This is a genomic window from Leptolyngbya sp. CCNP1308 (assembly GCF_034932455.1).
GTDB lineage: Bacteria > Cyanobacteriota > Cyanobacteriia > Phormidesmidales > Phormidesmidaceae > Nodosilinea.
In genome coordinates this window covers 57,672-114,230 of record NZ_JAYGIH010000107.1, presented here as the reverse complement: position 1 = coordinate 114,230, position 56,559 = coordinate 57,672, and the positions used below count along the sequence as shown (strand labels likewise).

54 protein-coding genes, 1 tRNA gene, 1 pseudogene and 1 riboswitch (1 of these 57 cut by a window edge) are annotated in these 56,559 nt (G+C 58.2%); of the genes and pseudogenes, 22 read left to right on the top strand and 34 right to left on the bottom strand.

The features are described from left to right. Window positions 1–464: 464 nt before the first annotated feature. Together VB780_RS27685 and miaB are read left to right on the top strand one after the other, a co-directional pair. Window positions 465–914 carry a hypothetical protein gene (locus VB780_RS27685; protein WP_323354417.1) on the top strand — a complete coding sequence of 150 codons (450 nt, stop codon included), beginning with the start codon at window positions 465–467 and terminating at the stop codon, window positions 912–914. Window positions 915–1,158: 244 nt separating this feature from the next. Beyond that, the gene (gene miaB / locus VB780_RS27680; RefSeq protein WP_323354416.1) at window positions 1,159–2,520 is read left to right on the top strand and encodes a tRNA (N6-isopentenyl adenosine(37)-C2)-methylthiotransferase MiaB; all 1,362 of its coding nucleotides are present in this window, start codon (window positions 1,159–1,161) and stop codon (window positions 2,518–2,520) included. A gap of 9 nt (window positions 2,521–2,529) precedes the next feature. Here miaB and VB780_RS27675 read toward each other — a convergent pair whose 3' ends face one another. From VB780_RS27675 to aroB, 3 genes are all read right to left on the bottom strand, one after another. Continuing rightward, on the bottom strand, window positions 2,530–3,270 hold the full coding sequence (locus tag VB780_RS27675; protein ID WP_323354415.1) for a class I SAM-dependent methyltransferase: 741 nt from the start codon (window positions 3,268–3,270) through the stop codon (window positions 2,530–2,532). Between the two features lie 42 nt (window positions 3,271–3,312). Continuing rightward, complete coding sequence (gene hisB / locus VB780_RS27670) at window positions 3,313–3,945, bottom strand: imidazoleglycerol-phosphate dehydratase HisB (RefSeq protein ID WP_323354414.1); 633 nt, start codon at window positions 3,943–3,945, stop codon at window positions 3,313–3,315. A 99-nt stretch (window positions 3,946–4,044) separates the two neighbouring features. Further along, window positions 4,045–5,148 carry a 3-dehydroquinate synthase gene (gene aroB / locus VB780_RS27665; protein ID WP_323354413.1) on the bottom strand — a complete coding sequence of 368 codons (1,104 nt, stop codon included), beginning with the start codon at window positions 5,146–5,148 and terminating at the stop codon, window positions 4,045–4,047. 201 nt (window positions 5,149–5,349) lie between these two features. Between aroB and VB780_RS31515 the strand changes: the two are divergent. Next, window positions 5,350–5,400, top strand: a pseudogene (locus VB780_RS31515) (hypothetical protein); the annotation flags it as partial. Here the strand turns inward: VB780_RS31515 and VB780_RS27660 are convergent. The 11 genes from VB780_RS27660 to VB780_RS27610 form a co-directional block, all read right to left on the bottom strand. Next, entirely contained in the window at window positions 5,387–6,694 is a 1,308-nt protein-coding gene (locus tag VB780_RS27660; protein ID WP_323354412.1) for an O-antigen ligase family protein, read from the bottom strand. The pseudogene VB780_RS31515 and the gene VB780_RS27660 overlap by 14 nt on opposite strands. Next, entirely contained in the window at window positions 6,681–8,057 is a 1,377-nt protein-coding gene (gene wbaP, locus VB780_RS27655) for an undecaprenyl-phosphate galactose phosphotransferase WbaP (RefSeq protein ID WP_323354411.1), read from the bottom strand. Before wbaP ends, VB780_RS27660 begins: the two co-directional genes overlap by 14 nt. Before the next feature lie 100 nt (window positions 8,058–8,157). Continuing rightward, complete coding sequence (locus VB780_RS27650) at window positions 8,158–9,306, bottom strand: glycosyltransferase family 4 protein (protein ID WP_323354410.1); 1,149 nt, start codon at window positions 9,304–9,306, stop codon at window positions 8,158–8,160. A 145-nt stretch (window positions 9,307–9,451) separates the two neighbouring features. Next, window positions 9,452–9,682 (bottom strand): hypothetical protein, encoded by a 231-nt coding sequence (locus VB780_RS27645; RefSeq protein ID WP_323354409.1) that lies wholly within the window; start codon window positions 9,680–9,682, stop codon window positions 9,452–9,454. 66 nt (window positions 9,683–9,748) lie between these two features. Beyond that, entirely contained in the window at window positions 9,749–10,552 is an 804-nt protein-coding gene (locus VB780_RS27640) for an SH3 domain-containing protein (protein ID WP_323354408.1), read from the bottom strand. A 269-nt stretch (window positions 10,553–10,821) separates the two neighbouring features. Beyond that, the gene (gene pdeM, locus VB780_RS27635; protein WP_323354407.1) at window positions 10,822–11,493 is read right to left on the bottom strand and encodes a ligase-associated DNA damage response endonuclease PdeM; all 672 of its coding nucleotides are present in this window, start codon (window positions 11,491–11,493) and stop codon (window positions 10,822–10,824) included. 69 nt (window positions 11,494–11,562) lie between these two features. Further along, window positions 11,563–12,900 carry a glucose-6-phosphate dehydrogenase assembly protein OpcA gene (gene opcA / locus VB780_RS27630; protein ID WP_323354406.1) on the bottom strand — a complete coding sequence of 446 codons (1,338 nt, stop codon included), beginning with the start codon at window positions 12,898–12,900 and terminating at the stop codon, window positions 11,563–11,565. 209 nt (window positions 12,901–13,109) lie between these two features. Continuing rightward, window positions 13,110–14,639, bottom strand: a complete 1,530-nt coding sequence (zwf, locus tag VB780_RS27625; protein ID WP_323354405.1) for a glucose-6-phosphate dehydrogenase — start codon at window positions 14,637–14,639, stop codon at window positions 13,110–13,112. A 304-nt stretch (window positions 14,640–14,943) separates the two neighbouring features. Continuing rightward, window positions 14,944–15,999 (bottom strand): class 1 fructose-bisphosphatase, encoded by a 1,056-nt coding sequence (gene fbp, locus VB780_RS27620; protein WP_323354404.1) that lies wholly within the window; start codon window positions 15,997–15,999, stop codon window positions 14,944–14,946. Between the two features lie 219 nt (window positions 16,000–16,218). Continuing rightward, the gene (locus VB780_RS27615; protein ID WP_323354403.1) at window positions 16,219–17,118 is read right to left on the bottom strand and encodes an alpha/beta fold hydrolase; all 900 of its coding nucleotides are present in this window, start codon (window positions 17,116–17,118) and stop codon (window positions 16,219–16,221) included. 71 nt (window positions 17,119–17,189) lie between these two features. Then, complete coding sequence (locus VB780_RS27610) at window positions 17,190–17,459, bottom strand: hypothetical protein (RefSeq protein WP_323354402.1); 270 nt, start codon at window positions 17,457–17,459, stop codon at window positions 17,190–17,192. 311 nt (window positions 17,460–17,770) lie between these two features. Here VB780_RS27610 and VB780_RS27605 point away from each other — a divergent pair, with 311 nt between their 5' ends. Together VB780_RS27605 and VB780_RS27600 are read left to right on the top strand one after the other, a co-directional pair. Then, window positions 17,771–18,544 carry a sterol desaturase family protein gene (locus VB780_RS27605; protein WP_323354401.1) on the top strand — a complete coding sequence of 258 codons (774 nt, stop codon included), beginning with the start codon at window positions 17,771–17,773 and terminating at the stop codon, window positions 18,542–18,544. A gap of 69 nt (window positions 18,545–18,613) precedes the next feature. Further along, window positions 18,614–19,420, top strand: coding sequence for a fatty acid desaturase (locus VB780_RS27600; protein ID WP_323354400.1), 807 nt, complete (start codon window positions 18,614–18,616; stop codon window positions 19,418–19,420). 133 nt (window positions 19,421–19,553) lie between these two features. On the opposite strand, the gene VB780_RS27595 is transcribed toward VB780_RS27600, so the two are convergent. Beyond that, on the bottom strand, window positions 19,554–20,150 hold the full coding sequence (locus VB780_RS27595; protein ID WP_323354399.1) for a YdeI/OmpD-associated family protein: 597 nt from the start codon (window positions 20,148–20,150) through the stop codon (window positions 19,554–19,556). Window positions 20,151–20,251: 101 nt separating this feature from the next. Further along, window positions 20,252–21,673 (bottom strand): chromosomal replication initiator protein DnaA, encoded by a 1,422-nt coding sequence (gene dnaA / locus VB780_RS27590; protein ID WP_323354398.1) that lies wholly within the window; start codon window positions 21,671–21,673, stop codon window positions 20,252–20,254. Window positions 21,674–22,082: 409 nt separating this feature from the next. Here dnaA and def point away from each other — a divergent pair, with 409 nt between their 5' ends. The 3 genes from def to chlP all read left to right on the top strand — a co-directional run bounded on the left by def (window position 22,083) and on the right by chlP (window position 24,723). Next, the gene (gene def, locus VB780_RS27585) at window positions 22,083–22,649 is read left to right on the top strand and encodes a peptide deformylase (protein WP_323354397.1); all 567 of its coding nucleotides are present in this window, start codon (window positions 22,083–22,085) and stop codon (window positions 22,647–22,649) included. A 229-nt stretch (window positions 22,650–22,878) separates the two neighbouring features. Further along, entirely contained in the window at window positions 22,879–23,238 is a 360-nt protein-coding gene (locus VB780_RS27580; protein WP_323354396.1) for a hypothetical protein, read from the top strand. 249 nt (window positions 23,239–23,487) lie between these two features. Further along, on the top strand, window positions 23,488–24,723 hold the full coding sequence (gene chlP, locus VB780_RS27575; RefSeq protein WP_323354395.1) for a geranylgeranyl reductase: 1,236 nt from the start codon (window positions 23,488–23,490) through the stop codon (window positions 24,721–24,723). A gap of 141 nt (window positions 24,724–24,864) precedes the next feature. Here chlP and VB780_RS27570 read toward each other — a convergent pair whose 3' ends face one another. The 3 genes from VB780_RS27570 to VB780_RS27560 all read right to left on the bottom strand — a co-directional run bounded on the left by VB780_RS27570 (window position 24,865) and on the right by VB780_RS27560 (window position 26,859). Continuing rightward, window positions 24,865–25,248 (bottom strand): HEPN domain-containing protein, encoded by a 384-nt coding sequence (locus tag VB780_RS27570; RefSeq protein ID WP_323354394.1) that lies wholly within the window; start codon window positions 25,246–25,248, stop codon window positions 24,865–24,867. Then, window positions 25,220–25,549, bottom strand: a complete 330-nt coding sequence (locus VB780_RS27565) for a nucleotidyltransferase domain-containing protein (RefSeq protein WP_323354393.1) — start codon at window positions 25,547–25,549, stop codon at window positions 25,220–25,222. Before VB780_RS27565 ends, VB780_RS27570 begins: the two co-directional genes overlap by 29 nt. A 146-nt stretch (window positions 25,550–25,695) precedes the next feature. Beyond that, a complete protein-coding gene (locus VB780_RS27560; RefSeq protein ID WP_323354392.1) occupies window positions 25,696–26,859 on the bottom strand; it encodes a GuaB3 family IMP dehydrogenase-related protein in 1,164 nt (387 codons plus the stop codon). A gap of 172 nt (window positions 26,860–27,031) precedes the next feature. Between VB780_RS27560 and VB780_RS27555 the strand changes: the two genes are divergently transcribed. From VB780_RS27555 to VB780_RS27540, 4 genes are all read left to right on the top strand, one after another. Beyond that, entirely contained in the window at window positions 27,032–27,736 is a 705-nt protein-coding gene (locus tag VB780_RS27555; RefSeq protein ID WP_323354391.1) for a TrkA family potassium uptake protein, read from the top strand. Between the two features lie 2 nt (window positions 27,737–27,738). Beyond that, complete coding sequence (locus VB780_RS27550) at window positions 27,739–28,911, top strand: anhydro-N-acetylmuramic acid kinase (RefSeq protein WP_323354390.1); 1,173 nt, start codon at window positions 27,739–27,741, stop codon at window positions 28,909–28,911. A 146-nt stretch (window positions 28,912–29,057) separates the two neighbouring features. After that, window positions 29,058–29,519, top strand: coding sequence for a hypothetical protein (locus VB780_RS27545; RefSeq protein WP_323354389.1), 462 nt, complete (start codon window positions 29,058–29,060; stop codon window positions 29,517–29,519). Between the two features lie 365 nt (window positions 29,520–29,884). Continuing rightward, the gene (locus VB780_RS27540; protein ID WP_323354388.1) at window positions 29,885–31,426 is read left to right on the top strand and encodes a serine/threonine-protein kinase; all 1,542 of its coding nucleotides are present in this window, start codon (window positions 29,885–29,887) and stop codon (window positions 31,424–31,426) included. A gap of 18 nt (window positions 31,427–31,444) precedes the next feature. On the opposite strand, the gene VB780_RS27535 is transcribed toward VB780_RS27540, so the two are convergent. The 7 genes from VB780_RS27535 to VB780_RS27505 all read right to left on the bottom strand — a co-directional run bounded on the left by VB780_RS27535 (window position 31,445) and on the right by VB780_RS27505 (window position 41,293). Then, entirely contained in the window at window positions 31,445–32,317 is an 873-nt protein-coding gene (locus tag VB780_RS27535; protein ID WP_323354387.1) for a universal stress protein, read from the bottom strand. Between the two features lie 612 nt (window positions 32,318–32,929). Next, entirely contained in the window at window positions 32,930–33,124 is a 195-nt protein-coding gene (locus VB780_RS27530) for an NblA/ycf18 family protein (RefSeq protein WP_323354386.1), read from the bottom strand. Between the two features lie 526 nt (window positions 33,125–33,650). Then, window positions 33,651–34,406, bottom strand: a complete 756-nt coding sequence (locus VB780_RS27525; protein ID WP_323354385.1) for a PP2C family serine/threonine-protein phosphatase — start codon at window positions 34,404–34,406, stop codon at window positions 33,651–33,653. Between the two features lie 20 nt (window positions 34,407–34,426). After that, window positions 34,427–36,310: an AarF/ABC1/UbiB kinase family protein gene (locus tag VB780_RS27520; protein ID WP_323354384.1), complete on the bottom strand. Its 1,884-nt coding sequence runs from the start codon at window positions 36,308–36,310 to the stop codon at window positions 34,427–34,429. Between the two features lie 91 nt (window positions 36,311–36,401). Further along, window positions 36,402–36,731, bottom strand: coding sequence for a DUF6825 family protein (locus VB780_RS27515; protein WP_323354383.1), 330 nt, complete (start codon window positions 36,729–36,731; stop codon window positions 36,402–36,404). 137 nt (window positions 36,732–36,868) lie between these two features. Then, window positions 36,869–38,413 carry a hypothetical protein gene (locus tag VB780_RS27510; protein ID WP_323354382.1) on the bottom strand — a complete coding sequence of 515 codons (1,545 nt, stop codon included), beginning with the start codon at window positions 38,411–38,413 and terminating at the stop codon, window positions 36,869–36,871. Between the two features lie 108 nt (window positions 38,414–38,521). Then, window positions 38,522–41,293 (bottom strand): CBS domain-containing protein, encoded by a 2,772-nt coding sequence (locus VB780_RS27505; protein ID WP_323354381.1) that lies wholly within the window; start codon window positions 41,291–41,293, stop codon window positions 38,522–38,524. 166 nt (window positions 41,294–41,459) lie between these two features. On the opposite strand from VB780_RS27505, the gene psbZ reads away from it, so the two are divergent. The 3 genes from psbZ to VB780_RS27490 all read left to right on the top strand — a co-directional run bounded on the left by psbZ (window position 41,460) and on the right by VB780_RS27490 (window position 42,422). Next, window positions 41,460–41,648, top strand: a complete 189-nt coding sequence (gene psbZ, locus VB780_RS27500) for a photosystem II reaction center protein PsbZ (protein ID WP_017301429.1) — start codon at window positions 41,460–41,462, stop codon at window positions 41,646–41,648. A 13-nt stretch (window positions 41,649–41,661) separates the two neighbouring features. Then, window positions 41,662–42,237: a 6,7-dimethyl-8-ribityllumazine synthase gene (gene ribH, locus VB780_RS27495; RefSeq protein ID WP_323354380.1), complete on the top strand. Its 576-nt coding sequence runs from the start codon at window positions 41,662–41,664 to the stop codon at window positions 42,235–42,237. Between the two features lie 113 nt (window positions 42,238–42,350). Beyond that, a tRNA-Gly gene (locus VB780_RS27490) sits at window positions 42,351–42,422 on the top strand. Between the two features lie 163 nt (window positions 42,423–42,585). On the opposite strand, the gene VB780_RS27485 is transcribed toward VB780_RS27490, so the two are convergent. From VB780_RS27485 to VB780_RS27475, 3 genes are all read right to left on the bottom strand, one after another. Further along, window positions 42,586–44,352 (bottom strand): adenylate/guanylate cyclase domain-containing protein, encoded by a 1,767-nt coding sequence (locus VB780_RS27485; protein ID WP_323354379.1) that lies wholly within the window; start codon window positions 44,350–44,352, stop codon window positions 42,586–42,588. Between the two features lie 167 nt (window positions 44,353–44,519). Beyond that, window positions 44,520–45,722, bottom strand: coding sequence for a glycosyltransferase family 2 protein (locus VB780_RS27480; RefSeq protein WP_323354378.1), 1,203 nt, complete (start codon window positions 45,720–45,722; stop codon window positions 44,520–44,522). Window positions 45,723–45,908: 186 nt separating this feature from the next. Next, window positions 45,909–46,736, bottom strand: coding sequence for an HAD-IIB family hydrolase (locus VB780_RS27475; protein WP_323354377.1), 828 nt, complete (start codon window positions 46,734–46,736; stop codon window positions 45,909–45,911). Between the two features lie 369 nt (window positions 46,737–47,105). Here VB780_RS27475 and VB780_RS27470 point away from each other — a divergent pair, with 369 nt between their 5' ends. Both VB780_RS27470 and VB780_RS27465 read left to right on the top strand, forming a co-directional pair. Then, a complete protein-coding gene (locus VB780_RS27470) occupies window positions 47,106–47,552 on the top strand; it encodes a T3SS (YopN, CesT) and YbjN peptide-binding chaperone 1 (RefSeq protein WP_323354376.1) in 447 nt (148 codons plus the stop codon). A 157-nt stretch (window positions 47,553–47,709) separates the two neighbouring features. Next, window positions 47,710–48,519, top strand: a complete 810-nt coding sequence (locus VB780_RS27465) for a peptidoglycan recognition family protein (RefSeq protein WP_323354375.1) — start codon at window positions 47,710–47,712, stop codon at window positions 48,517–48,519. On the opposite strand, the gene VB780_RS27460 is transcribed toward VB780_RS27465, so the two are convergent. The 4 genes from VB780_RS27460 to VB780_RS27445 all read right to left on the bottom strand — a co-directional run bounded on the left by VB780_RS27460 (window position 48,516) and on the right by VB780_RS27445 (window position 52,422). Beyond that, window positions 48,516–49,223: a hypothetical protein gene (locus VB780_RS27460; RefSeq protein WP_323354374.1), complete on the bottom strand. Its 708-nt coding sequence runs from the start codon at window positions 49,221–49,223 to the stop codon at window positions 48,516–48,518. The two genes, VB780_RS27465 and VB780_RS27460, sit on opposite strands and share 4 nt — an antisense overlap. 88 nt (window positions 49,224–49,311) lie before the next feature. Beyond that, window positions 49,312–49,998, bottom strand: coding sequence for a response regulator transcription factor (locus tag VB780_RS27455; RefSeq protein ID WP_323354373.1), 687 nt, complete (start codon window positions 49,996–49,998; stop codon window positions 49,312–49,314). 206 nt (window positions 49,999–50,204) lie between these two features. Continuing rightward, window positions 50,205–50,966 carry a response regulator transcription factor gene (locus VB780_RS27450; RefSeq protein ID WP_323354372.1) on the bottom strand — a complete coding sequence of 254 codons (762 nt, stop codon included), beginning with the start codon at window positions 50,964–50,966 and terminating at the stop codon, window positions 50,205–50,207. A gap of 124 nt (window positions 50,967–51,090) precedes the next feature. Then, the gene (locus tag VB780_RS27445) at window positions 51,091–52,422 is read right to left on the bottom strand and encodes an aminopeptidase P family protein (protein ID WP_323354371.1); all 1,332 of its coding nucleotides are present in this window, start codon (window positions 52,420–52,422) and stop codon (window positions 51,091–51,093) included. 239 nt (window positions 52,423–52,661) lie between these two features. On the opposite strand from VB780_RS27445, the gene VB780_RS27440 reads away from it, so the two are divergent. The 3 genes from VB780_RS27440 (at window position 52,662) to VB780_RS27430 (ending at window position 54,267) form a co-directional block, all read left to right on the top strand. Continuing rightward, the gene (locus VB780_RS27440) at window positions 52,662–52,979 is read left to right on the top strand and encodes a hypothetical protein (protein WP_323354370.1); all 318 of its coding nucleotides are present in this window, start codon (window positions 52,662–52,664) and stop codon (window positions 52,977–52,979) included. A gap of 64 nt (window positions 52,980–53,043) precedes the next feature. Next, window positions 53,044–53,248: riboswitch (cobalamin riboswitch) on the top strand. 105 nt (window positions 53,249–53,353) lie between these two features. Beyond that, window positions 53,354–53,791: a hypothetical protein gene (locus tag VB780_RS27435; RefSeq protein ID WP_323354369.1), complete on the top strand. Its 438-nt coding sequence runs from the start codon at window positions 53,354–53,356 to the stop codon at window positions 53,789–53,791. Window positions 53,792–53,862: 71 nt separating this feature from the next. Further along, window positions 53,863–54,267: a DUF1636 domain-containing protein gene (locus VB780_RS27430; RefSeq protein WP_323354368.1), complete on the top strand. Its 405-nt coding sequence runs from the start codon at window positions 53,863–53,865 to the stop codon at window positions 54,265–54,267. Window positions 54,268–54,347: 80 nt separating this feature from the next. Here VB780_RS27430 and VB780_RS27425 read toward each other — a convergent pair whose 3' ends face one another. Further along, window positions 54,348–54,842 carry an ureidoglycolate lyase gene (locus VB780_RS27425; RefSeq protein WP_323354367.1) on the bottom strand — a complete coding sequence of 165 codons (495 nt, stop codon included), beginning with the start codon at window positions 54,840–54,842 and terminating at the stop codon, window positions 54,348–54,350. 562 nt (window positions 54,843–55,404) lie between these two features. Here VB780_RS27425 and VB780_RS27420 point away from each other — a divergent pair. Both VB780_RS27420 and VB780_RS27415 read left to right on the top strand, forming a co-directional pair. Continuing rightward, window positions 55,405–55,608, top strand: coding sequence for a hypothetical protein (locus VB780_RS27420; protein WP_323354366.1), 204 nt, complete (start codon window positions 55,405–55,407; stop codon window positions 55,606–55,608). Between the two features lie 247 nt (window positions 55,609–55,855). Further along, window positions 55,856–56,559, top strand: partial view of a COR domain-containing protein gene (locus tag VB780_RS27415; protein ID WP_323354365.1) — the 5' end (the start) only. Its footprint extends 2,575 nt past the window's final position; only the first 704 of its 3,279 coding nucleotides appear in the window; the start codon lies at window positions 55,856–55,858; its stop codon lies off the right edge, out of view.

Here is a 56,559-nt window from a genome sequence, read left to right as displayed (position 1 = left end):
CAACGATGACTTCCACAGCGAAGGTTCTATCGTAAAAGCGCGACGGCTGTGGTTTAAAGGAGGGTGGCATCCCCCCAACAACGACCCAATTCAAGCACTATAAAAAATGCCCCCAAAGGGAATTGATACGATCATCGTACCGCTGCTGAGTTTAGGCTAAACCCTTGTCCAGCCCAGTATTCCAAGCGCTGACGGAGTAAGTTTTATGAGCAAGACCTTCAATCTCACCATTCCCTTCGATTTTCTCCTGCAAGCGATCGCCAACCTCAGCCCCGCCGACAAGCAACGTCTCTGGGAGTTTCTCGATATCGATACTCCCTGCTGAACTCTGGGAAGGCATTGATGCCAAGTGCCAAATCCTAATCAACGCCTTGCGATAGAGAACACCCACACCCTAGGGCTGATTCGGCTAGAGAACTCAATCGAGTACAAATGGAGTACTAATTTCGTTGAGACTGTATTCTATGATGCTAAATTCTTTGACCAAGTCGCTGGCAATCGCAGGTCGCTGGATGACCAAAGCACTGCTGGGCGTGATGGCAGTAACACTGCTGTGGCAGGGCGCATTCGTCGCTAACCTCTCGGCCATGGCCGCCCCTGCAAACAATACGCTGATTGCAGCAGCAGATTTGGGTAGCGAAGCCCAGGGCAAAGCCAGCAAAGATGCCGGACGCACCAAGGGCTTCATTCGCGATGCCAGAGACACCGTCGAAAAAGCAGCCTCTGACAATGCCCGCAAAGTCGATCGCGCCACTGATAACGACAGTGCGATCGCAGACAAGGCCAAGCGCGATGCCGATCGCATCCAAGAACGGGCTGAAAAAGACGCCAGCCGCACCCAAGACGCCGTTGACAACACCAAAAACGCCCTTGAAAACGCCATTGACAATGTCAAAGATGCCTTTGGCAACTAGGCTTTAAACGATCGTTGCTAGCCCGTTTAAAGGGTCAAGCTCTATGGTCAATGAGTCATTAGGGCTAAATCTTTAGGCTAGTCGGCATCAAAAACCGAAAAAGGCACAGGTGAATAACCCGTGCCTTTTTTTGGCGATCGCATTGACGGTTGACAGGTTAGCTGAACGAATTTAGCGGTTAAATCCGGTCATGCAGAGCCATAGCGCTAAAATAGGAAGCTGCGTTGTTGCTATACCCAGACCTATGGCCGGTTCTGCCCGTCAATATCACATCACCACCTTCGGCTGCCAGATGAATAAGGCCGACTCCGAGCGCATGGCGGGCATTCTCGACACCATGGGTCTCACCTGGACCGACGACCCCTACGACGCCGATGTGGTGCTTTACAACACCTGCACCATTCGCGACAACGCCGAGCAAAAGGTCTACTCCTACCTGGGTCGCCAGGCCAAGCGCAAGCACGAAAACCCTGACCTAACGCTGATTGTGGCCGGGTGCGTCGCCCAGCAAGAGGGAGAATCTCTACTGCGCCGCGTGCCCGAACTCGACCTGGTGATGGGGCCGCAGCACGCCAACCGCCTCCAGGATCTTTTGGAGCAGGTGTTCGACGGCAACCAGGTGGTCGCCACCGAAGAGGTGGACATTATGGAAGACATCACCAAACCCCGGCGCGACAGCACCATCACCGCTTGGGTGAATGTGATCTACGGCTGCAACGAACGCTGCACCTACTGCGTGGTGCCCGGAGTGCGCGGCGTCGAGCAGTCGCGCACGCCCGAAGCCATCCGCGCCGAGATGGTTGAGCTAGGCCGCCAGGGGTTCAAAGAAGTCACCCTGCTGGGCCAAAACATCGACGCCTACGGTCGCGACCTGCCCGGTTCTACCCTGGAGGGGCGGCATCAGCACACCTTTACCGACCTGCTGTACTTCGTCCACGATGTACCCGGTGTCGAGCGCATTCGCTTTGCCACCAGCCACCCTCGCTACTTCACCGAGCGGCTGATTCGCGCCTGCGCCGAGCTGCCCAAGGTGTGTGAGCACTTCCACATTCCTTTTCAGTCGGGCGACAACGACCTGCTGAAGGCCATGGCGCGAGGCTACACCCACGAGAAATATCGCCGCATTATCGACACCGTGCGTCGCTATCTGCCTGATGCGGCCATTAGCGCCGATGCGATCGTGGGCTTCCCTGGCGAAACCGAGGAGCAGTTTCAGCGCACCATGGAGCTAGTCAACGACATCGCCTTCGACCAGCTCAACACGGCGGCCTATTCGCCCCGCCCCGGCACCCCCGCCGCCCTGTGGGAAAACCAGCTCTCTGAGGAAGTGAAGGCCGATCGCCTCCAGCGGCTGAATCATTTGGTGAACACGAAGGCGGCGGAGCGATCGCAACGCTACCAGGGCCGCATCGAAGAGGTATTAGTTGAAGCCGCTAATCCTAAAAATCCCGCCCAGGTGATGGGCCGCACCCGAGGCAATCGCCTCACCTTCTTCCCCGGCGATATCACGGTGCTGAAGGGCGAAGTCGTGCCGGTCAAGATTACCGACGTGCGCCCCTTTAGCCTGACCGGAGAACCCATTCAAGCGCTGGTGACTGCGAGCTAGGTGAGATCGTCAATGGCCTTTGAAAAAGTTGGTTTCTAAGTACACCTTTGATAGGTGGTTTAGAAACTCCCTGTCGTAGGGTCTTGTTTTTTTAATTAAAAAGAAAATCGAGAAGGCGCAGCTGGGCAGTGCAGCGGCTAGGGGACGAGCTAGAGGCTTCGGAAACGGGTAAAACTGCGACCCGTAGAAACCCGCCAGATGGGTCAAATCTCCGGCTACTTCTCGGTAAAAGAGGAGCGTGTCGTGTTTAGAAAAGGGCCGCACATGGGCCGAAAGCATCTTATTACAGGTGGGGTGTACGCCAAACAAGCCCAAAAGTCTATTGTGGAGAGCCAACACGTTAGGCACCCCCAGATAGAAGTAGCCTCCTACCTTTAACACCCTAAAAATTTCGTGATTGATCCAGTAGATTTCTTTGGTGTGCTCTAGCACCTGATTGGCAATCACCAAATCGACTGACTCTGAGGCGATGGGCAGCGGCTCAGCTTCAATGTTGACTGAAATAGGTTTAATGCCAGCGGCCGCTAGCGCGGCGGCATGCCAATCGCCATAGTCAACCCCAACGCACTGGGCCTGGGGATGCTGAGCCAAGACCACCTGCAAATCTTGACCTGCTCCGCAGCCAATGTCGAGGCAGGTGTCGATCGCAAGGGTTGGCACCACCTGCGCCAAGATATGTCGGCCATAGGTTTCGCTATGGTCAACGGTGGTGAGGCGGCTGGTGGTGCCCGGTGTGACTTCTCTAAACATGGCTACGCTCGTTTACACAGCTGACGGGTAGATGTTCAGAGGCTAAATCACACCCTTAGAGCTGGGAATCAGGTGCGCCCGGCGGGGGTCAACTTCGGTAGCCATACGCATGGCGCGGGCAAAGGCCTTAAACGTCGCCTCAATAATATGGTGCGAGTTAAGGCCGTCGAGCTGGCGAATGTGCAGCGTCATCTGGCTGTGGTTGACCACCGCCACAAAAAACTCGCGCACTAGCTGGGTGTCGTAGGTACCCACCCGCTGGGTCGGAATCTCTAGCCCGTAGCTGAGGTGGGGCCGACCTGAGAAATCGAGCGCCACCTGCACCAGCGATTCATCCAACGGCGCGACGAAATGGCCAAAGCGGGTAATACCCTTGCGATCGCCCAAGGCCTGGTGCAGCGCCATCCCTAGGGTGATACCCACATCCTCATTGGTGTGGTGATCGTCGATCTCAATATCGCCCGTGGCTCGCACCTCCAGGTCAATTAACCCGTGGGACGAAATCTGGTGCAGCATGTGGTCGAGAAACGGGATGCCCGTCTTGGCCTCACACTGGCCGGTGCCGTCCAAATTTAGGCTCACTTGCACATCGGTTTCCCCGGTGGTGCGGCTCACGCTGGCGCTGCGGCTGGGGTAGGCCGCAGGAACAGAAATCGGACGGTCTTGGGTTTGCATGGCGGGTTGCTGACGGGTAATGTCTCATTTTACCGAAGTCTGTATCCCCACACAGGCTATGGCCGTCAAAGGCAAGAACCTCGATGTTTCCCAGCCCGACTAAATGTCTAGGGCCGCCAAGATTTGCTCATGGGTAATGTCGCCCGTCACCTTAGCTGCGCCCAGCCCGTCGGGCATCACAAAGCGAACCTGGCCATCCTCCACTTTTTTGTCGCCTTGCAGCAGCGAGAGAATATCCTCAGCGGCCAGCTGGGCCGGAATCTGGGTGGGTAGCCCCGCTTTCTCAATCAGTTTTAGCTGTCGCGTTTCCTCGTCGGCTGTCCAGTATTTAAGGACCGTGGCAATTTTGCCCACCGCTACCATGCCAATCGCCACCGCCTCTCCATGGTTGACCCCGCGATAGTTCATCAGGCTTTCGACCGCGTGGCCGATGGTGTGTCCGTAGTTGAGAATGGCCCGCAGCCCCGCCTCTTTTTCGTCTTGGGAGACCACATCGGCCTTGGCCTGGCACGATCGCGTGAGAATGGTGTGCAGCAGCTCATCCCCCAGGTAGCGATACTGGTCGAGTCGCGGCGCGGCCTCCAGGGTTTCAAACAGGTCTCTATCCCAAATCACACCGTACTTAATCACCTCTGCCATACCTGCCCGAAATTCGCGCGCGGGCAGGGTTTTGAGCACCGTAGGGTCAATCATCACCAGGCGCGGCTGATGGAAGGCCCCAATCAGGTTTTTGCCCCGGGGATGGTTGACGCCGGTTTTGCCCCCGATCGAGGCATCTACCATAGCCAGCAGCGAGGTGGGCACCTGCACCACGCTCACCCCCCGCAGCCAGGTGGCGGCGGCAAAGCCCGTCATATCGCCAATGACGCCCCCTCCCAGGGCCACCATCGCCGACTTGCGCTCCAGATAAAAGTCGAGGGCCGCGTCGTAGATTTTTTGCAGCGAGCTAGGGGTTTTGTAGCGTTCCCCAGCGGGCAGCAGACAAGTTTCGACGGCGTAGCCCGCCTGGGTGAGAGAGGCTAGGGCGCGATCGCCGTACCGCTTAAAAATCGCCGGATTCGACACCAGCAGCAGCTTTTGCCCCGGCTTCACCAGGGTTGACTCCCCACCACCCAGCCAGGTGCCCAGATGGTCGATGCCCCCAGTGGCCACCACCACATCGTAGGGGTTGCTCGGCAGCGGCACAGGGATAACGGATTTCATAGGGATAGCTAGGGGATGGAGGTGTTTTAGAACTTTAGCGTGTAGGGGAGGGAAGTTTTGAGTGCTCAGTTTTGAATTTTGAGTTATCAATTCAAAACTCAAAATTCAAAACTTAAAATTCCGTCCCCCCAATCCTCACTCCCCCACGCTCCCCCCGCCGTGGTTCAATATAGAGTCGTAACCGTTGTGGAGAGAGAAAATATGGGTGGTGTAGTCGCCTACGTGCTGTTTTTGTCGGTCATGGTGGGGACGGCCATTGGGCTGTACTTTGGTCTCCGGCTCGTGAAGCTGATTTAGCACTCAACGTTAGGTACGCCATGGCCTGAATGCAGCCCAGCAGCAGCCAGCCCAAGATGTTGATGCGGCCATCGTAAAAGGCCAGGTCAAAGATGGCAAAGGCTGTGGTGCCGCCAAAGCCAGTCAGGTAGCCCGCCAAAAGCGCCATGGCGTCGGGGGGGAGCGGCACCGCACCCAGGGTAAAGGTGCCCCGCCCCATAACCCATCCCACTATGCCCGTAAACCCCAGGGCGACAGGAATACCGGCCTCGGCGGCGAGCATCAGCCACAGGTTGTGTGCGTGAGGCAAAAAGTCACCAGCCACCGGAAAGTCAGCGGGGTCATAGAGCTGCTTAAAGGTGCCCAGACCTGTGCCAAACCAGGGATGCTGGGGAATCATCTCAAGGGCCAAGCGCCAGACGCTAAGCCGTAGCGAAGCGGTGGCAAAGGCCTCGGGCAGGGTGCGCCCCCCCACGCCCCAGACCAGAGCGCTGATGATGAGCAGCGCGATCGCCCCCAGGCCCGCCCAAAAAATATAGCGGTAGGGCCGCAGCAGACCGCCAAACAGCAGCAGCTGAATGCCGACAATCAGTAGCCCATTGCGAGAGCCGGAGCAGTAGATGCCCACTAGCACTAGGGCCGTGGCAGCGCAAATCCAAACGCTTTTCGCCCGCAGTTCAGGACGGTTGAGGTAGTAGGCACAGAGCCCTAACCCCAGGCCAAACACAATCACTAGGTAGTTGGCCAGGGCATTGGGGTGGCCAAACACTGCGCTGGCCCGCTGGCCGTAGTCGGTTTGCTGATACAGCCAGGCCAGGCCGGGATAGCTGCCCCAGCGCGCCAGACCGCCGGGCGATCGCAGATAAAACTCCGCGATCGCCGCTAGGTTGACGGGTACCGTCGCCACCAGTAGCGCCACGGCCCAGTTGTGCAGCGTCGCCCAGGGCTGGTGAAACTGGGGCAGGGTAACGGCGATCGCCCCGTAGAATACGAAAAACGGCACAAAATTCAGCGCCTGCAGGGCCGATTCCCCCGGGGCCAGAGAAAGCGCCACACTGACCCCAAGGCCCAGGGCCAGCCACAGCCAGCCCTGGGCATAGAGCAATCGCCCAATCGCGCGCCAACCTTTGTGCAGGCTCACCAGCAAAAACCAGCCCAACCCCGCGATCGCCCCGTATACGATATAAGGCAACGCCACCAAACTCGCCAGCACCAACCGTTCCAGGGCCAAGCTACCGGCCCCAAACCCTTTTACCCTAGTAGGCTCCATCGCCAATTACTACCACCCCCACTGTTCTCAGCAGAATATAAATGTCTAGCCAGACTGACCAGTTTCTCACGTAGTAGGCATCCAGGTTGACCCGCTCCTCGTAGGACACATTGTTGCGACCCGACACCTGCCACAGCCCCGTCAGGCCCGGCAGCACCTTCGTGTAAAGGCTGTACTTGTCGGCATAGCGAGCAATTTCCTCCGTCACGATCGGGCGCGGGCCAACCAAGCTCATCTCACCCCGCAGCACATTCCACAACTGGGGCAGCTCATCGAGGCTGGTGCGGCGCAAAAAACGGCCCACCCGAGTAATGCGCGGGTCGTAGCGCAGCTTGTGGTCGCGCTCCCACTGCTCCCGCAGTGCTGGATTTTCGTCCAGGTAGCGCTCTAACACCTGCGCAGCGTTGGGCATCATCGAGCGAAACTTCCAGGCGGTAAAGGGTACGCTGTTTTGTCCCAAGCGGGGCTGACCGTAAAACACCGGCCCCCGCGAGTCGAGCTTGACCAAGACCGCGATCACCGCTAGCACCGGCAGCAAACCCAGGCCGATGACCAGGGTCAAGACCAAATCCAGCAGGGTTTTGATCAGGCGCGGCCCCGGCAGCAGCAACTGTTGACGAATTTCTAGGCCCAGAATGCCACCCAGGTCTTTTGAGCTGACCCACAGGCTAGCCACCCCAAACAGGTCAGGAATCATCAACAAATGGGGAAAGGTGCGGCCATAAAGCTCCAGCACCCGCAGCAGCTTTTCCCGCTGCACCCCGGGCATAGCCACAATGGCGTAGTGGATATCGTGGCGGAGGGCTAGGTGCGGCGCGGCCGACAAAGGTCCCACAATGGGCACGCCGCACAGACTCCCCTCATGCACCCGACTGTCATCCAGCACGGCCACGGGTTTTAGGCCAAACTCAGGCTGATTCTTCAGGGTTTGAATCACCAGCTCGCCAGTCCGCCCGCCTCCCAAAATTAGGACTTGGTAGCCCCACCAGGGGTAGCGAGCAAACCACTGCTTTACCATCAGCCGCCCGGTCAGCACTGTTACCAATGACAGCAGCCAGGCCAGCAAAAACACAGCGCGCGAGTAGGTTTCACTCTCACGGGTAAGAAAGAGCCCCGCCGCCAGCACCAGATAGGTGAATGTAGTCGATAGACAAATACGCCGTAGCTCGTCTACCGGGCTGAGACCCACTGCGGGATAAAGCCCAGCGACCGCATAGGCTAACAAAAATACACCCAATATTGGCCACAGCTGGCCGTACAGACTGGGCAGATACTGTCCTCCAAAGGCCAACCGTAAGTGAACCCCAGCACTTCCAGCCAGGGCTAGAGCCAGCAAATCAGACATACCGAGAAGGGCAACCATCGGCAAGGAGCGGGTTGACATCCTCAAGGACAACATTACTGGATGAACCGTACGCTCAAGAGGAAACATAAATTTCCCCAACACTCCTGAAACACCGACACTACTCTAATTCATTGCCCTGCTGAAATTTCAGCCATCTATGCGCCAAATAGGTGGTTAATTGCTGGCGAAATCTTGCTTCAGAGAAGGTTTCGGCATGGTGACGAATGGCTTCGGCCCCAAACTCGACTCTGTGCTGGGCAAAATGCTGCACGGCCTGCACCAAATGATCCACGGTTTGCTGGCTAAACAGTATCCCAGTTTTCCCGGGTTGTACGGTTTCGCCACAGCCGCCCTGGCCGTAGGCAATCACCGGTGCCCCCGCCGCCTGGGCTTCGACCACCGTGATGCCAAAGTCTTCTTCCGCTGGAAAAATAAACCCTCGACAACGCTCCATATGATCTGACACGACTGCGTCCGCAGGGTTCCGCAAAAAGGTGATATTGGGTTTGGCCGATCGCTGTAGCTCGGCCAGAGCTGGCCCGTCGCCAATCACCACCAGGGGCAGCCCGAGGCGATTAAAGGCCTCCACGGTGAGATCGACTCGCTTATAAGGCACACAGCGCGACACCGTGAGGTAGAAGTCGTCGCGAGGCTGCTGCCAGCGAAAGCGATCGACGGCCACTGGCGGGTAGATCACCGTGGCGGGGCGGCGGTAGGTTTTCCAAATGCGGCGGGCCACGTAGCGAGAGTTGGCCACAAAGCAGTCAACCCGGTGGGCGGCGGCCAAATCCCACAGGCGCAGGTAGTGCAAAATTAGTCGGGTGAGAGCGCTTTTGGCCCCCCGCGTCAGCCCCGCCTGCTGGAGGTACTGGTGCTGCAAATCCCAGGCGTAGCGAATGGGGGTGTGCACGTAGCTGACGTGGAGCTGATGGGGGCGGGTGAGCACCCCCTTGGCCACGGCGTGGTTGCTGGAGAGCACCAGATCGTAGGCCGAGAGGTCAAACTGCTCCACCGCCAGGGGCATCAGCGGCAGGTACTGGCGAAAGTGCCGCCGCGCCCAGGGCAGGTTTTGCAAAAAGGAGGTTTGCACTCGCGTCCCTGGCGGAATCAGCGAGACGGCCTCGGGTTCTAAAAACTGTACCAGGCTAAAGACATCTGCCCCAGGGCAAACCGCCAGCATTTGCTCGACGACTTTTTCTGACCCAGCCCGGCTGACGAGCCACTCGTGCACGACCGCCACAGCGGCGGGTAAAGCTTCAGAAGTCATTCAACCTGGGGGTAAGGGAAGCCGTCGGGAGGTTGTTTAGGGGCGATCGCAGCGATCGATCAGCTCCAGCGCCGCTCAGTGCCCCCTTAGAATCAACCGCTGGGGACAGCTAGCGCCTACAGCTGTAGAATTCGTCAAGATTCGATCACATTCCGGAAGACTTTTCGAGTTTCAGCTCTCCGGCGGCGACTTTATCGTTGACCAATTGCCGCACCAGATCCAATTCCTCAAAGGTAACTTGGCCGTCGGCCCGCATAGCCGCCGTAATCGTATCGCGCTCGGCCTGGGTGAGCACCCCATCGGCGATCGCCTGCTCGATAATTTGCCGCAGGGTGTCTAGCTCCTGTTGTTCTTCGGCACTGAGTTCTGAGGCCATGGGCGTGCTCCTTAGGTGGCGGCTTCACGCTCCAATCTTATCAGCCCACTCCCTACTCCCCACTCCCTAATCACAAGTCGCACTCCCCTCAATCCCCGTGTAATCGATGCTCACCTGGGAACCGCTGCGGGGATTGCCCCCGGAGAGATCGGTGAGCGCTACGGGATAGCTGCCGCCGGTCGGGGGGCTGGCGCTGCCCTGGTACAGGGGCTGCCCGGCGTTGCTGCTGCCCTGGCGGCTGAGGGTGGCGTCGAAGGTGTTTTTGGTTTCTAAGTTGACGAAGCGCACCAGGTGAAAGCCGTTGGCGTCGTAGAAAGCGGTGACGGTCATGCCTTCCATCACGCCCTCGCAGGTGTTGCTGTCGTCGGCCCGCTGCGACAGAGGGGTGGCCCGTCCTTCGGTGTTGATAAAGTCGCCGCGAATCCAGCCCTCGGCCCCAGACTCGTCAAATTTGACGAAGTACCAGGTGCCGTCGCTGGCCGCAGCAGATCGCAGCAGCATCACTGGGTCGCCCACCAGACCGTAGCCCTTGCTATCCGAAGAGGTGGTGGGCTGCGATCGCAGATTGATCTGAGATCCAGGCTGGTCGGCAATCAGCTGCGCCGCCTGAGGTGGGTTGACCGCCTGCCCTGTGCCCCCGACCCCAGGTTCCGGCGGACTGGGGATTGGAGTAGTCCCTGCTCCTGGGCTTGTCCCTGAGGCTGGCTCAGTGGGGTCTACCACCACTGGCTGCTCCTCGGTTTGTTCCTCGGGACTAGTGGGCATCACTACGGTGGGATCATTGCGCCGTCCGAGGGCGACGGCGATCGCTGCCACCGCGACAAAAACGCTACAGAGCGCCACTACCATCCATACTTTGGCTTTTGTCATAGCTATGCCCCTCAGAAACCCAGAAACCTAGCATAGCGTCTGATCCCAGGGGATTTTAGATTTTAGATGGGGGATTTTAGATTGGCACAGTCGGCCCGTCTGGGAGGGAATTTTAGATTTTGGGTGTTGGATTTTGGATTGGCACAGTCGGCTCGTTTGAGAGCAGTTTTAGGCTGTGGATTTGAGAGCAATTTATGCCTACAATGCCTCTCCTGCACGTCCCTAGCTACGATAGCTCCACCGACCAAAATCCAAAATCTAAAACTGGTCTACTTCCCAAACTCCACCACCGCCTCCTCCGCCACCACGTAGGCCGTCTCCCCTGCCGCCAGCGCAATGTCATAGCCGCCGGTAAATTCCCCAAAGGAGGGCAGCGTTAGCCGTTGCTGCCGGGGCTGCCAGTGAAAACAGGGCAGACGCAGGCGATCGCACCCTATACTAAGGCGAAAACAGGGGTGAATATGTCCGCAGATATTTAGTCGAGTGGGGTCTACCTCGGGCCCATGGCTAAAAAGAACATCCCCCACCTCCACCGCCTCGACAAAGCATTCCACTGAGAGCTGGGTCAGGGTGTCTTGCAGGCGGCGATCGTGATTCCCCAAAATTAGGTGAGCGCTGACCTGAGTCCGGTGCAAGAACTTCAACCAGGCGTCGATGACCTCATCGGCCATGCCCTCGCGCCCGTGGAACAGATCGCCCAAAATCCACAGCGCCTCCGGCTGATACTGGCTGCACAATTCCTCCAGCCGTCGGAGCGTGCCCTGGTTGACCTGGCTAGACACCGGCAACCCGTGGTGCTGAAAGGTCTCGGCCTTACCCAGATGGACATCTGACACCAGCAGCAGCTTTAACGACTCCACAAAAACCGCTCGCTGGGGCAGCAGCCGCAGCTGAACCTGGCCCACCGTCAGTGTCTCTGTAGCGACAAGGGGCAGCGACATCAACCCAATTCCAACGTCATGGATGTCACTGTAAAGGATTTAGCCCACCCTTGCAGCCATCTCCTACCCCTACCTCGCCAGCAGGGTCATGATCTTCGCCACCATAGCCAGGCTCTCTTCGTAGAGCACATCTTCGCCCCAGCGCTGAAGCTGCTGACCCAGCATAAAGTCGGCCTTTTGGTCGGAGAGAGCCGTGACCTGCTCTACCTGACAGGCCTGGGCACCACCCCCGGCTTCCATCCGCATGCAGCCCGTGGTCTCAGAACACAGAATGGTGCAGCAGTTGGCGTTTCTGTCGGTGGAGGCCAGCCGTAGCCCGGTCAAGTCGCCCACCACTTCTCCAGAGTCGGCCACCGGAATGCCCGCTAGCTCCGCCTCAATGTCTAGACCGTTGGTGCCTTTGAAATGAATTTTTTTGATGTTGTAGATGCCGCCTTCTTCGACGTAATCGATCGGCTGCCAGCCCAGGCGGCTGGCAAACCAGCCCAGGTAAAGCAGCGCCTGGGCCGCGTTACCCTGCTCGTAATCAATGCTGATGCGATCGACATCCACCAGTGACTCGCGCCGCTCAGGGGGGTCAAAGGCGGCGGCAGTCAGCTCCTGCCAGGGAGCCAGGCGGTGCCAGTTGAGGTCGGCAATGTAGGTACTCGCTTCGATTAGCTCCTGCATTTTTTGCAGCTCGGCCTCAGCATCACTGAAGTAGCTTGAGTCAACGATGATGCAGTTGCTCGACTTTGCCAGGTTTTGAAAGATCAGCTGTTCGGGGCTAGGGGTAGCTTTCCACCACACAAACTTGGGCAACTCCGGCAAAATCAATGAGGCAATCAGGTCGCTGACTCGACCCAGGGCGGCTTTGGTACCCCGCAGGTTGATGTACTCACAGCACACCAGGTTGCCTGAGCCTTTCTTCTGCACCGGACAGTACACCGAAACCTGGGCGGTCACCCCGGTGTCTTCCCCAAAGGTGGGGCAAAGGCTGATGATGCGGCAGGGGTTGTGGGCTGAAATCGACTCGCTGAGGCTAAACCCGCGCTGATCGAGGTTGGGGTACTGTTTTTGAGCCTCAGAAAGCTGGGTGTACTCCTGACGCAATCGCGCCAGGGTAGGGGGGTCAACCCGGCCCGTTACCCGCAGATCATCGTAGGTCATCTGGGCCTGGCGAATGGCCTCGCGGGTCTGGCTGCCGTGGTTGCTGTCAATGAAGCCAGTGTAAAAACCCAGGGCCGCTAAAATCTGCTGCACCTCCTCGGGTTCGTAGATCACCATGGTGAAGGTGGTGGCCCGAGTTGCCATGGGGGCATTCATTCCCGAGTCTTGCTGGTGCCAAATACTGTGCAGCTCTGACTCGATCTCGTCGAGGGAAATATCCTTAGGTTTTTGTAGGGCAACGATGGGAGTCGTAGTCATAGGAATGTTGGGGGTAAAGGGGAATTTGGGAGTGCTTAGTTTTAAGTGCTTAGTTTTTAGTTTTGAGTTTGGGAATTGAGCCTTAGGCGACTTCTGGAAGACTTTCTCCCGAATGGTGGGCAGTGCCCACCCTACGATAGCTACAGTCGCCGGATGAAGCGGGGATCTTCTTTCCTAGAAATCTCTTTAACTCAAACCTCTAAGCTTTTCTAGAGGCGTCGCCAGCGGCGGCCGTCTTTGTTCAGCAAAAACTCGGCTTCCATCGGACCCCAGGTGCCCGCCTCGTATAGAGGGATGGCCTCGGGGTCGGCAGGGGCATCCCAGGCTTCGAGCAGGGGGGTCAGCAGACGCCAGGAGGCTTCTACTTCGTCGCCCCGGGTAAACAGGGTTTGGTCGGCTAGCATGCAGTCGACAATCAGGCGGGCGTAGGCGTCGGTATTGGCCTGGCCGAAGGCGGCATCGTAGCGAAAGTCCATATCTACCGATCGCGTTCTCAGCGAGTTCCCCGGCGTCTTCACCTCAAAGCGCATGGAGATGCCCTCGTCGGGCTGAATGCGCAGGGCCAGCACGTTGTGGTTCATCTGCTGAGCGGCAGACTGAAACATTAGGTGGGGCACATCTTTGAAGTGGATAGAAATCTCGCTCACCTTCTTGGGCATGCGCTTGCCGGTGCGCATGTAGAAGGGCACCCCCTTCCAGCGCCAGTTGTCGATCTCCAGTTTAATGGCGCTAAAGGTCTGCACCGTCGAGCTGGGGTTGGCCCCCTCCTCCTCGCGGTAGCCCGGTACCGATTGGCCCTTCATCCAGCCGCCCGAGTATTGCCCGCGCACCGCCGACTGGCTGATGTCGTCGATGTCGGCCAGTCGGGTGGCTTGCAGCACCTTAGTCTTTTCGTTGCGAATGGCGTCGGCATCGAGGGAGTTGGGGGCTTCCATCGCGGTGAGACTGAAGAGCTGCATTAAGTGGTTTTGCACCATGTCACGCAGCGCCCCGGCGGTTTCGTAGTAGCCCGCCCGGCCCTCTAAGCCCACGGTTTCGGCCACGGTAATCTGCACATGATCGACAAACTGCCGGTTCCACAGGGGCTCAAAGATAGCGTTGGCAAAGCGAAACACCATCAGGTTTTGAACGGTTTCTTTGCCCAGGTAGTGGTCAATGCGGTAGATCTGGCGTTCGTCGCAGACATCCTGCACCACCCGGTTGAGCACCCGCGCCGAAGACAGATCTTTGCCGAAGGGTTTTTCAATGATCAGCCGCTGTTTGTCGGGGTCTTTGAGCATGCCTGCGGCCCCCAGCTGTTGGGTGGCCTCGCCAAAAAAGCGGGGTGCTACCGAGAGATAAAACACCCGGTTGCCCTTGGTGCCCCTGGTCACGTCAATCTCGGCCAGCAGGGCTTTAAGCGCCTGGTAAGAATCTGGGTTATCAATGTCGCCGGGGCAGTAAAACAGCCCTCGCGCGAAGTCATTCCAGATGGCTTCATGGCCCAAGCCGTTGCCAAATTCTTCTACCCCTTCGCGCAGGTGCTCGCGAAAGAACTCGTGGCTCCACTCGCGGCGGGCGACACCCACGATTGTCAACTCGGGGGGCAGCCGTCGCTCACGCCGCATTTGGTAAATGGCGGGCACAATTTTGCGCTGGGTGAGGTCGCCAGAGGCTCCGAAAATGACCAAAATCTGCGGCTCGGGAATCCGGTCTTGCTGGAGACCAGTGCGCAGGGGATTTTCAAGCAAGGACACCATAAGCGTGGGGAGTAAACGTTAGTAACGACGCACTGATAAGGCTGGTACCGACTGGATTAGCGATCGCAGAAGCAACCTATAGATAACAGAAATCGAAATCTATATTGACAGCAGATTTTACAAATCTGGTGAGACTATAGACGGTCTTAATTAACCCGCTGAAAATGGTATTAAATGCAACTAATCTGGGGTGCAAGCCGTAGCCCAGGCTACAGGGTTAGCTTGACCCAGCCAGTTTAAGTTGGGTTTAAAGGGCAGGGGCGATCGCCCCAAGTCAGCCGTCAGCTCTGACCATTCCCTAATGCTAATTGGTCAGCAGGGTACCCTGGCGGCGGCTGTGGTCTTGAATGAATGACTCCACTAGGGCCACATCGTCGCGGCTGCCCACCACAAAGGGCGTGCGCTGGTGAATCTCGCCGGGCACCACTCCCATAATCTCTTCGATGCCAGTGCTGGCCCGGCCGCCGGCTTGCTCAATTAAAAAGGCCAGGGGTGCCGTCTCGTAGAGCAGCCGCAGCTTGCCCTCGGGCTTTTTGGTGGTGCCGGGGTAGAGAAACACCCCGCCCTGGGTCAAAATGCGGTGGAAGTCGGCCACTAGCGCCCCGGTGTAGCGGGCGGAGTAGCCGTCGTGGCGATGCACATAGCGGGTAAAGTCGCGGATAGAGTCTTCCCACTGCCAGAAATTGCCCTCGTTGACGCTGTAGGTAGGGCCGTGGGTAGGGGTTTGGATATTTTCAGTGGACAGGATAAACTCGCCCAGGCTGGGGTCGAGCACGAAGGCATGCACCCCCTTACCAATGGAGTAAACCAAAATAGTGCTGGGGCCGTAGAGAATGTAGCCTGCGGCCAGCTGCTGATGGCCGTCTTGCAGCAGATCGGCCCCGGTTTGGTCGAGGTCATCGCCCTGCTGACGGCGAATGGAAAAGATCGAGCCGACGTTGAGGTTGATATCGACATTGGATGACCCATCGATGGGGTCGTAGAGCAGGGTGTAGCGACCAACCGGGCAGTTTTCGGGAATATAGTAGGGCTGATCCATCTCTTCGGACGCCAGGCGGCAGACCAGGCCGCTCTGCTTAAACACCGAGATAAATACGTCGTTGGCGTAGATATCCATCTTCTTGACGGCTTCCCCCTGGACGTTGATTTCGCCGGTAAAGCCCAGGGCCGACTCCATCAGCCCGGCGCGGCTGAGATGGCGGGCGATAATCTTCCCGGCCAGGGCAATGCGGTTCATCAGGGCGCTGAGGTCTTGGGCCTCGGGGCCAAAGCTGTGGAGCTGTTCGAGGACGTGGCGAGCGAGGGTTTTGCAGTCGCGATCGAGGGCAAAGGCGGTGTCGGTGGGTTGGTAGTCGGCCATCGTAGGATTCCTTTCGGTGGGGTTAGGGCTGCGGTGTCTAGCGAGGGCGACAATCCTCTGGGGTGATGTCTACAGGTGTCTCCATGGTAAGAAGGCAGACTGCGATCGCAGGCAACCTTTAGAGACACTTTAGAAATGAGGCCGCGCTGAGCATTGCGAATTAGCCTATATTCTGCGGCCACTGCCGGGTTTGAAGCCAGCATGGTCGCCTAGACGACATCAGGCTCCCACAGATTCGGCCTCTCCCAGCCACCCTAGCACTAACGGATTCACCAGTTCAGGAGCTTCATCCTGGGGGCAGTGGCCGACACCGGGCAGTTCTTCCATGGCTCTCACGGCTGGAAAGTCGGCCAGCTTGCGGCCCAGGGCCACCGGCTCCCAAGGGTCATCCTGGCCCCAAATAATCCACACTGGGCACTGAGCCTGGGGCAGCAGGTCTTCGGGCAGCGGCCCTTGGGAATAGCGTACAAAGGCCAGAAATACGTCAGCGGCCCCCACGGTGAGAGCGGGGTTGAGAATCGCCTCCACCAGCTCGTTGGTGACGGCCTCTGGGCGGCGGTAGGCCTGCCCCAGCAGATTGCGAATCACCTGGCGCTGGGCAATGCGGGAGAAAAAGAAGCGCCCCACCTGGGGATAGCCCAGAATCTTCTGCACGATGGGGGTGCTGAGGCGCTGGTGCCAGGGAATTTCAGCCCGACGGCGCTCGTGCAGCAGGCGAATAGAGCAGTTGAGCATGACTATGCCCTTGACCCAATCAGACCCATCCACAGCGGCCTGGAGCGCCACGATGCAGCCGATAGAGTTGGCCACCAGGTAGGCGGGCTGGCCGATTACCTCGCGGCAAAAGTCGAGAATTTGCTGACCCCAGGTCTCAAAGGTGTAGGCCAGGGGCTGATTGGGGGTGGGTTTGTCGGAGAGGCCAAAGCCAATTAGGTCGATCGCATAGGCCTGAAAATTTTCGCCAAGAACAGGCAGATTTTTTCGCCAGTGATCGCTAGAGGCGCCAAACCCGTGGATGCACAGCACCGGGGCACCCACACCACCAAGCTGCTGGTAGCGAATGGAAAACCCCTGCCATTGCCAGGTTTTAGTTGCGGGGGTAGCCAAAGCAGTGGTCACGGCGATGCCTCTCAGAAAACACTTGCTTAATACTCCTTAACACTAGCGGAAAGAGACTGATTTCAACCAGCTCAATGGCGGATGGATTCGTTGATGACGGCGATCGCCCCCAGGTAGCCCAGCAGCCCAAGCGATCGCCCCAGCACATGCTCTAAAAGCACCACAATACCCTCGGCCACCGGAGGATGGACAGAACATGCTCTACCTACCAACAACGCCTGCCCCATTGAGCTGCCTTCCTTGGCTGCTCTACCGCTAGCCGCAGAGGAGGGCTGCGGATGGGGAAAAGCCTGTACCGTCTTCGTCCATGCGTCGTGGGGAATGGGGGCGGGGTTGCCCAATACCCTCCCTCCTGGCGATGACAGAGGAGCCGATAGCTAGGTAGTTTGATTGGTAACGATGTTCCGTCGTCAATCAGACCATGTTAAACCAAGATTTCTAGACAGTTGCCGTTGCCAGTCTTCCCTCAACGCCTTTGGCCGAGGGGGTTCAGGGCAAGGCGTTAGCCGACCAACCTGGCTAGCGTCAGCCTGGCCCAGCCTGCTGCTAAACTCGGTTACACTGAGCGGCTCCAGCACGCTCTAGGCTGTTGGCGCGCACTTCCGGTGGCCACGACTGCACTATTTAGGGCCTAGCAAGGAACTTAATCAGCTTGAGAGAACGATCCTTTGAGTTTTACAGTATGGCCTTTTTAGGCATCATTCTGTGTCGCTATTTTTTGGTGGCGGGCATTACCTATTGGGTCTTTTATTCACCGATTAGTCGGTCGTTTGTGAACCCTCAGTTGCGCCATCGATCGCCATCCTGGCCAGCTATTCGCCACGATATTCAGCTGTCTGCCCTATCGGCTTTGGTGTTTGCCCTGGCTGCGGCCTTTGTGCTCTCGGCCTACCAAGAGGGGGCTACCTACCTCTACGCTGACCCCAACCAGTATGGGCTGTGGTATTTAGGGGCAAGCTATGGCGCAGTATTAATTTTACAAGACACCTACTTTTACTTTACCCACCGGCTGTTTCACCACCCAAAACTCTTTGCCTGGCTTCACCGGGGGCACCACCGATCGCGCTATCCCACCCCCTGGACTTCCTTTGCTTTTGACCCCTTAGAGGCCGTGGTTCAGGCCGTCTTTTTAGTGGGCATTATCTTTGTGCTGCCGCTGCATTTCATCACGATGATTGCCGTGCTCACCACCATGACCGTATGGGCCATCCTCAACCATTTGGGGCCAGATCGCTTGCCGACGCTGTTTCCTCACCACTGGCTGGGGCAGTGGGTAATTGGCCCGGCCCATCACTCTATCCACCATCTCAAATACACCGTGCACTACGGGCTTTACTTCACATTTTGGGATCGGCTGCTGGGCACCCAAGACCCGAGATATACGCAGAACCTGAGCAATTTTCTGCTCGATTCTAGTGATACCTAGTGCAGGAAGGCGGAACTAGGTAGGGCTTTATCCGTGCGCAGCAAACAGCAGGCAGAAATGAAATCCCCAATGGTTCGAAGTTTTCTCAACCCACCGACGGTGGAACGATTTTCGCGTTTGAATGCTAGGTATGTATTGCTGAAGTCTGTAGGCTGTCTTGATCGGCCCTTTTCCTTAACCGGTATTTTTGTCGCTTTGGCCATTGTGGCGCTCTGGCTGGGCAGTTTAGCAGGGCTCTTGCTGGTCGATATAGGCCAGGTCAAACCGTTGTGGATGCTTGTCGCAGTGTTGGGACGAACCTACATTCAAACGGGGTTATTTATTGTGGCCCACGACGCCATTCATGGGGTGGTTATGCCGGGCGATCGCCGCCTAAACCACGCCATTGGGCGACTGGCCGTAACCCTATATGCCCCACTGTCTTACCAGAAACTTGCGGTTAACCACTGGCAGCATCATCGGTATCCGGGTCAAGCACGAGATCCCGATTTTCACGACGGCATTCACCGCAGCATTGCCCTCTGGTATTGGAAATTTATGGCTGGTTATCTCAAAGGCCGAGACCAGGCTGTTCTGGTGCTAAAGCTAGTTGTTATAGTCTTAATATTCACGGTTGGGTTTCAAATTTCTGCCAGCAATTTGGGGTTATTTTGGCTGTTGCCCATCGTGCTCAGCTCAATGCAGCTCTTTCTATTTGGCACCTATTTACCCCACCGATCTGAGCGATCAGCTAACGCCCATTGTGCAATTAGCAGCAACTATCCGCGGCTGCTGTCGCTGCTGACCTGCTACTACTTTGGCTATCACTGGGAGCATCACGAATATCCCCATCTGCCCTGGTACCGGCTCCCTTCTGCGCGCCAGCGTAATTCCTAGATTCCCCTGGGCAAATGCCATTTGCCTCTACGGTTTTGCCGGTTGGGAATCGGGGTTTTGTGATTCTAATTTGGTATTACTGCTATCTGGGGCATTATCAATTTTGAGCTGAATCAGGCGATCGCCGGTTGCCCTAGCCAGGGCGCTTGGGCCAGCTGTTGGCGCGAAGGTTCTGGGCGGCTAGCTCTACGGTCTCGGCAATGCGGCGCTCGCGCGTTTCGGCCCGCTTGGCGCTGGCAATCCATTCCAGAATGCCCCGCTTGGCCGAGCGGGGGAAGGCTTCAAAATTGGCCGAGGCGAGGTCATTCTCAGCAAAGGCCGCCGCTAGATCGGGGGGAATCTCCAGCCGCTCGATCGCATCCAGCAGCTCCCACGACCCATCCTGTTTCGCCGCCTCAATCTTCGCCAGCCCCGGCGGCATCATCAGCCCCGCCTCGGTGAGGGCGGCGATGCGACGTTTGTTGAGTGCCGACCAGCCGGTACCCGGCTGGCGCGGGGCCATCCACAGCATGGTGCGATCGCCGTCGAGCTTGTTGCCCTTGCTGTCGATCCAGCCAAAGCACAGCGCTTCTTCGACCACCTCGTCGTAGGAGACGTAGGGCCTACCTGGCCGTTTCTTGTAGGTGATCAGCCACAGTCCTTCAGTGCGCGCGTGGTTGGCCGCCAGCCACGCGCGCCACTCCGCACGGCTTTCAACTTGGACAGAATTGTCGGGCGCTTCGGCCGCCATGGGAGTCAGAAAATCAAGCTGTCCTCAAGTTTCAGAGTACTCAATTCATCCCTATTGTTCCTGCTACCTCGGCGACATCCCTAGCATCATTAACCTATTTCTTACCGACCTCGTTCTGCCATGCTGAGGCGATCGCCCAGCTGCCGAATGGTTTGAGCTAGGTCTAAATCGCGCTTTAGCAGCTTCTCAATCTTGGTGTAGCTGTAGAGCACCGTGGTGTGGTCTTTGCCGCCAAAGGCATCGCCAATTTTCGGCAGGCTGAGATCGGTGTGGCGGCGCATGAGATACATGCCCACCTGGCGGGCCTGGCTGATCTCCCGCCGCCGTGAGGCTCCCTTTAAATCTTCCACCGAGATACCAAACTGTTCCGACACCGCCGCCAGCACCGAACTGGGTGAGGCTTCAATTTTGTCCGTCGGCGGATTCAGCACCGTCATCAGGTGCTCGACGGTCATCGGCAGGCCTGAGATCGAGGTGTAGGCGATCGCGCGAATTAGTGCCCCCTCCAGCTCACGAATATTCGAGGTGTAGCTGGCGGCGATATACTCGATCGCCTCGCGGGGAATCTGCACCTGCTCATACTCCGCCTTCTTTTGCAGAATGGCGATCCGGGTCTCGTAGTCGGGGGGCTGAATGTCGGCAATCAGGCCCATGGAAAACCGCGAGATCAGCCGGTCTTGCAGCCGCATAATCTGGTTGGGGGGCCGGTCTGAGGCCAACACAATCTGCTTGCCCGCCTCGTGCAGCGTGTTGAAGGTGTGAAAGAACTCCTCCTGGGTATATTCTTTACCCTCAATAAACTGAATATCGTCCACCAGCAATATATCCACGTCCCGGTAGTGGGAGCGAAAGTGCTGCATGCTGTCGCGGCGAATGGCGGTGATTAGGTCGTTAGTAAATTGCTCCGTGCTGACGTAGGCCACCCGCGCCTGGGGAGCGATTTCTTGCCGGTAGTGACCGATGGACTGCATCAGATGGGTTTTGCCCAGGCCTACCCCGCCGCACAAAAACAGCGGGTTAAACTCGCGCCCCGGCGACTCGGCCACCGCCAGGGCGGCGGCGTGGGCCATGCGGTTGTTGGCCCCCACCACAAAGCGCGAAAACACCGCCTTGGGGTTGAGGTCGTTGTAGTTCTCGCGGGCCGGGGCGGGCAACTCTACCGCCATTGGGCGACTGGGCAAGGCCGGGGTCGGGCGGGCGGGCAGGGTGGGAGGGGCGGTGGGCCAGCTGACCTCGGCCATGGGCAGCAGCGCCGCCGAGGCGTGATCGCCGTCGGGTACCACCGTCACCTGAAGCTCAATGGCCTTGCCCAAAATATTGTTGACGACTTGGGTAATGGTGCCCGCATAGTGCTTTTGCACCCAGTTGCGGGCAAAGGGGTTGGGGGTCGAGATTACCAGGGCGCGATCGCTTAGGGTCCGCGCCTGGGCGGGCTTGATCCAGGTTTCAAAGGTGGGGCGGCTCAGCTCCACCTGAAGCTGGCTCAGCACCTCTTCCCACAACCGATTCAGGGCCTGATCCACGGTTTACCTCGTAAATAACCGCTGCCCGAGGGCAGACATCGCGCATGATTTAGCTAATTGGGCCAGCACTCCCTAGCCCGCTAGCATTCTGACGCCAGAACTGGGGCTTTCCAAGGCAGTGGAACCGTTCTCCCGAGGCGTAGCCGTAGACTGGGACAGCCCAGTCCAGCTCGCATGTCGGGGATCTATAGGGTACTAGATATATAGGTAAAAAATGTCCCTGATTCTACATATAGCGCTTTAACAAAAATTGGATCCCCTGGTGCCCCAATTGAGCTAGGAGCCGGAGGCGTCCCGCTGGTCTATTGAACCATGGGAGCCCAGCCGCTGGGGAGATGTATACAATGACTACAATATATTGCTTAGCTATCCTCGTCCCGTCCCGCTGTTTGCCCCCAATTGCCTATCCATGACCACTCCAGAGTCTTCGTCACCAGAGCCAATTTCCACAATCCCGGTGCTGACCCTAGACCATCCGGTACTGCGTCAGGTCGCCCAGCCCGTGGCCTCGGTGAAAGATGGGTTTATACAACGGTTGATTGACCAGCTGTTGACGGCAGTGCGCACCGCCAACGGCGTCGGGATTGCGGCCCCCCAACTGGGCTACTCCCTACGTATTATGGTGATTGCCTCGCGCCCCAACCTGCGCTATCCTCGCGCTCCCCTGATGGAGCCTACGGTGCTGATTAACCCGCGCCTAGTCTCCGCCAGCGATGACCTGGAACTGGGCTGGGAGGGCTGCCTCAGCGTGCCGGGGGTGCGGGGCCGCGTGCCGCGCCATCGAGCCATTGAGGTGGACTACTGCGATCGCCACGGGCAACCCCAGCAAGCGGTCTGGGAGGGCTTTGTCGCCCGCATTTTTCAGCACGAGGCCGACCATCTAGAGGGCAAGGTGTTTCTCGATCGCGTTCAATCCGAAACCGACCTGCTCTCGGAAGCGGCCTACCAAGCCCTGGAAATCGCTACCTTGCCCTAACCCTGGCGTAATTTTGCCAAAATCCAAAATCGCCAATCCAAAATTTCCGAGGGCAGACACGTGGGTCTGCCCCTACCCCAAGACGTGTTTCGTAATGCAAGGGCGATCGCCCATTTCTGAAATCTATTTAACAAAATCAGGGCCACCCCCCATCCATCTATTACCCTGGTACCTCTGTTCAAACTAACCTGGGCAGAAGTTTTGGCTCGACTCAGACCAAGGAGGCAGCTTGAGTTCCCATCCGCAGCCCCGCATTGTCCACCTCGACATCCTCGATACCGACTACGCCAAAATTGCGGCGGGAGAGCCCATTCCCGACGCCAAAAAGCAGCGGCTGGCCCAAGACAGCTACGACTTTACCCGACTGGGCCAGCACATTGCCCGCTACCGCTACGGCGGGCTTGACCAGCAGGGCCAAGACGATATTCTCTGCACCCTGGGCAGCACCGCCGGGCTATTTACCCTGGCCGATGTGGAAGACATGAACGATCGCCTGCGCCAGACAGGACGCTTCTACCTTACCCCTGGCGAACGGCAGCAGGTAATCAACTGGCTAGTGGATGAGTTAGGAATTGATTTGGCAGCATAAGGTAAAGAGTCCATAGCCAGGCGTGAGAATGTCCCGAGCGGGTTGCCGCTCCAGGGCTTTGGTTCTAAGCCACTAAGTTCCTGCGCCCATAGAATTTTCCCTGACAGAATAATAGATTTATGCCCGCGCTGGATAACTCAATGTAAACGAGTATTTCAATCAGGTTACATCCTTCGGGAGTGGCCCAAAATGCCCAAAAACCCGTGATACGATGCATCGGTAGCATTTTGCAAAGTGGAGTAAGCACCCTTGGTACTTCGGGTAGCAGTAGTAGGATCAGGTCCAGCAGGCTCCTCGGCTGCTGAGACGTTAGTTAAAGCCGGTATTGAAACGTACCTCTTCGAGCGCAAGCTCGACAACGCCAAGCCCTGCGGCGGCGCGATTCCCCTGTGTATGGTTGACGAGTTTGATCTGCCGCCCGAGATCATCGATCGCCGCGTGCGCAAGATGAAGATGATCTCCCCCTCCAACGTTGAGGTCAACATCGGCAGCACCCTCAAGGACGATGAGTACATCGGCATGTGCCGCCGCGAGGTGATGGATGGCTTTTTGCGCGATCGCGCCGCCCAGCACGGGGCCAAGCTGATCAACGGCACCGTCCACACCCTCGAAATCCCCGCCACCGAGACCGGAGCCTACACCCTCCACTACACCGAGCACCGCGAAGACGGCCTGGTGGGCGACAACAAGTCGCTCCAGGTCGATCTGGTGATCGGGGCCGATGGGGCTAACTCCCGCGTCGCCAAGGCCATTAAGGCTGGGGACTATAACTATGCGATCGCCTTCCAAGAGCGCATTCGCCTGCCCGACGACAAAATGGCCTACTACGAAGACCTAGCCGAAATGTACGTGGGCAACGATGTCTCCCCCGACTTTTACGCCTGGGTGTTCCCCAAATACGACCACGTCGCCGTGGGCACCGGCACCATGCGCGTTAACCAGGCCAAGATCAAGGGCCTCCAGGCGGGCATTCGCGCCCGCGCTGCCAAGCGCCTTGAGGGCGGCGAAATCATCAAAGTAGAAGCCCACCCCATTCCTGAGCACCCCAGACCTCGCCGCGTTGTCGGTCGGGTAGCCCTGGTAGGCGACGCCGCAGGCACGGTTACCAAGTCATCCGGTGAGGGCATTTACTTTGCCGCCAAGTCGGCCCGCATGTGCGCCGAAACCATTGTGGAATTCTCTAACAATGGCCAGCGCATTCCCACTGAAGCCGACCTCAAGGTCTACCTCAAGCGTTGGGATAAACAGTACGGCATTACCTACAGGGTGCTGGATCTGCTGCAAACGGTGTTCTACCGTTCCGACGCCACCCGCGAGGCCTTTGTCGAAATGTGCTCTGACATCGATGTGCAGAAGCTCACCTTCGACAGCTACCTCTACAAAACCGTGGTGCCCGCCAATCCCCTGGTGCAGATGAAAATCACCGCCAAAACCGTGGGCAGCCTGATTCGCGGCCACGCGCTAGCGCCAACTCGGAGCTGGTAGGTAGCGATCGCTCAGTTCCTTTCTGAACCCCCAAGCTGACTGGCTTTGACAGAGTATTGTCAAAGCCAGTTTTTGTCTTTTTAAGGCTTAGAGTCTCGGTACAGGAGAAACCCGATTTTTAACACGGCGCTTTAGTGCTTTTCATACCAAGCCCAAGCTTTGCCGCACCGCCTGCCGCACCTCAGCACACAGTTCATACATTTCAATCGCAACCTCTTCATCGGCGAAAAACCCTGGATAGCGGACTTCAACAGCGGCCATTGTCAAATCCGTTAGAGCTTTTTCCCACTGTTGCCAAGCTGGTTCGAGCGGCAATAGAGCTTTCAACAAGATGCGTAAATCGTGAATTTTGCTGAAGGGAATGTCATTTTCATAGAGGCAAGCTTTGAAGTACTTTTCAACACACTGCTGGGCATGAAAACAGACAGAATCATAGTTTGGAGCTTGAGTGGCCTCAAGTTCTCGACCGGCGGTGGTAAAGTCTCCTTCAGCTTTATCAACCCACTCTTGGGTGCGCGGCTTCATATAAAACCCTACCTTGCTCACAAATTTCTTTGATGAAAAAGTCCTCCAGTTCAAGGCGTTGTTGAAATTGTTCAGGAGTTCGGGCCATTAAATCGACCGCAAAATTGGGATCAGTCGCCCTTAAAATTTCTGAAGCCTTACGGAATGGATAGCCCTCAAAGGGTAGAACAACCAGGAGATCCACGTCAGAGTCTGCGGTGGGTTCGCCGTAGGCGTAGGAGCCAAACAGAATAATGCGATCGGGGTTAAACTGCTCAGCAATTTGCTGACTTAGCGCTTCAATTTGCTGCATGTCAACCATGGGTTGTCTCCAGCTATTTCACCAATTCTGCCACGGCTACTGATACCAAAAAAGAGAGATGTCTTTGAACTCAACAAAAAAATGGCTTTTGGGACTCTAGAGTCCCAAAAGCCATTTCTCGAACCATTGAGGCTCTGCCAGATTTGCTATTTACCCATGCCGAGCTGCTGGGCTTTCTGGTAGACCTTACCCTCCGTCAGCAGTGAGGGGGCGATGACTACTTCTACCTGCTGCATCTCCTTTAGGTCTTTGGCTCCCAGGGTGCCCATGCTGGTTTGCAGCGCCCCCAAGAAATTGTGGGTGCCGTCGTCGAGCCCGGCGGGGCCCCGCAAAATTTGCTCCAGACTGCCGGTGGTACCCACGTTGATGCGGGTGCCTCGGGGCAGCACCGGGCTGGGGGTAGCCATACCCCAGTGGAAGCCACGACCCGGGGCTTCGGCGGCGCGGGCAAAGGGCGAGCCAATCATCACCCCGTCGGCTCCGCAGGCGATGCACTTGCAGATGTCGCCGCCGGTAACCAAACCGCCGTCGGCGACGATCGCCACATAGCGACCAGTTTCGGCAAAGAAGTCGTCGCGGGCGGCGGCACAGTCAGCCACGGCGGTCGCCTGGGGAATGCCAATGCCCAGCACCCCGCGAGAGGTGCAGGCCGCACCAGGGCCAATGCCCACCATCACGGCGGCGGCTCCGGCCTTCATCAGGTTGAGGGCGACTTCGTAGGTGACGCAGTTGCCCAAAATCACCGGCATGGGCATTTCAGCGCAGAAAGCCGCCAGATCGAGCGGGCTAATATCAGCCGGAGACAGGTGGGCGGTGGAGACCACCGTGGCCTGCACAAACACCAGGTCGGCTCCAGCTTCGGCAATGCTAGCGCCAAACCGGGCGGCTCCAGCCGGGGTCACACTCACCGCCGCCACCCCGCCCCCGGCTTTGATGGCCTGGATGCGCTTGGTGATCAGCTCTGGCTTGATAGGTTCGGCATAGAGGCTCTGCATCAGGCCCACAAATTCCTCTTTGCCCACCGAGGCAATTTTGTCGAGGATAGGGTTGGGGTCGTCGTAGCGGGTTTGAATGCCCTCTAGGTTGAGCACGCCCAAGGCCCCCAGCTGCGAAAGCCGAATGGCCATATCAACGTCTACTACGCCATCCATAGCGCTGGCAATGATGGGAATCTCGCGCTCAATACCGCCAATCTGCCAACGGGTGTTGGCTAAGCTTGGATCCAGGGTGCGAGGCCCAGGCACCAGGGCAATTTCGTCAATGCCGTACGCTCTGCGGACTACTTTGCCGCGACCAAGTTGTATATTCACGTCCTTCTTTACCCTCTGGGCCAAAACCATTAGGCTAGCCTAGCAAAAAAGAATTCTCGCCGTATAGCCATTGAGCTGAAACCCCGCTAACGCTAGGCATACGGTGGTGGGTGATAAGATTTGGTCAGACTAGGGCCAGAGCGATAGTTTTTAACGGGGTAAAGATACGGTTGTGAATTTGTCATCGCTGACGTTTTTGCGCAAAATGCGATCGCCCAATCGCCAGTTTGCCGTAATTGGTTTAGGGCGCTTTGGACGGGCGGTGTGCGGCACTCTCAATAACCTGGGCTACGAGGTGCTGGCCGCTGATACCGACGAGCGCCGGGTCAGCCAGGCTTTGACTGACCAGATTGCGGCCCATGCCCTTCAGCTCGATACCACCCAGCCCTCGGCCCTGCGCGAAGCGGGCATTACCGACTTTGATACGGTGATTGTGGCGATCGGCAACTACGTAGAAGAAAGCATCATTACCACCCTCAACCTAAAAGAGGCGGGGGTCAAGAATGTGGTGGCCAAGGCGTCGTCTGAGATTCACGGCAAGCTGCTCGATCGCGTTGGGGCCGACCATGTGGTCTTTCCAGAGCACGAGATGGGCTGTGAGCTGGCCCGTTCTCTCACGTCCCCCGGCATTCTCGATCGCTTTGAGATCGACCCCAACCACTGCATTGCCGAGATCATCGTGCCCCAGGCCTTTGACCAAAAAACCATCGTGGATCTCGACCTGCGCAATCGCTACGAGCTCACCCTGCTGGCCATCAGCCATGACAATGATCCCGACCAGTTTGAAATTAACCCCAGCCCCGTCACCCGGCTCAAGGCCGGGGGGCTGATGGTGGTGATTGGCAGCAATAAAGGTCTAGAGCGTCTACCGGTATAGCCATGCGCGTAATTGGGTTAATCAGCGGTACCTCCGTAGACGGTATCGACGCTGCTTTAGTCGAGCTAGAGGGCCATGGCTACGACCTAACGGTGTCGTTTATTCAGGGGTTGGCCTATCCTTACCCCGACGATCTGCGCCAGCAGATTTTGGCGCTGTGCGCGGGGGAGGCGATCGCCCTCGATCAGCTAGCCACCCTCGACGATGCCGTGGCTCAAACCTTCGCCGCTGCGGCCCAGGCGCTGATCGCCCAGGCTGGCCCCGCCGATCTGATTGCCTCCCACGGGCAGACGGTGTTTCATCGCCCGGTGGGTCGCCCGGCGCTGCCCGACCAGGGGCCAGTGCGGCTGGCCTACACAATGCAGCTAGGGCGCGGGGCGGCGATCGCCCAGCACACCGGCCTACCCACTGTCAGCAATTTTCGCCAGGCCGACATTGAAGCCGGGGGAGAGGGGGCGCCGCTCGCCCCCATTGTCGATCTCTGTCTACTCAGCCACCCTACCGAGCGGCGCTGCGTGCAAAATCTGGGCGGCATCGGCAATGTTGCCTATCTGCCCCCCTGGAATCGCCGGGACAGTGCCCCCAAGGTGCTGGGGTGGGATACAGGGCCAGCCAATTCCCTGATTGACATTGCCGTGCATACCCTCTCGGCGGGGGCACTCACCTACGATGTGGACGGCGCTTGGGCGGCCCAGGGCACCCCCTGCCTACCGCTGATCCAGCGGTGGCTGGAGCACCCCTACTTCACCCAGGCACCGCCAAAATCTACCGGGCGTGAGCTGTTTGGCTGGGAGTTCTTTAATCAGTGTCGCCAGGATTCCCAGGGGCAGGGGTTAAGCCCTCACGATTTGGTGGCCACTCTGACCGAATTTACGGCGGCCTCGGTGACCCACGAATATCGCACCTTTTTGCCCGCCCGGCCCGATCGCCTGCTGGTGAGCGGCGGCGGTAGCCACAACCCGGTGCTGATGGCGCGCCTCCAGGCCCATCTGCCCGAGACGGCGGTGCAGCCCACCGATGCAGTGGGGGTTTCGGCCAGCTACAAGGAGGCGATCGCCTTTGCGGTACTGGGCTACTGGCACCGCCAGGGCTTCCCCGGCAATTTGCCCACGGTTACCGGGGCCGCTCGCCCCGTGGTGCTCGGCCACGGCAACGATGAGGCTTTGCCCCGTTAGGGACAGGGGTGCCAAAGCCCCATACCCCAGTCTGAACAATAGGGCGTATGCTTGAGAGGCAAAGGACGAAGGACAGCGGGCCATGGCGGACATCACCAACGACACAGCGGATGTCACCGGCCAGTCAAGGTCTGAGGGAGCAATGTGTGGACCATAGCTTTTTAATTGAGCCTGGCCGATGGACGCTTCAGGGCAGCTGGATGGAGCGCGATCGGCTGCCTACCCCAGTGAAGGGAAAAATTCTAGTCGCCTGGAGCCGCGACGACTGGTTCACCATGGTGATGAAGCTGGTGATGCCCGACACCCAGCCCAACGAAATGGCGCTTCAGTATCGGGGACGGTTGACCAGCGGCGACTGCCAGTACACCTTTGTGCTGCAGCACAGCCTGCTGGGTCGGGTTGAAGGAGAGGGTTGGGTAGCCCCCGACTCGATCATTCAGCGCTACTGGGCTCTGGGCGATCGCCAGCGCCGCACGGGGTTTGAGACTCTGTACCGCCTCGACAGCGATCGCTACCACCTCTCTAGCGGCATTATGACGGGGCACTATCTGACCAGCGCCATGGAAGCCACCCTTCATCTGCAGGGCGCTTCTCCGGCAGGGATGTAAACCGTCTCTCTATAAATGCTTCAAGCAGAATGTACTACAGTGAAAACAACACCTTTTAGGCGCATCTGGGAACAGTAACTCTATAACCTGTTGTCTTGGGCCAAGCCTGGTTCGAGATATTACAGGATGCCAAATTCGGATGGAATCTGAGTCGGTCTGGCCTCAGTGGGCACCATTGTTCTACAGGCTAGGACGACGGGGGCGATGGGCGGGCTCCAGTTTCAATTTGTGCACCGCCGGACAGCTTGCCCCGCCTAATGAAAAGGCTAGATCTATTGCTTCCTTAACCTGTCGCTGCTCCATCCCGCTTTGATGTATCCCCCCGTCTTGCCTGCCCCTCCCTGCCTACTGGCTAATACCGTTCTATGGCTGACTCAAACCTAGGCTGTAAATTAGCAAATCGCTACGAACTGTTAGAACCCATTGGCCAGGGTTCGATGGGGCGGGTGTATCTAGCCGAAGATCTGCTGCTGGGCAGCGTTAAGGTGGCAATTAAGCTGCTTTCCCAAACTCTGCCCGGCGAAAAAATGCGCGAGCGCTTCATGCAAGAGGCCATGACCTGCGCTCAGCTGGGCCAAAAAAGCATTCACGTAGTGCGGGTCACCGACTATGGCGTCAGCGACGAAGGAGTACCTTTCTACGTGATGGAGTACCTTCAGGGGCAAAGCCTCAGCCACCTGATCAATCTCCAGCCCCTGCCCATTCCGCGATTTTTGGGGCTGATTCGGCAAATTTGCCTGGGCCTTCAGTCCGCCCATGAAGGCATTATTCTCAAGACCCAGCCTGAGCCGGTGCCCATCATCCACCGAGATATCAAGCCCAGCAACATCATGATTGTGCAAGACCCCACCCTGGGGGAGCTGGCCAAGATCCTCGACTTTGGCATTGCCAAGCTCATGCAGGTCGACAGCGACCAGACCAACTGCTTCATGGGCACCCTGGCCTACGCTTCCCCTGAGCAAATGGAGGGCCGCGATCTCGACAGCCGCTCCGATATCTACAGCCTCGGGGTGATGATGTTTCAAATGCTGACGGGCCACTTACCTCTGCGGGCCAGCAGCCATACCTTTGGCGGCTGGTATAAGGTGCATCAGACCCAGTCGCCCAAGCGCATGGGCGAGGTGGCCAGCGGCATTAAAGTGCCAAAGCTGCTCGAAGATCTGGTGATGAGCTGCATGGTCAAGCCCGTCGAGGATCGCCCCCAGAGCACCCAGGAAATTTTGCAAATTCTAGAGCCCCTCCAGGCTCGCTACGTCAACGGCTTTCGCATTAGCCAGCGAATTGGCACCACCCTCAATCGGGTGCCCGTCACTCGCCAGCCAACGGCTACCGAGGCGCTTAAAGACGATCAGGTCTGTAAACTGACGGTGTGGCCCAGCACCAAGCCTGTAGCCGAGATTGTTTTTCCTCACCCGCTGCCTACCAGCCAGGGGCCCCTAGCCACCCTGTGGGCGATGATGCCCGAAGCCGAAATCAATCGGCGGCTGGTTAGCACCCGCTACAACACCTTTATCTGCACCATGGCCCCTCACCCCATGATGCTGTGGCTGACGGTGCTCTACAGCAGCACCCACGGTGCCCGCTGGCTGCCCTGCTATCTCGATCTCAAAACTGCTCTAGGTCAGGACATGGCCGGGCTGCTGGGCAAAACGGGCAGCTATAAACTGCTGCTTTTTGCCCTAGAAAACCCGCGTCCCTGTGCCCATGTGCTGAGCTGTAACGTCTCTGACCCCCAGCGCAGCCTACTCCAGGAGTGGGCGCTAACAGCTCGCAGCCGACCCTCTACCGGGGCGATCGCCACCAGCCGCGACCTGTTGCGCAATGAATTGCAGACCAAACTTAAGGCCAAGGTGCTGCAAAAGCTAGAGTCGATCTACGTCGATACGGGCTCTAGCCTCTCTGACTAAAGCCCTAGCGCGCTAGGCCTAGCTGGGGAAAAACAGCACAGGATGCCAGCTCCCTCGCATAATTTCGCGGGTCAGGCTAGGAGCTGACCATTTGAGAATGCCGCCAGCATTTCCGGAGCAGGTTGCGATCGCCCCAATGTCATGAATTTCGGCAGTTTTCAAAATTTCCTGGAGAGGACTGCCCTGGACAATCGTGGTGTTGACCACCAGATTGAGGGCAGCCAGCTCCGCCTGGAGCTGATCGAGTTCCTGCTCTGCCTGCTGCATAGGATTGTCGCCCCGCAAAGCTCGGCGCACGTTTTCATCGATGACCCACAGCAGGCGCACCCGTTCCAGCACCGAGTTAGGATTGCTTTCTACCTGCTGGTGAATATTCTTGATTAAGTTCTTGCCCCCCTGGGTGCCGTCGTAGGGTACCAGCAGGTAGCGAAATAGATGAGCACAGCGCAGCTCTAGCTCAGCGGTAGTATAGGTCGACACGAGCTGGGGCCGCAAAATAACAATGGGAATCGCGGTCTTTTCCGCTAGGCCAGCGGTGGTGCTGCCAAATAGCTTCTCCTCCAGCAGAGTGCGGGTAGGGCTACCCAAAAAAATTACGTCAGCCTGGTGCTTTTTAGCCAGGCGTAAAATGCTCTCGCTGGCCCGGCCCATCTGCACCTCAACGGTTACATCAATGCCGTCGGGTATATCTCGCAGCAGCGTTTTCAATCGTTGTCGAGGCTCCTCTAGCAGCTCTGGGCTATCTCGCGGAATCTCCCACTCGCCGTCTACCGATACATTGTGAAAAAACACCAGGGACTTAAACCCTCCAGCGACGAGGCTCGGCACAAACTGAGCGAGACGGTAGATGCCGTCGGTGAAGTCGGTACAGATGAGCGCGCGCTGAAACATAGATCCCCCGTTCAGGTGCAACAAAGCGTACAAGATTAGCGATCGCCCATCCGGCGATCGGTGTGGCCTTTCCCCTCAGACTGTTGTCAGCCATCAGAGAGGCCCTTTCCACTACCATAACGTTAGACAGGGCTGTTTCAACCCCTCTTCGGGGCGTTAGCTCTCTTGCGCCGAGTTTCATGAACCTGGCTAAAGCGCTCAGCCGGTGACCGTAGCGATGTCAACCGTTCAAACCCTTGGCGACTGGGAAAAATTGAGCACCAGAGAAGACTGAATTGACCACCTTTCGCTGCTCTCGCTGCAGGAGAAATTGTGGTCTGCTAAAACTAATTATTTCGCTGGGAAGCAGGGACTGAGGGTGCATCGATGCAATCGCCTGGGCTGACCAACAGCACCATCATGGGAAAAAAATGAATTTAACCGATCTAGATCGGTTTGAAAACTATCGCTATGCCAGGGATAGACTTTGACCGGAGACAGAGCCAAAACTTGCCGCTGTTGGATTGTTCAATAGCATCGAAGGTGACGCCCCGACATCCCCGGCCTGATTCAAAAAGAATCCTGCAAGAGAGGGAGGTCGCCGTCTTCATGCTGTTCTGGCGACGTCAGACACTACATTTGAGGATTCGGCCCAATCCCCCACTCGTGCTTGAGAAAGTGCTTGTACATTGTCTCTCGCATCATCATCTGTTCGTACATCTTGACCAGGAACTGCTGGGCCTGTTCCCGACTCATTTTGTCAACCTGGGTTTCAAACGACTTGAGGCTAAACTGCTGCTCCAGAGAAAGTTGCATCGGTTCGTTCATGGAATTACTCCTGAGAGAGAGAACAACACCCCAGTGACGGGTTGTAACCTCCAGGCTTAGCCTGAGTTACTGCCCTAATGACCTGAACTAGCCCTCCCGGAGGAGAAGCTACCCCAACGCACCTAGGATCCCTACTGGAATAAGTTGTAACCACAGCACTGACCTTGGCCAATACGCGATGGTTTACAAATTATAACAATCATTTGACAAAGATCCAGTCACGGGTGTTATGAGCGAATATAACAAGTCATCCCCAAACCGACATCTGTCGGTCGAGAATTTACAATTTTTAGCAATGTCGCTTAAGTAAAAATGCTCAGGGCAAACTTCTTAACATATTCTTTGTTCAGACCAAGATGGCAGAGGCGCAGGGGCACTCCGCCCGCATTACTCCATAGATGCGGCGCTTTAGGTCGCCGCGGTCAGCCGTTATAAATGCCGTTGCTAACCCAATGACATCCCCTGAAGGGCTGATCTACTGCGATTAAAATGTCTACCCTTGGGGGAGTCGGTTTGTCGGCCGGAGTTAGCTGTCGCTGCCACCTGGCGGCGACGATAGATTTACCACTACAACGGTGATGTTATCTCGCCCCCCCCGCTGTTTGGCAGAGTTGACCAGGGCTGTAGCCGCTGCCTCAGAAGCACGAATTGATTTTAGGTGAGAGGCAATCAGATGGTCTGATAACTCTTCGGTAAGGCCGTCGCTACACAGCAATAGGCGATCGCCGCTGTGCACCTCAATGGGCTGAATATCAATTTCGGTGAGGTCGTCGCGCCCTAGACACTGCGACAGCACATGACGCCACGGATGGCTGCGCGACTGCGCTGGCGTGACTTCCCCGGCCCGAATGGCCTTGGCAATCCAGGTGTGGTCTTCGGTGAGCTGATCGAGCTGGTGGCCCCGCAGGCGGTAGAGGCGAGAGTCGCCCACGTGGGCACACCAGGGCTGTGGGTCGCTGTCGCGAAAGGTGACCAACACCACCGTAGTACCCATGTCGCCCCGCTCGGGATGGCGACGCTGGTCGTCGAGAATAGCGTTATTAGCCTGGCGTAGAGCCTGTTCTAACAACTGAGCCGTCGCTGTCTCAGACGGCCAGTGCTGGTGCAAAAAAGTCTTGATAGCCGCCGTGGCCAGGCGGCTGGCCTCCTGCCCACCCGCGTGCCCACCCATGCCGTCTGCCACAATAAAAAATCGGCCCTCGGGGTCGATGTAGTAATCATCCTGGTTGCTGGTACGCAGCAGGCCCGGATCCGACAGCCCTGAAAAAATGCGATCCACCATAGCAAACTCGGGCTAAACCATTAAGGCAGACGATCGGCCCGGTTGACCTTGAGCACCGATCGCAAAAATGCGATTCCAGTAGCCGCCGCCAGTAAACCGGGCACTAGGGCCAGCCAGACAAACTCCGACAGCAATAGTGCCGTTGCCGAAAGGGTAAACGCCCCTACCAAAATGGCATAATTGTTGGCCATCGTCACCCCGCTAATCCGCCGTAGGGCGCGATCGGTCTCAATCGAACGCACCCGCACGCGAATATCGCCCCGCTCTAGCTTGTCGAGGGTGTCTTCGATGCGCCGGGGCAGGCCCAGGGCAGAGGTGCTGACCTGGGCGGCCTGGCGGCTGAGTTCTCCCAGTAGGCTGTTTGCCCCATCGGACGGATTGCCATTAGACATAAGCTGTGCAGCAAACGGCTTAGCCGCTTCCATAAAGTTGAACTCGGGGTCGAGCCCTTTTCCCACCCCTTCCAGGGTTGAAAATGCCCGCATCACAAAGGTAAAGGTGGCCGGAAAGCGAAAGGGCTGATCGTAGGCGACCGCATACAGGTCATCGCTGATGGCGTTGATGGACTGCTCCTCAAAGGGCTTGTCCATGAAGTTATCCAAAATATACTGGATAGAGCGACGCACTGGGCTCATGTCCTCGATTTCTGCCAGCGCCCCCAGCTCTACCAGGGAATCCATCACCTGTTCGGCGTTGCGCTGGGCGATGCCCACAAAGGTGCTCATCAGTCGTTGGCGAGTTACCGGCTGCACCTGGCCCATCATGCCGAAATCGTAGAAAATCAGCGACCCATCGAGGCTGACCGCAATGTTGCCGGGGTGAGGGTCAGCATGGAAAAAGCCGTTGTTAAGCAGTTGGTGAAGGTAGGCCTGGGCCCCCAGTCGAGCCAGCCGCTTGCGATCTAGCCCAGCGGCCTCAAGGGCGTCGTAGTGGCTAATTTTGATGCCGGGCAAATATTCCAGGGTCACGACCCGGGAAGAGGTCAACCGCCAGAAGACGCGGGGCACGTTGACCCAGTCTTCACCCCGAAAGTTGCGGCGAAAGGTGTCGGCGTTGCGGCCCTCGTTGAGGTAGTCAATTTCTTCCCAAAGAATGCGGCAGCACTCTTCATAAATCCCCAGCCAGTCGCGGCCTTTACCCCAGCTGGGATGACTCTGAAAATAGTGGGCAATGCCCTTGAGAATAGATAGGTCAATGGTGAAGAGCGATCGCAGCCCCGGACGCTGCACCTTGACCACCACCTCGTCACCGCTGTGCAGCTGGGCTCGGTGCACCTGCCCCAGACTTGCCGCCGCCAGCGGAATCGGGTCAAAAGTCCGGTAGAGGGTGTGGACGGGTTTGCCTAGATCCGCCTCGATAATGTCGCGGGCCTGTTCGTAGCTAAAGGCCGGCACCCGATCCTGGAGCTTAGACAGCTCTTCGACAAACTCGATGGGAAAAATATCGGCTCGGGTTGAGAATAGCTGCCCTACCTTGATAAAAGTGGGGCCCAGATCGAGCAGGGTTTCACGAATCCAGACGGCCAGCTGACGCCGCCGGGCGGCTTGGGCCTCAGCAGTCATGGTGCCACCGTAGCTCCAAGACTTGCCGTAGAGCCATCGCGCCCACAGCAGTCGCAGCACAAAACTCCAGATATCGACAAAGCGGCGCTGGCGGGAGTAGCGGCCTCGGTTCCAGCGGTAGGCATCCTGGCTAAAAGGTATGGCCTTTTCACCACTGGTGGGATCAAGGCTCGCCGTGCTGGCCAACGCTAGAGGAACGGGAGCATTGCCGTCTAGCCCCACTTCGGCATCCAAATTATTCAAGCTATCGTCCATTCCTTGAACATGCCCTAAGTCGCCCTCTCCATGGTTGAGAGAGGCGGGCAGCTTGGCCGATGCAGACGAGTCAGAAACAGCAGACACTCAGATTCCTAGAACAGAAGGGATGACAGCAACCTTACAGACCAACACAGCCTAGGGCCTTAGCCTAGGCTGACCTAGCCCGAGGCAGTCTTCAAATTTGGGAGGTGGCCCGATACTGCTGCAAAGCGACCCGCACTTGGGCAATTTCAGCTCGCAGGGTGTCAATGGTTGCCTGGAGGTCGGTGGCCGAACCCGCGGCAGCCGATGCTGGGCCTCCAGTGTAGATTTCCCCGGCTTCCGCCTCTGCTTGCTGGGCTCGAACCATCACCTCGTCTGTAAACTGCCTGAAGTACTCCCGCTGCTCGGCGTCAAATTTGCCCACCAGGCTTAGGCCATCAGTCAACAACCGCTCAGCGCGTTCGTTAACCGCATCAGCCAGGGCGCGGCCGACGTAAAATGCGTGCAGCACAGGGCTACTCATGGTAAACCTCAGAAAAACGGGTGATGTAACATAATTCGTTCAACTGTAGAGAATTATAACGTCCTTATTCCTCTAGCACTGGGCGGATATTGGTTTAAATTCTGGGTCGCTTGGCAAAGTATAGCGCCGCCAGCAGTTTAGCTAGACGACGGCGCTGGGGCTGGGGGGCGCAGTGGGGGAACCAGAGGCGGCGGGGCCGCCCCTTCCGCTGGAGCAGGTTCTATCGGTACGGGAGCCGGCAGGGGCGGCGGTACGGGAGCTGGCTCGACCACTGGCGGCGGAGCGGGTTCGCTAGGCGGTAGGGGTTCAAATTCGGGTTGAGGTTGGGGCTCTATTGGAGCCTCCCAGTCTTCCACAGGCTCAGGAGTCGGCTCGGGGACGATCTCGGGCTGGGGCACCGCCGGGGGAGGAGCGGCGGGTTCTTGGGGGTCGGGAGTGAAGTCAGGCAATGGCGCGGAGCCTGGCGGTGGCGTGCTGCCGTAGTCGGGGCGATCGCGCTGGGCCGGGGCATCGCTCCAGGGCTGCCAGAGGTCGTTGCCATTCCAGTCGGGCAGGGGCGGAAACGACTGGTTGGGATTGAGGCGCTCTTGGCTAGCCGAACTGGCGGGCTGGAGACGGGCATAGAGGCCAAACCCCAGGCCACTGGCCGTAGCCGCTAATCCGGTTACCACCAGGGCCAGCGCTGGCAGCGATCGCCGCCGGGTTGGGCCAGCAGGGGCACTGGCGTTTAGGGGGTGGTCAATCCGCGCCTGGGGCTGGGAGCCGAGGTCGGATTGGCTACCTACTGCTACCGTCGCCGGGCCGGTAAAACGCTGAGGCACTGCCCGAGCCGGGCTGGTCAGGGGCTGGGGTGCGGCGCTGGGGTACGGGGCAGCGGGGAGTTGTTGGGCTGAGGGCAGCAGGGCTGTCCACTCGGCCAGGGTAAGGGTGGGCTCCGGCGGCTGAAAGTCTGGTGTAGCTTCCTTTAAGGGTCTGGGGCTGCCCAGAGCCATCGCTGTGTCGACAGTCGTAGGAAGTTCAGGATGCCGGCGGCGAACCTCGACCGCCAGCGGGGCATGGGTGGCCTCAGCCCGCTGACCGGTCAGCAAAAAGTACAGAAGATGAGTGAGTCCGCGGACGAGCGCTGCTTCATCGGAGGCGATCGCATTGGGGGTGATCGCCTCCGATGAAGCGGCCTGAGAAGCGATGGATTGAGGTAGATCAAAGCCCATGAACGTGACAGTTCGCGCCTGGGGGTCGTACCACACCTGGTCAGAGGTTAGCCGCAGCTCAGTCCAGCCCAGGGGGCGAAGCGTTGCTAAGGCATCTAGCAGGTGCCGAACAATGGCCAGAGCAGGTTGGGGGGCCAGAGGGCTGGCCTCAGTTACCAGGCGATCGAGGGGCATGCCCGGGGGGCTGTCCAGAATTTGATAGCAGACGCCCTCTTCTTCAAAGCCCTCTAGGCGCGCTGGAAACGCGGCTTGTTTGAGCCCAGCCACCTGAGTGAGGTACTGGTAGAACTCTTGCCGTTGGGGGGCGTCGGGCAGCGTTTCTGGACTGCGGCTACCCAAAATCCGCAGCTGTATCCACTGCCCCTTGGGCACATCCATAGCTAAATAGACTGGGCCAATAGCATCTTCGGCCACCCAGGCATCAATCACGTAGGTGCCATTTTGCAGGGCGGTGCCCACGGCTAGGGTCATAGGAGCAGCCAGCGGTCAATAACTTTGCCACCTTACCCCGTTCTCTGCCCAGCGGGGGGCCAGGTGTGACAATATTTTGGGGCTTCTAGAAGAGCTTAGGGAGTCTTCCTAGGGCGGAGGATAGTGCTGGACTAGGAAGGCTTTGGCCTCAGCCGGGGTGGCGATCGTGCCGTCGAGCTGGGCGGCAAACAGCGCCTCTAGCATGGTTCTAAAGCTAGGGCCGGGGCGATACCCCAGGGCTTTAAGCTGCTCGCCGTCCATCAGCGGTGCCGTAGAGGCCCACTCCATGAGGTAGCGCCACAGAACCGGGCCTAGCTGCCGAGGGTGACGGGCACTGACCAGCAGATGGGTAGGAGTGTCAGCCTGACTGAAGGCAGCGTACAGCTCGCTGGGAGCGGGGTCGGTGGCCACGAGAGTTAGCCACTGATGCTCCCAGTCATCGAGGTGGGTCAGGCGCTCAGTGGCGCGATCGGGCAGCTGGAGGTCAGCCGCTAGGGGCGATCGCGCCGCCGCCGGTACAGCGGCCAGCAGCCCCTGGAGTCGCAGCAGCCAGGGCTGCCCTAGGTCAGGCCAGTTAAAGCGCTTTGACCAGCGGCTGAGGCGTCCCAGCTGTTGCCATAGGGCAGGAGTCATAGCCAAATCGCCGTGCAGGCAGCGCAGCGCCCCTAGCCGATCGAGTAGGGCCAGCGCTGACGGCCAGTAGGGAGCCTCAAGAATGTATTTCAGCTCATTTTTGAGCCGCACCTGGAGAGCTGGGGCTCGCCGCATCTGGTGCTGCATTTGGGCGTATACCCCGCTGGCCATAGCGTGGTGAATATAGCCCTCGGTCTGGGCGTCGAGGCTAAACCCCAGCCGCACCGCAAAGCGCACCGCCCGATAGATGCGGGTGGGATCTTCGATAAAGCTGTTGGCGTGCAGCACGCGAATGGTGCCCCGGCGCAGATCGATCAGCCCGCCAAAGTAGTCGAGTAGCTGCCCGGCCCCAGGGTTGGTGAGCCGCAGCGCCAGAGCATTGATAGTAAAGTCGCGGCGGTACAGGTCTTGCTGAATGGAGCTGGCCTCGACTTCAGGGTTGGCGGCGGGGTAAGGGTAAAACTCCGTGCGGGCGGTGGCGATGTCAATCATCAGCCCGGCCAGGGGATGATCTAACTCTTTGCGCCAGACCAGCGATGCCGTTTGAAACCGCCCATGGATCTGTAGATCGACCTCTGGAAACTGGTCTTTGATCACGGTCGCCAGATCAACCCCAGCCCCCACCTGCGCGGTGCTGAAGAAGCCATCGACCACCAGATCGAGATCCGGTAGAGTCGCTGAACCTGAGTTGTTACAGATCAGCAGATCGCGCACCGCACCGCCCACCAGGTAGAGGTGCCAACCCCGCCCCTCGGCGGCGGCGGTGATTTGCCGCAGAATGTCCTGCAAGACTGGGGATAGACTAGCCTCTAGAGCATGCCGCAGGGTAATGGCAGCAGGCGGATCTAGCAGAGCGGGTTCGACCGAGGGGGAGGGCTGCCCCTGGTGCAGGTGACGCAGCAAGTCGGTGCGGGTGACGATGCCCACCAGGGTTTCCTGGTGCAGCACCGGCAGGCGACCAATGTCGTAGGTCACCATCAGATGCTCAATTTCCGTCAGGGGGGTGTCGGGGGTAATGGTTTTGAGGTTGGTGGCCATATAGCCTTTCACGGGGGCATGGCTAAAGCCGTGGTGGAGCGCCAGATCCAGATCGCGGCGCGAGATGATGCCGACCAGGCGATCGCCCTCATCGACCACCGATAGGCCCGAGTGGCCGTAGCGCAGCAAAATACGCTGAGCCCCGTGGATCGTGGTGTCGGGGCGAATGGTGCGTACCGGCGATGACATCAAATCGCGGGCGGTGGGCTGGTGGGGCAGGTGCGATCGCACCACCGCCATGACCTCCTGTACTGTTCCCAACGGGTTCGCCGTCGTGAGGCTGGCGGCGGCCGCCGCCGGGTGTCCGCCGCCGCCCAAGGTAGTCAGCACCGTGCCCCAGTCGAGGCGATCGCTAACCCGACCTCGGGCCCGGCCAATTAACGTCAATTTTTGCAGCGGCAGCGATGGGTGGGACGGCTCTCGATCTGACAGGTCGCCGTCTTCAGCATCTTTAGCGGCGTAGCAGGCCCCCAACAGCAGCGCATCGGCATCGGCTAAAGATATCAGCCGCTCTGCCAGCCCCGACAGGCCCGGCACATAGCCATCGACACGCAGTAATACCCAGGCCAGGGTGTGGCCTCCCACGGTTTCGCTATGGAGGGAGGTCATAGCCTCTGTCAATAACCCTTGCAGCCCAGGACTCAGCCCTGGTTCTACAAAATCGGCAATGATAGAGAGGCTGGCCCCGTGGGCCATCAACCAAGCCAGAGCCGCGGCATCCCGCGCCGTAGCGCCCTCGTACAGCAGCGACCCGGTATCGACATGGATGCCCAGGGCCATAACCGTGGCTTCCGCCACGCTGGGCTCAATCTGTTGTTTTTGCAGGGACTCCACCACTAGGGTAGTGGCGGCTCCCACCGCCCCAATGGTCGTCGCCTGGGCATGCACCGTTGTGGCACTGGTGGGATGGTGATCGTAGATCTCGATGGGTACCTGGTTGTGTTCGGCCTGGGCGATCCAGTCGGCGGCTGGGCCAAAGCGATCGCGCTGCTGGGCATCGACCAGGGTGAGGCGGCGGATCTGGCTGGGGTCAACGGCTCGCCGCTCAATCAGCGGGTACTCATCGCGGTGGAGGGCCAAAAACCGCTGCACTGTCGGATGGCTGCCCCCGGTCAGCACGATGCGCCGCCCTGGCTGCAAGCGCGCCAGCCCTACGGCAGCCCCTAGGGTGTCAAAGTCGGCGGTGGTGTGACAGAGGACGAGGTCCATAGGGTTGGGGCCATAGCGGAGCTATACTTTTGGGCCACCATACTTTCCGGCGGGGCCTCTTTCTGATAGCGTACTGGTTAGGGTAGTGTGGCTGTTAGCCTGGGCTGTTAATCAGGTTGTTCACCGCCGTCTCCGCTGCTGTGTTTGAGAGAGCATATATAAATCCATGGTAATTCTGTTTCAACTCGCGCTGTTTGCCCTGGTTCTGATGTCGTTTGTGCTGGTGGTGTACGTGCCCGTGGCCTACGCCTCTCCCCAAGACTGGGATCAGTCCAAACGCCTAATCCTCTTTGGCTCTGTGATTTGGGGCGCTCTGGTGGTGGTCGTCGGCGGCCTCAACTACTTTGTGGTGTAAATAAACATAATTTATGGCGGTTTTTGAAGGCACATTAGTCTCCACAGGCTCTCCCCGGTTTGCCATTGTGCTAGGCCGATTTAACGATTTAGTCACGGGTAAACTGCTGGAGGGCTGCCAGGATTGCCTAAAGCGCCATGGAATAGACGTTAACCCTGAGGGCACCCAGGTCGACTATGCCTGGGTACCCGGCAGCTTTGAAATTCCACTGGTGGCGCGGCAGCTGGCCCTCAGCGGTCGCTACAACGCGATTATTTGTCTGGGAGCCGTCATTCGGGGCTCAACTCCCCATTTTGACTATGTAGCGGCGGAGGTGGCCAAGGGGGTAGCGGCGGCCGGTTTCCAAACCGGGGTGCCGATCATCTTTGGCGTACTCACCACCGATACCCTGCAGCAGGCCTTAGAACGGGCGGGCATCAAGGCTAACCACGGTTGGGACTATGCCATGAGCGCTCTGGAAATGGCCAGTCTGATGGGGGTGATTCACTCGGCTATGGGTAGCGGTGCCAGCAACGGCTCAGCTCGCTTAGGGCCTGGGATGCCGGTACCCACCCAGGCCGTCGTTGTCCCAGATTCGGACTCGGTCTAGGGTTGGAGGCCGTCAGAGAAAACTCAAAAAGATGTTGACATAGTTACACTTTTTTGAGATTCTAGATAGAGTCAAAACCAGCGAAACGGGTTACTCCCCAACTCTGGTTTTATGCGGGTATAGCTCAGTGGTAGAGCGTCACCTTGCCAAGGTGAATGTCGCGCGTTCGAATCGCGTTACCCGCTTATTGAATTCTGGTGCGGTTCCTTCAGCAGTCCGCCAACCAAACTCTGTTGGGCTAGGGGCTAGGTTTTGGGTTCACTGTGTGCTTTACAGGCTGTACCCTAACCCGCCCTACTCTTTCTCAACTGTCATCTTCTACTCGGCGAGTTATCGGTCGCCTGTCAGCTAACGAACCGTGGGTTGAATGTCTCCCCTGCGCAGGGCGCAAAATAGGGCTTCGGGCCGGTGTCCACGCAGCCAGTAGGTTTCCATTTCCCCCCGGCCTTTGATAGCAATGCTGCCCCGCCACTCGAACCAGTAGCTGTCTTTCAGACGCTCGTAGGTGGCGGCCGTGACCTGGATCTGGCCCGGCTCGCTAGAAGCCTCCATGCGGCTGGCGACGTTGACCGCATCGCCCCAGAGATCGTAAATAAATTTCTTGGTGCCAATCACCCCGGCCACTACCACCCCAGTATTGATGCCGATGCGAATCTCTAGAGGTTCCCCCGACTCAGCTTGAAAGGAGGCGGTGACCTGCTGCATGGCCAGGGCCATCTCGGCGATCGCCTCAGCATGATCGCGGCGAGGCGTCGGCAGCCCCGCCGCCACCATATAGGCATCGCCAATGGTTTTGATTTTCTCCAAATCGAGCTGTTCGGCCAGACTGTCAAAGGCGGAGAAAATTTGGTTGAGCAGATCGACCAGCTTAATGGGCGACAGGTGGTGTGACAGGCTGGTGAACCCCACAATGTCGGCGAATAAAATCGTCACCTCATCGAAGTGCTGGGGAACAGAGGCCTTAGTCTGCATCAGCTCGCCCGCGATCGCAGCGGGCAGAATATTGAGCAAGAGCTGCTCCGCCTTTTGCTGCTCCTGGGCCAGCTTCTGATTGCTGATTTGCAGCTCCCCCAGCATGTCGTTGATCTGATTGCCCAGGTGGTTAAGCTCATCGTTTCCCTGCACCGACACCCGCTGGGTAAGATCGTTGGAACGCCCAATGTGCTGTACCTGCTGGCTTAGCCCCAGCAGCCGCTGCAAAATAGCGCGATCGAGCAGCAGCAGCATACCGCCGGTAAACGCCAGACACGAGCCCAGCAGCGACCAGCCCAGATAGTGGCGGCTAATCTGCCCCTGCCGGTAAATATCGCGGGGTAGCTTGACCTCTAGCAGCGCCTGGGGATTGCCATAGAGGTCTGGCCAAAGCGTGTAGCCCATCAGGGTATTGGCGTCCTGGGGGCGGATCAAGGTTGACATCGTAGTTGGGTCGGCACCCGTCTCAAGCGCAGTGAGAATGGGTTGCAGCATCTCCGGTAGGGCAGTTTGGCTCAGGGGATGGATCTGTAGCGTTAATCGGGTGCGCTCCGCCAGAGATTCGACGATGCTGGGACTGAGGGTACGCCCCATGAGCAACGCTCCCCTAGAGGGGCCAGTGGCATCGCTGCGTAAAATAGGCTCCACAACAACCAGCGTGAGGTGGCCGTTTACCATCATCAACCCCTGATGGTGGGCGGCCAAGTGCTCAAACTGCATCAGCGGACTAGCGGGGGTAAGCTGCTGAACCAGACTGGCTGGTAAGGGCGCAAAGGTACGGTTTTCTAGGTCATAGCCGGTGCCGTAGAGAATCTCCCCGTCGGAATTAACCAGGGCTACAACATTGAGTTGTAGACTCTCAAAGGCATATTTGCTGAGATTCGATTCAATGTAGTCAGCATTGCCGTCTTGGATAAAGGCGTAAGTGTCGTTCCAGGCTGCCCAGTCTTCGGTCAGGCTCTGGATCTGAGCCAGGTCGCCCGCTAGCACCTCGTCCACCCGTTGCAGGTTGCGCTGGGCGTCCTGCTGTTCAAGGCGACCATAGCTGCGCTGCAATATCAGGGAAAAACTGCCGTAGAGAAGCATCATCAGCCCCAGCAGAGGCAGCGTGGTCAGCAGCAACGTTTTTTGGCGCAGGTTCATGGGGTGGGGCCGTGGGGGGTGTCACCCCTCAAGATTACCTGTATGGTACCCAGGGCACATTGACGCCGCGACCTCCCTCACCATTGCTTTGAAATGGAGCGCTATTTTTCGGCAATTTTATGAGGAGACCCGGGAAAGCCGTTACCAAACGTGAAGCAAGTTTAGGCTTACCCATCGCGCTCAGTACGCACCCAGCTTTTCTCAGGTTTGACTAAAAACTTGAAGTACAGAGGAATTTTGTTGAGTACGTAGAGGGGAATTGTCAACAGATCGGTGAGGGAGAGATCGCTGCGCCCGTAGCCAATCCAGGCGAGGGTGACGGCAAAGACCAGAGCTAGCACAGCCCCCAGGGCCAGGCAGGCGGGCAGCCAGCTGAGCCCGGCCAGGGCAATACCTAGGGAAAGCGCTGCGATCGCCAGAGTGACCATAACTTGCAGCGAAATTGGCAGCACCGCTAGCTCTAGGGCCAGAACGAGTATGCCAAGACGCCCCTGCCGCAGGGACTGACCCAGCAGCTTAGGCACGTACTCGGTCAACATCTGGAGATGCCCATGCTCCCAGCGAGTGCGCTGGGTGGTGGCAGCCTGACTGCCGCTGGGGAGGCGGCTGGTAACCCAGGCACTTGGGCAAAACCGGGGGGCATAGCCTACCAGGGCCAAATCGAGGCCCAGCTTCATGTCTTCGACGATGTGGCCGCTAGCGATGGTGACGGCGGTGGCGGCCTCCCAGGGGAGAGCAATGCCAGTGCCGGTCAGCAGGCAGGGCTGCCCCAGACGATATAGCCCGAGAGGCCGCACCCAATTTTTTACCTTAAAGGCGAAGGCTGAAATGCCGTCCTTTAGCCCAGGGCTGGGGGGCTTTTCCATCAAATAAACGGCTTGGGCTGGGCTCTGGGTGTGCTGAGCCTGGAGGGCCAGGGCGGCTAGGCTGTGGGGCTGTAGGTCACAGTCGGCGTCGATAAAAACCACCACGTCGGGCGGATCGGCCATGAGATGGCGCAGACCAAAATCAAGGGCATAGCCCTTGCCCCGCTGGGTGAGGTTGTGGCGCTCAATCACGGTGGCTCCGGCTTGCCGGGCGGCAGCGACGGTGGTGTCGGTGCAGTTGTCAGCGATAACTACCAGGCGATCGCTGGGGCGCATCTGGGGCAGAATAGTGGCCAGAGTGGTGGCAATCCCTTCGGCTTCGTTGTGGGCGGGCACCAGCACCGCCAGAGAGAGATCGTCCGGTAGAGAAGCAGGGGCAAAGGCAGCTTTGCTGCCCCCCAGGGCTACCAGGCATTCGAGGGCTAAAAAAGCTGAGGTGGTCAGCAGCAGCAGCGGCAAAACCGCCAGCAATATCGTGATCAGGCTGCCTAGACTTGCATTCATATCTACCCAACTGTGTTCTGACTTAGTGATTGTTCTAGGTTGCCCAGATTGCTAGGCCGGGCTGTCGCTCCAGACTAGCGCTAACGCGTGCTTAGGTACCCTAGCGAAACCTGATCGGGCCATGAACTTCGTTCTATCGGGTTTACAGGAGCTTCAAAAACCTGTGTAGTCTGAACTAGCCGTGACCTATCGTTGCGGAATAACTTTGGCTAGAGCCGCCTCTACGGCCTGCGCCCACCCCTCGGGTGCCGCCGCCGGAGCAACCGGCCAACTGCGGTCGGCCAGCTGGGGATGGGGGCCATGGGCACCGGGCAGCACAATGGGGTAATCGACATTCTCTAACATATCGAGGTCGTTGGGGCTGTTGCCCAACCCGATGGTGGTGATGGTGGGGGCCTCAGGATTGCCGACCTGGTAGAGCTGCACCAGTTGATGCACCGCGCGGCCCTTGCCCGCCCCGGCCCCAATTAGGTGGGAGAAGCGATCGCCAATTACCACCCGAAACCCCATGGCCTCTACGGCCTCGCGCAGCTGGTCGGCGGGCACATTTTTGGGGGTCATAAAGGGTTCAGTAAACTCCCGCGTCTTAGCCTGCTTGGCCTCTTCGGGGGATAGACCGGTGAGCTGCATGACCTGATCGACGCTCCAGTCGCCAAAACCTTTGAGGGGACGGCCCAGATCTTGGGCGATCGCCTTCAGCCCGGCGCGAGCGGTGACGTAGTTGCAGCCCAGCGGTAGGATTCGGTAGCCGTCTACGTCGTCGCCCGGTGGCAGAGCGAAGCGCGTTTGGTCGGTAGGAATGTAGATAGCGCTGCCGTTTTCCACCACAAAGGGATCGCGCAGCCCGATATCCTGGCGCAGTTGGGCCACCTCCTGGCGGGTTTTGCTGGTGACTGGCACCACCGGAATCCCCTGTTCGGTGAGCTTAGCTAGGGTGGGCAAGGCGGCATGGTAGGCGTAGGTTTCGCCGTTGAGCAGGGTGCCGTCGAGGTCGGTGAAAATAATGCAGGCCATAGGGAAGAATGAGGTAAGCCTTATGAAGGGGGCAGAAAGCCTATCCAAAGCCTACCGTAAGGGTCGCGCTTAGCCCCCGTTAGATACTGGATGTCAGCTGCGATCGCCCTCTGGGTTCCCCAACGACCTGAGTGCGGGCTCTGGGAAAGCCTGCCGCCCGATGCGACTGGTCTAAACCGCCGAAGTTGCCAACATTTTTACCCACTGCCGAGAAGGCTGACTAGCCCCTTTGCCCTCCGCCCGAGCCGACGTTGAAGCCAGCATAGGACAGTGGGGCTACCGCTTTTACTTAAGTCCGTTCTAGGGCTAATCTGTTAAAGCTTTAGTTTACGGCTAAGGCTTTTCTGTTTGTACCTCTACGAGGGTTGTATGGAGTTTAAGACCCCTGGACAAGAGGCGGTTTACCATCGAATTTTGCCCTGGATGCATGAACTGTTTGGCGAAGCGCTGGTGGTATTTGAGGATGAACCCCTCTTTATCGTGAATTTGGGGTCGGCGGTGGCCTCGACTCGGGTAGTGCCCTGGCACGACGATGAAACCCTAATTACCACGCGGGCCTACGTGGTGACAGCGATTGATCTGACCCCCGAACTCAGTTACTACCTGCTGCGGGAAAACAACGGCATCTACTTTGGCCGCTTTGCCTACGACGCCGAGGATGACATTGTGTTCGAGCACAGTCTGGTGGGTGAAACCTGCGATCGCCTCGATCTCAACCACTCGGTTGCCACCGTCATTCGCATTGCCGACAGCTACGACGACGAAATTGTGGCCCGCTGGGGTGGGCAACGGGCCCTCGATCGCTGGGCCTCTTAACATGTTTGGGTGGTTTATGTGTTTCGTAGCAGAATAAGCGTTCATTCAGCCTATTTCGCGCTACAAAATATAGCGATGGCTATGGCGCTTAGGACACCGGCCCTTGCAACGGTTCTATCGATGGCTATAGCTTGACAATGCACCTGGGGAAGTTGCCGTGGTTCGTCGCTGGATTTGGATAGGGTTAGCAGGGGTGCTCATGGCGCTGCTGAGCCTGAGTTTCGGTTCGGCCCGTGCGGCAGGCCCCCTAGAGCCGATGCTCACCGTCAGGGGGCTGCCGCCCATGCAAACGACGGCGGCGACAGCACTACAGCCGCTTAAAGCCGATCAGCCCGGCCCGACGGATTTTGCTGCCCCCGAGCTGGATCTGGCCCAGGCGGCTCCGCCGCGCCAGGTGACCGCCCTGGCCGACCCGACTAACTACGGCGATCGCTTTCTCACCGACGTCAATGGCCAGGTGGTGCGCAACGACTTTATCGCCGTACTGCACGAAACCGTAGGCTCAGCCCAGAGCGCCCTCAACCTATTCCGCACGCGGCACCCTCGCGATCAAGACCAGGTCAGCTACCACGCTCTGATTGGCCGCGATGGCACGGTGTACTATATTGTCCCCCCCGAAAAACGGGCCTTCGGGGCCGGCAACTCGGTGTTTAACGGCCCCAACGGGCCCGAGACCGTGCGCACCAATGCCGCGTTTCCCCCCTCGGTCAACAATTTTGCCTACCACGTCTCCCTAGAGACCCCCGGCGATGGCTTCAACAACCGTCGCAGCCACAGCGGCTATACCCAGGCCCAGTACAATTCCCTGGCCTGGCTGCTGGCTCAGACCACGATTCCCGATAACCGCATTACCACCCACCAGGCGGTCGATCGCTCCGGCAACCGCATGGATCCACGCAGCTTCAATTCCTCTAGCTTCTTTGGTCAGCTGCGCCGCTACCCGAACCGCAGCAGCCTGGCGGGCTAGGGCTCTGGTTTGATGGCCACTACCATTTCATACACCGACAGATCGAGCACGGCTAAGTTGGGGTTGGTGTTGACAAACAGTTCGTCGCCCATGACCGCATGGTAGGCGTCAAGATGGGCGGCCACGGCCTCGTCCGAAGGGGCCAGACGCAGCCACAGTTCGCCATCGTACTGAGATAGCCCAGTGCCATCAAGCACAATGGTGCCGCCGTAGTCCCAGGCAAAGCCGTAGAATTCAAAGTTACCGAGGGCGGCTTCGACCGCCGCGTAGGGCGCGCCTACCCCGAGCCCCTCAGGGATCTGCCAGGCCGGGCCGAAGTCTTTGATCAGCCGGGGTCGCGTTTGGGCGGCATCGTCCCAGACCACGGCAAACTGCTGGTCAGAGTCGGCGTTGACCACAGTGCCCAATTCTGTAGTGCCTTCCCCCAGAAAAATGGGGCGATCGTCTAGGGCGGCCTCGCCATAGAGCTCGACTAAATCGGCGCGGCTCGTTTGAGCGGTCACAGGGCCCACCCGCTGGCCGGGGATGACTAGCCCATCGGCATCTTTACCGGGTGTATTGGGCGCTGGGGGAGAGGTTGGGTCAGTGGTCGTCAGAGGATCCGAGGGCTGGGCTTCAGGCCGCTGGGCATCCGGGGGTTGGCAGGCAGTTAGCGGTGCTAGGGCCAGCCCCAAAATTACTGTTGTTATCCACAATCGCGCCATGGTGGTTCACTGAGTCGAGCGGCCTTAGTCTGCTAGCAGGCTATTTCTCCAATCAGGAGCAGGCGTGGCTGTCCGGACGGCTTGAGGCCTAGGGTACCAGATGGTGGCTAATGGCAAACCGCAACAGCTCTGAACGGTTGCTGGTCTCGGTTTTGCGCAGCAGACTGCTGACGTACTTCTCGACGGTGCGGGGGCTCAAGAATAGGCGATCGCCGATTTGAGCATTCGACAGCCCGTCTGACAGCAGCGTGAGCACATCCTGCTCACGGGCGGTGAAGTCAGCCACCAGATCGGCGGGGTCGGGGGTCCAGGGCATGATCTCTTCGCTGACGTCGCTGGTTTGCAGGGCGCGCTGCTGGGCCGTGTTAAGGGCCACCTGCTGAATCCAAGCCGACTGAATTAGCTGCGATCGCTCCAGCAAATTTCTCACGATCGCCCCCAACTCTCGCAGCTCGAAGGGTTTCGGTAAATATAGATCGCAGCCCAGCTGATAGCCCCGAATGCGGTCTTGGGTCTGGTTGTGAGCCGTGAGAAAAATCACTGGCAGCAGCCGGAAGGCAGGGTACTGCCGCACTTTTTGCACCAGGCTAAAGCCGTCGAGGCCGGGCATACCGATGTCAGTAATAATCAGCTGCGGCTGATGGCTAAACACCTGACGCAGTGCCATTTCACCATGGCTGGCCATCAGCACAGAGTAGCCTTCAAGCTCAAGGTAGTCGCACAGCGAAAGACGAGTACCCTCGTCGTCTTCCGCGATTAAGATGGTGAGCGGCATAGCGTTCTACCAGGTCTAAGGCTGTTGGTGGGGAACCCTCGCGGCCTACGGCTATAACGCTAGCCACGCAGCCGAGATGAAGCCCCTACCCCCTAAGCCTAAACGAGAAATCAAGAACCAGGTTTATTTGTTGCTGAAGTTAAAGTCCTGTGAAGTAAATACTCCGCAACTGTTAACAACCCCGCAGACACCTTTCGTCAAGCGTTCTATCCCAAACGATAGCCAAAGCCCCGCACGGTTTTGAGGTAGTGGGGATGGCTGGGTTCTACCTCAAGCTTTTCACGAATCCAGCGAATGTGGACATCTACGGTTTTGTTGTCGCCCATAAAATCATGCCCCCAGACCTGGTCGATAATCTGGTCGCGCGACCACACCCGGCGGGGCTGGCTCATAAACAGTTCCAGAATCCGAAACTCTTTGGGGGAGAGATTGACTTCTTCGCCCCTAAGAAAGACGCGGCACTCTTGGGGATGGAGGGTGATGTCTTCAAACCGGAGCACGTTGTCTTTCTCAGCGTTGGTTTTGCCCCGCTGGCGTCGCAGCAGCGCTCGGCATCGAGCCACCAGCTCGCGCATGCCAAAGGGCTTGGTCAGATAGTCGTCCGCGCCAATTTCAAGCCCCACCACGCGGTCGGTTTCGGTGCCCTTGGCGCTCAGCACCAGAATGGGCACATCGATGCCCTGGTGGCGCAGCAGTCGGCAGAGGTCGAGTCCGTTCATGCCCGGCAGCATGAGATCGAGCACCACGAGATTGACCTCGGGCCGATTGGTGCGACTCGACGCCGAAGTGCCCCCCAGCATGTCGAGGGCCGTCAGACCGTCTTCGGCGACGAGAATATCAAACCCTTCTTCGGCCAGCCCCAGGGCTACCGTTTCTCGAATCAGTTCTTCGTCTTCGACGATGAGTACCCGCCCTAGGCCAACCCGTAGGTTTGGCTGAGCCTGGGGTGCGAGATCTACAGAATCCATAGGGAACGGTTAAAAACTGCTCACTGAAATCATATCAGCCCCCAGAAGGGTGAACTGCCTGACAAAAGCTAAGACTTTGTAAACTCCAACTTCAATTGGGGCTTGAATGGGGACGGAAAGTTGCTTACCGCCCGCTCACCAGCGCTTCTATAGCGTCAGCATGGGTGGGTAGAGCATCGGTCAGAACGGTGCAACCCGTTGGGGTAATCTCCACATCGTTTTCAATGCGAATGCCGCGCACCCCTTGAAACTCCTCCAGGCGGCTCCAGCTGATGGCGTCGTCGTACTGGCCCGACTGCCGCGCCGGGCCTAAAATGCCGGGCACCTGGTAAAAGCCGGGCTCAATGGTGACCACCATGTTGACCGCCAGGGGACGATCGAGACGGAGAAACTTCAGCCCAAAGCGATCGCTGCGCGATCGCCCCGTCGCATAGCCCGCCACATCCCCTAAATCTTCCATGTCGTGGACATCTAGCCCCAGCAGGTGCCCCACCCCGTGGGGAAAGAACAGGGCATGCACATCGCGCTCAACCAAGATGTCAGGATCTCCCTTCAGGACTCCTAGATCGACTAGCCCCGCTGCCAGGGTACGACAGGCCAGCAGGTGTAGATCTCGGTACTCGACCCCAGGGCGGGCGACGGCAATGCAGGCATCGTGGGCAGCCAACACTAGGTCGTATATATCCCGCTGGGCAGAGGTGAATTGTCCTGACACCGGCCAGGTACGGGTGATATCGGAGGCCCAGCCGCTCGCCGCTTCGGCTCCCACATCGGCCAGCAATAGATCGCCCGGAGCCAGGCCGTGGTGGTATTGCTCGTTGTGCAGCACTTCGCCGTGAACGGTGACAATACTGTTGTAGGCGCAGGCCATGCCCTGACCGATGATCACCTGCTCCATGGCGGCCCGCACCTGAGCTTCGGTGGTGGCCCCTTGGGTGGCAGCCATACCGGCTTTGTGGGCAGCCACAGAAACCGCCGCCGCTTGTCTGATTTGGTCGAGGGCGTAATCGTCGTGGTGCAGCCGCAGGGTCACGAGGGCTTCAATCAGGGATTGGCTCGGCTCTGGATTGGCGGCAGCTTGGCGGGGCAACGTTGCCGCTTCAGCCCGTTTGGCCTCTAAATCTTGGTAAGGATAGGCGGCGTCAGCCCCGATTTCAGCGGCGATCGCATCTCGGCTAGGGCTCGGCCCGTGCCACAGGGCGGCTTCGGGGGAGGTGTCATCCATAAACAGCGTCAGCCGCCCCCCGGCGAGATGGATGGCGGCGTTGGCCAGGGGCAGCCCCGCAAAATACAAAAAATGGCTGTTGGCCCGAAAGGGATAGGTGTTGGCCGGAAAGTTGCGCGACACCGCCCGCCCCGACTCCAGCACCACCGGCCCAGGATAGATCTCAGCTAGGCGATCGCGGCGGTGCTGCAGCACCGCAGCCAGCGGTAACGGGTTGGTCTGAGGGGGCATAGACAACCAAAGCCGACGACTTCTTTAGTCTGCCACAGCCCACCAGCCCTGGAGAGCTGGCAAGATTGACAATCTAAATCTAGCGTTAACCCTCCGTTGCCCGCCGTTAACCCCAAAGCGGAGAAACATCCCCTAAAATAAAACCAATAAATTATTTTTTTGTGAATTTCCCGTTCAAAATTCAGTTCAAATGAACTATGTTGGATCTATAACGGCTAGCCTATTTCAGGTGCAGCGCTATGGCTTCCTTAACGATTCGGCCAGGGTCACGGGTTCGCCTCAAAGGTCAAGATGACCATGTCCCCGATTTTGTAGTAGTGCGGTGCGATCGCGATCGCTGCTGGGTACGCCAGGAAGGCTGGGCACCAGGCACTGAGATTAATGTCAGCTTCAAACAGCTCTGGGTGCCGCCTGAAGCGGGCTCAACCCTCACCGTGGCGCTGGCCAAGCAGGTCAAAGCCTCGGGGTTGCTCGCTGGCCACGGCGACTACCGCGCTGGAGCCAATGTGGTCTATATGGATGCCTACCGCCGCCGTCAGGCTCCCCACGGGCATTAGCCTGACCATCTAATGGCCCTACAAATCGCAACGATTTGTTGCCGATCGCTTCGCCTCTGAGGTGTTAGGATGCAGCTCTGTCGGTTTTAGCGGGGGTCAGCCGCTAAAGGAAACGGGGAAAGCGCAGCGCAAATCTGCCACTGTCCCGCAGCTGTGAGGCGATTTTAGATTTTAGATTGGCGATTTTGGATAGACATGTATCCAAAATCTAAAACCCAAAATCCAAAATTCTCCGAGTCAGAACGCCCGCCGATGGATGCCCACTTCATATCCATCTGCGAGGTGCAGATGACTAATAGTCTTTGGTTTGCCCTAGAGCGCTGGCGCTCTGGGTCACAGCTTTTAGCCGTTTTTAGCCGCGCAGGGTAATGGCCATGCGCGTACAAGATACGGTTTGGCAGGGCTGCTTTGGCGACTGGCAGCCGCTGTTTATTCGAGAATACTGGCTGCCCCTGGGCCATCTGGCTTGGCAGGGGTTTCTTGAGCATGGTCACGGCATGGTGGTCTGCGAAATCCACGGCGTCACCGCCACGGTGGACTGGAGCCGCACGGCGGTGCCCTACACCGCCCGCTTTGTGCCCCAGGCCGAACTGGCGACCTGCTGGCAAGATCTGAACCTAGCTGCCGATCAGCGACCAGCGGTAGAAAATGCCGTCGCCACCTACGACCCGGCGCAGGACGCCATGCTGCTGCTGCTGGGTGACTCGCAGCCCCATATCTCTTGCTTAAAGGGCTGGGCGGTGCCGCCGCCGGATTGCTCTCGCCAAATGGGCAATCGCCAGGCCGAGTTTACCGTTACTCCCAAATCCTAATTTCTCGGTGTTGTCAGCCGCTCAAGCTTCGGGGCTGGCTGGCGACCCTATTCACCTATGGTTTGAACCCAATGACCCAACCGACGTTATTTGTCTGCGCCCTGTGCAAATTCCCCGCCGCTGAATCTAGCGCGGGCGACACCCCTGGGGGACAGCACCTGATCGACCAGCTCACCGACTGCCTAAAAGCCGAAACCGGCCAGGGCGAAATCGCCCTTCAGCCGGTGCGCTGTATGGCCGCTTGCGATCGCGCCTGCAACGTCGCCCTCAGTGCCCCCGGCAAGCTCACGTTTATTTTCAACGATCTGTCGCCTAGCCAGTCGGCCCCCGACCTGGCGGAGTTTTGTCGCCAGTACGCTGCCTCAGCGAATGGCAAGGTGCCCTACGGGCTGCGATCGCCCGCCATCAAAAAAGCTACCGCCTACGTCCTTCCGCCTTTGGTAGCTGGGGAGGTGGAAGCTGCGATCGCCCGATAACTCATCAACTCAGCCATTCCCAGCCGTCCCTTGCTCCTGTGGAGATGCTCCGTTTAGGGAACGGTTGGGAATAACGACACTCACACCACGATTTCAAACTCTAGCCCGAAGTCCTGCGCCAGAAGACAGGTCTGGTGGTCGGTAATATTTGTGTCGCTCAGCTCCAGATTGTAGAAGTTCACCGTGGGATGGCAAAAGTATGGCCCCGCGTGCCAGGTGCCTACCTCTAGCTTGATAAAGCCGTTGCCGGGGATGTAAAAGGCGCGGATTTGGCTGGGGTCGGGCTGGTCGGCAGCGCTGGGAGGGGCGACTGCCATAAACCAATCTTTGCCCTCCAGCGCCCCTAGGCACTGGGTGCAGCGCTGGTGCCGGGTGATGGCGCGAAACCGGGTGCCCCTGTTCATCAGCGTCATTATATAAAAGCGGGGAATGCCGCGATCGAGCTGGAGCTGGGCATCGCTGGGGCCAAAGACGGCACCATCGGCACGGGGGAAAATCACCTGGCCGAAGGCGGCAAAATTCTCTGAGGTAGCGGGCTGCGCTGTGAGCTGTTGCAGGGTGAGGGGTGGAGCCATCAGTGTGTGATACGGGAAGTGTGAGCGCTGCATGCCTAGGGTTGGCTGTCGCCATGCTTAAATGATGCCTCCAGATTTTGGTGGCCGCTGACGATTTTTAGAGTTTCGATGCCCTCTGCAATTGAGCGCTAGAAGATCGCCCCTCCCAGGAAGCGACGTGGCTGACTCTTCGATGGATAGATTCCAGCCAACTGTCGTTTGCTACAACCGAACCACGCCTAGCTTGCTCCTCTTTTCCTGAGAAACGGGGCTGGGTACCCCGACGGCGGGCCTATCTTCACCAGCGGTGAAGCTGGGTTCGCCATTCACGAAGCTGGCCTCGATCGCCACGAAGCTGGCCTCGCCCCCAGGCAGCTGGGTTCGCCGTGGACGAGGCTGGGTTCACCGCTGACGCAGCTGGGTTCGCCATTTACGCAGCTGGGTTCACATAAAGGGCAGCTGGGTTCGCACCTGGCGGAGTCGGCTGCGATGTGGGGCGTGGATGCCTGGGCGCGATCGCTATTCTGGGATGACCGTAACCCATCGGCCTGGTAGGATTGACCAAACTTTTGACAAATCTTCTATGGCAGATATTCAGGTGGCGATCGCCGGAACCGATGCCGTTGCCGCAACGGAAGCGCTCTTGGCCCTTGAGGGTATTTCTGGAACCTATACGGTTGACGGTGAAACCGACAAGGAGGGCATTCTCATCACCATCGCCACGATTGTTGGCCTGGTAGGGGGCACCCTGCCTGATGACTGTCGCCAATTCGCCCGTTGGGATTGAAAACAGCTGGAAAAACTATCTGCGCCCTATGCCTGATATAGGCACATCTCTGTGCCCCCCCGCCAGATATTGAAGCGATTCCCGAATTTGGCTGGCTCTGCTGTAGTAATGCCATAATCCCCGGTAGCCCCTGTGGATTTTCTCCTGCTGTGCGCCCTCCGAGTGGTTTACCGCCCAGCGTTGTCGATGTCGCCCCATCCCCTCGTCCGTCGCATCCTCGAATAGCAAATTTTGAATTATCACCCCTATGACCCACGACGAGCTATTGCAGATTATCGAGAAAGCCGCTGCGGATGGGGCGACAGAACTTGACCTCTCAGGCAATGATCTCACCAAATTGCCCGCCAAAATCGGACAGCTCACCAATCTGACCCAGCTAAACCTTAGCCATAACCAACTGAGTGCGTTACCCGCCGAAATTGGACAGTTCACCAATCTGACCCAGCTTGACCTCCGCTTTAACCAACTAAGTGCGCTGCCCGTCGAAATCGGACAGCTCATCAATCTGACCCAGCTTGACCTCAGCTATAACCAACTGAGTGAGCTGCCTGTCGAAATCGGACAGCTCACCAATCTGCAGCAGCTTGACCTCCGCTCGAACCAACTGAGTGCGTTACCCGCCGAAATTGGTCAACTGCAAAATCTATCAGAGCTCGACCTCAGCTATAACCAACTGAGCAGCCTGCCCCCCGAAACCGGTCAGCTGCAAAACCTATCGCAGCTCAACCTTAGCCGCAATCTATTGAGTCTGTTACCACCTGAGACGATAAATTTCGTAAATCTTCTACAATTAGACATAAGTGCAAATGCTTTTGAATCTATCCCTGAACCAATATATAAACTCACTCAGATTCAGGAGCTTTCCGTATCTGGGAATAAGATCAATTCTGTTTCACAAGATATTGGAGGCTTCAAGAACTTAAGGATTTTGAGATTAGGTAGGAGAAGTCT

Bases quoted from the DNA above. Each gene is read 5' to 3' on its own strand.
- VB780_RS27485 (WP_323354379.1), bottom strand. From the start codon at position 44,352: ATGAACCTGCGCCAAAAAACGTTGCTGCTGACCACGCTGCCTCTGCTG.
- def (WP_323354397.1), top strand. From the start codon at position 22,083: ATGACCACTCCAGAGTCTTCGTCACCAGAGCCAATTTCCACAATCCCG.
- VB780_RS27420 (WP_323354366.1), top strand. From the start codon at position 55,405: ATGGCAGATATTCAGGTGGCGATCGCCGGAACCGATGCCGTTGCCGCA.
- VB780_RS27440 (WP_323354370.1), top strand. From the start codon at position 52,662: ATGGCTTCCTTAACGATTCGGCCAGGGTCACGGGTTCGCCTCAAAGGT.
- VB780_RS27515 (WP_323354383.1), bottom strand. From the start codon at position 36,731: ATGAGTAGCCCTGTGCTGCACGCATTTTACGTCGGCCGCGCCCTGGCT.
- opcA (WP_323354406.1), bottom strand. From the start codon at position 12,900: ATGACTACGACTCCCATCGTTGCCCTACAAAAACCTAAGGATATTTCC.
- VB780_RS27435 (WP_323354369.1), top strand. From the start codon at position 53,354: ATGCGCGTACAAGATACGGTTTGGCAGGGCTGCTTTGGCGACTGGCAG.
- VB780_RS27645 (WP_323354409.1), bottom strand. From the start codon at position 9,682: ATGGCCTCAGAACTCAGTGCCGAAGAACAACAGGAGCTAGACACCCTG.
- VB780_RS27460 (WP_323354374.1), bottom strand. From the start codon at position 49,223: ATGGCGCGATTGTGGATAACAACAGTAATTTTGGGGCTGGCCCTAGCA.
- VB780_RS27565 (WP_323354393.1), bottom strand. From the start codon at position 25,549: ATGGTTGACATGCAGCAAATTGAAGCGCTAAGTCAGCAAATTGCTGAG.
- pdeM (WP_323354407.1), bottom strand. From the start codon at position 11,493: ATGTCGCTGCCCCTTGTCGCTACAGAGACACTGACGGTGGGCCAGGTT.
- wbaP (WP_323354411.1), bottom strand. From the start codon at position 8,057: ATGGTTGCCCTTCTCGGTATGTCTGATTTGCTGGCTCTAGCCCTGGCT.
- VB780_RS27480 (WP_323354378.1), bottom strand. From the start codon at position 45,722: ATGAATGCAAGTCTAGGCAGCCTGATCACGATATTGCTGGCGGTTTTG.
- VB780_RS27595 (WP_323354399.1), bottom strand. From the start codon at position 20,150: ATGGCGGCCGAAGCGCCCGACAATTCTGTCCAAGTTGAAAGCCGTGCG.
- VB780_RS27540 (WP_323354388.1), top strand. From the start codon at position 29,885: ATGGCTGACTCAAACCTAGGCTGTAAATTAGCAAATCGCTACGAACTG.
- VB780_RS27505 (WP_323354381.1), bottom strand. From the start codon at position 41,293: ATGGACCTCGTCCTCTGTCACACCACCGCCGACTTTGACACCCTAGGG.
- VB780_RS27525 (WP_323354385.1), bottom strand. From the start codon at position 34,406: ATGGTGGATCGCATTTTTTCAGGGCTGTCGGATCCGGGCCTGCTGCGT.
- VB780_RS27455 (WP_323354373.1), bottom strand. From the start codon at position 49,998: ATGCCGCTCACCATCTTAATCGCGGAAGACGACGAGGGTACTCGTCTT.
- VB780_RS27685 (WP_323354417.1), top strand. From the start codon at position 465: ATGATGCTAAATTCTTTGACCAAGTCGCTGGCAATCGCAGGTCGCTGG.
- ribH (WP_323354380.1), top strand. From the start codon at position 41,662: ATGGCGGTTTTTGAAGGCACATTAGTCTCCACAGGCTCTCCCCGGTTT.
- VB780_RS27510 (WP_323354382.1), bottom strand. From the start codon at position 38,413: ATGACCCTAGCCGTGGGCACCGCCCTGCAAAATGGCACCTACGTGATT.
- VB780_RS27530 (WP_323354386.1), bottom strand. From the start codon at position 33,124: ATGAACGAACCGATGCAACTTTCTCTGGAGCAGCAGTTTAGCCTCAAG.
- miaB (WP_323354416.1), top strand. From the start codon at position 1,159: ATGGCCGGTTCTGCCCGTCAATATCACATCACCACCTTCGGCTGCCAG.
- hisB (WP_323354414.1), bottom strand. From the start codon at position 3,945: ATGCAAACCCAAGACCGTCCGATTTCTGTTCCTGCGGCCTACCCCAGC.
- VB780_RS27650 (WP_323354410.1), bottom strand. From the start codon at position 9,306: ATGACTTCTGAAGCTTTACCCGCCGCTGTGGCGGTCGTGCACGAGTGG.
- VB780_RS27430 (WP_323354368.1), top strand. From the start codon at position 53,863: ATGACCCAACCGACGTTATTTGTCTGCGCCCTGTGCAAATTCCCCGCC.
- VB780_RS27550 (WP_323354390.1), top strand. From the start codon at position 27,739: ATGCGCGTAATTGGGTTAATCAGCGGTACCTCCGTAGACGGTATCGAC.
- VB780_RS27425 (WP_323354367.1), bottom strand. From the start codon at position 54,842: ATGGCTCCACCCCTCACCCTGCAACAGCTCACAGCGCAGCCCGCTACC.
- psbZ (WP_017301429.1), top strand. From the start codon at position 41,460: ATGGTAATTCTGTTTCAACTCGCGCTGTTTGCCCTGGTTCTGATGTCG.
- VB780_RS27640 (WP_323354408.1), bottom strand. From the start codon at position 10,552: ATGACAAAAGCCAAAGTATGGATGGTAGTGGCGCTCTGTAGCGTTTTT.
- VB780_RS27600 (WP_323354400.1), top strand. From the start codon at position 18,614: ATGGTTCGAAGTTTTCTCAACCCACCGACGGTGGAACGATTTTCGCGT.
- VB780_RS27675 (WP_323354415.1), bottom strand. From the start codon at position 3,270: ATGTTTAGAGAAGTCACACCGGGCACCACCAGCCGCCTCACCACCGTT.
- fbp (WP_323354404.1), bottom strand. From the start codon at position 15,999: ATGGCCGACTACCAACCCACCGACACCGCCTTTGCCCTCGATCGCGAC.
- VB780_RS27570 (WP_323354394.1), bottom strand. From the start codon at position 25,248: ATGAAGCCGCGCACCCAAGAGTGGGTTGATAAAGCTGAAGGAGACTTT.
- VB780_RS27535 (WP_323354387.1), bottom strand. From the start codon at position 32,317: ATGTTTCAGCGCGCGCTCATCTGTACCGACTTCACCGACGGCATCTAC.
- VB780_RS27445 (WP_323354371.1), bottom strand. From the start codon at position 52,422: ATGCCCCCTCAGACCAACCCGTTACCGCTGGCTGCGGTGCTGCAGCAC.
- VB780_RS27660 (WP_323354412.1), bottom strand. From the start codon at position 6,694: ATGGAGCCTACTAGGGTAAAAGGGTTTGGGGCCGGTAGCTTGGCCCTG.
- VB780_RS27475 (WP_323354377.1), bottom strand. From the start codon at position 46,736: ATGGCCTGCATTATTTTCACCGACCTCGACGGCACCCTGCTCAACGGC.
- VB780_RS27470 (WP_323354376.1), top strand. From the start codon at position 47,106: ATGGAGTTTAAGACCCCTGGACAAGAGGCGGTTTACCATCGAATTTTG.
- VB780_RS27450 (WP_323354372.1), bottom strand. From the start codon at position 50,966: ATGGATTCTGTAGATCTCGCACCCCAGGCTCAGCCAAACCTACGGGTT.
- zwf (WP_323354405.1), bottom strand. From the start codon at position 14,639: ATGGTGTCCTTGCTTGAAAATCCCCTGCGCACTGGTCTCCAGCAAGAC.
- aroB (WP_323354413.1), bottom strand. From the start codon at position 5,148: ATGAAATCCGTTATCCCTGTGCCGCTGCCGAGCAACCCCTACGATGTG.